At 40.7% G+C, this 57,671-nt stretch carries 41 protein-coding genes, 16 tRNA genes, 2 rRNA genes and 1 pseudogene (1 of these 60 running past the window's edge); 55 read left to right on the forward strand and 5 right to left on the reverse strand.

Going from position 1 to position 57,671, the window contains the following annotated elements; all coding sequences use genetic code 11:
- The 27 genes from LF817_RS13605 to LF817_RS13735 all read left to right on the forward strand — a co-directional run.
- A 23S ribosomal RNA gene (locus tag LF817_RS13605) occupies positions 1-110 on the forward strand; the annotation flags it as partial.
- Positions 111-238: 128 nt separating this feature from the next.
- Positions 239-352: ribosomal RNA gene (rrf, locus tag LF817_RS13610) — 5S ribosomal RNA — on the forward strand.
- Between the two features lie 10 nt (positions 353-362).
- Positions 363-437, forward strand: a tRNA-Asn gene (locus LF817_RS13615).
- A gap of 4 nt (positions 438-441) precedes the next feature.
- Positions 442-534, forward strand: a tRNA-Ser gene (locus LF817_RS13620).
- Between the two features lie 18 nt (positions 535-552).
- Positions 553-627, forward strand: a tRNA-Glu gene (locus LF817_RS13625).
- 6 nt (positions 628-633) lie between these two features.
- Positions 634-709: transfer RNA gene (locus LF817_RS13630), tRNA-Val, on the forward strand.
- A gap of 60 nt (positions 710-769) precedes the next feature.
- Positions 770-846 (forward strand) — tRNA-Met (locus tag LF817_RS13635).
- A 14-nt stretch (positions 847-860) separates the two neighbouring features.
- A tRNA-Asp gene (locus tag LF817_RS13640) sits at positions 861-937 on the forward strand.
- Between the two features lie 59 nt (positions 938-996).
- Positions 997-1,072 (forward strand) — tRNA-Phe (locus LF817_RS13645).
- Positions 1,073-1,084: 12 nt separating this feature from the next.
- Positions 1,085-1,160, forward strand: a tRNA-Thr gene (locus tag LF817_RS13650).
- Between the two features lie 18 nt (positions 1,161-1,178).
- Positions 1,179-1,264: transfer RNA gene (locus LF817_RS13655), tRNA-Tyr, on the forward strand.
- 20 nt (positions 1,265-1,284) lie between these two features.
- Positions 1,285-1,355 (forward strand) — tRNA-Trp (locus LF817_RS13660).
- A 12-nt stretch (positions 1,356-1,367) separates the two neighbouring features.
- A tRNA-His gene (locus tag LF817_RS13665) sits at positions 1,368-1,443 on the forward strand.
- A 19-nt stretch (positions 1,444-1,462) separates the two neighbouring features.
- Positions 1,463-1,537: transfer RNA gene (locus LF817_RS13670), tRNA-Gln, on the forward strand.
- 18 nt (positions 1,538-1,555) lie between these two features.
- A tRNA-Gly gene (locus LF817_RS13675) sits at positions 1,556-1,630 on the forward strand.
- Positions 1,631-1,685: 55 nt separating this feature from the next.
- Positions 1,686-1,759, forward strand: a tRNA-Cys gene (locus tag LF817_RS13680).
- Positions 1,760-1,765: 6 nt separating this feature from the next.
- A tRNA-Leu gene (locus LF817_RS13685) sits at positions 1,766-1,847 on the forward strand.
- Between the two features lie 421 nt (positions 1,848-2,268).
- Positions 2,269-3,696: an alanine/glycine:cation symporter family protein gene (locus LF817_RS13690; RefSeq protein ID WP_253936370.1), complete on the forward strand. Its 1,428-nt coding sequence runs from the start codon at positions 2,269-2,271 to the stop codon at positions 3,694-3,696.
- A 552-nt stretch (positions 3,697-4,248) separates the two neighbouring features.
- Positions 4,249-4,620: a YidH family protein gene (locus LF817_RS13695; protein WP_253936371.1), complete on the forward strand. Its 372-nt coding sequence runs from the start codon at positions 4,249-4,251 to the stop codon at positions 4,618-4,620.
- A 372-nt stretch (positions 4,621-4,992) separates the two neighbouring features.
- Positions 4,993-5,066 (forward strand) — tRNA-Gly (locus tag LF817_RS13700).
- A 130-nt stretch (positions 5,067-5,196) separates the two neighbouring features.
- Positions 5,197-6,903: an ABC-ATPase domain-containing protein gene (locus tag LF817_RS13705; protein ID WP_253936372.1), complete on the forward strand. Its 1,707-nt coding sequence runs from the start codon at positions 5,197-5,199 to the stop codon at positions 6,901-6,903.
- Positions 6,904-6,922: 19 nt separating this feature from the next.
- A complete protein-coding gene (gene queG, locus LF817_RS13710; RefSeq protein WP_253936373.1) occupies positions 6,923-8,056 on the forward strand; it encodes a tRNA epoxyqueuosine(34) reductase QueG in 1,134 nt (377 codons plus the stop codon).
- Positions 8,057-8,127: 71 nt separating this feature from the next.
- Entirely contained in the window at positions 8,128-8,676 is a 549-nt protein-coding gene (locus tag LF817_RS13715) for a methylated-DNA--[protein]-cysteine S-methyltransferase (protein WP_253936374.1), read from the forward strand.
- A 70-nt stretch (positions 8,677-8,746) separates the two neighbouring features.
- Entirely contained in the window at positions 8,747-9,601 is an 855-nt protein-coding gene (locus LF817_RS13720; RefSeq protein WP_253936375.1) for an amidase domain-containing protein, read from the forward strand.
- A 51-nt stretch (positions 9,602-9,652) separates the two neighbouring features.
- Positions 9,653-10,129 (forward strand): tRNA (uridine(34)/cytosine(34)/5-carboxymethylaminomethyluridine(34)-2'-O)-methyltransferase TrmL, encoded by a 477-nt coding sequence (gene trmL, locus LF817_RS13725; protein WP_253936450.1) that lies wholly within the window; start codon positions 9,653-9,655, stop codon positions 10,127-10,129.
- Positions 10,130-10,707: 578 nt separating this feature from the next.
- Complete coding sequence (locus LF817_RS13730) at positions 10,708-10,977, forward strand: hypothetical protein (protein ID WP_253936376.1); 270 nt, start codon at positions 10,708-10,710, stop codon at positions 10,975-10,977.
- 110 nt (positions 10,978-11,087) lie between these two features.
- Entirely contained in the window at positions 11,088-11,924 is an 837-nt protein-coding gene (locus LF817_RS13735; RefSeq protein ID WP_253936377.1) for a hypothetical protein, read from the forward strand.
- Positions 11,925-11,961: 37 nt separating this feature from the next.
- Here the strand turns inward: LF817_RS13735 and lipA are convergent, their stop codons facing one another.
- On the reverse strand, positions 11,962-12,906 hold the full coding sequence (gene lipA, locus LF817_RS13740) for a lipoyl synthase (RefSeq protein ID WP_253936378.1): 945 nt from the start codon (positions 12,904-12,906) through the stop codon (positions 11,962-11,964).
- A 17-nt stretch (positions 12,907-12,923) separates the two neighbouring features.
- Entirely contained in the window at positions 12,924-13,739 is an 816-nt protein-coding gene (locus LF817_RS13745) for a lipoate--protein ligase family protein (RefSeq protein ID WP_253936379.1), read from the reverse strand.
- A 399-nt stretch (positions 13,740-14,138) separates the two neighbouring features.
- Here LF817_RS13745 and LF817_RS13750 point away from each other — a divergent pair, with 399 nt between their 5' ends.
- From LF817_RS13750 to LF817_RS13820, 15 genes are all read left to right on the forward strand, one after another.
- Positions 14,139-16,034, forward strand: coding sequence for a PrkA family serine protein kinase (locus LF817_RS13750; protein ID WP_253936380.1), 1,896 nt, complete (start codon positions 14,139-14,141; stop codon positions 16,032-16,034).
- 82 nt (positions 16,035-16,116) lie between these two features.
- Positions 16,117-17,658: a Ppx/GppA family phosphatase gene (locus tag LF817_RS13755; RefSeq protein ID WP_253936381.1), complete on the forward strand. Its 1,542-nt coding sequence runs from the start codon at positions 16,117-16,119 to the stop codon at positions 17,656-17,658.
- Between the two features lie 104 nt (positions 17,659-17,762).
- Complete coding sequence (locus tag LF817_RS13760) at positions 17,763-19,865, forward strand: RNA degradosome polyphosphate kinase (protein ID WP_253936382.1); 2,103 nt, start codon at positions 17,763-17,765, stop codon at positions 19,863-19,865.
- 251 nt (positions 19,866-20,116) lie between these two features.
- Positions 20,117-22,939 carry a 2-oxoglutarate dehydrogenase E1 component gene (locus tag LF817_RS13765; protein WP_253936451.1) on the forward strand — a complete coding sequence of 941 codons (2,823 nt, stop codon included), beginning with the start codon at positions 20,117-20,119 and terminating at the stop codon, positions 22,937-22,939.
- Positions 22,926-24,260, forward strand: a complete 1,335-nt coding sequence (gene odhB / locus LF817_RS13770) for a 2-oxoglutarate dehydrogenase complex dihydrolipoyllysine-residue succinyltransferase (protein ID WP_253936383.1) — start codon at positions 22,926-22,928, stop codon at positions 24,258-24,260. The genes LF817_RS13765 and odhB overlap by 14 nt, the downstream gene beginning before the upstream one ends.
- Positions 24,261-25,190: 930 nt before the next feature.
- Positions 25,191-26,363 carry a sporulation protein YhbH gene (gene yhbH / locus LF817_RS13775; protein WP_371925065.1) on the forward strand — a complete coding sequence of 391 codons (1,173 nt, stop codon included), beginning with the start codon at positions 25,191-25,193 and terminating at the stop codon, positions 26,361-26,363.
- A gap of 218 nt (positions 26,364-26,581) precedes the next feature.
- Positions 26,582-28,102: a potassium/proton antiporter gene (locus LF817_RS13780; RefSeq protein ID WP_253936384.1), complete on the forward strand. Its 1,521-nt coding sequence runs from the start codon at positions 26,582-26,584 to the stop codon at positions 28,100-28,102.
- 244 nt (positions 28,103-28,346) lie between these two features.
- Entirely contained in the window at positions 28,347-29,162 is an 816-nt protein-coding gene (gene proC / locus LF817_RS13785) for a pyrroline-5-carboxylate reductase (protein WP_253936385.1), read from the forward strand.
- A 92-nt stretch (positions 29,163-29,254) separates the two neighbouring features.
- Complete coding sequence (locus tag LF817_RS13790; protein ID WP_253936386.1) at positions 29,255-29,731, forward strand: PH domain-containing protein; 477 nt, start codon at positions 29,255-29,257, stop codon at positions 29,729-29,731.
- Entirely contained in the window at positions 29,724-31,181 is a 1,458-nt protein-coding gene (locus LF817_RS13795) for a PH domain-containing protein (protein WP_253936387.1), read from the forward strand. Before LF817_RS13790 ends, LF817_RS13795 begins: the two co-directional genes overlap by 8 nt.
- 120 nt (positions 31,182-31,301) lie before the next feature.
- On the forward strand, positions 31,302-32,597 hold the full coding sequence (locus LF817_RS13800; protein ID WP_305882244.1) for an NCS2 family permease: 1,296 nt from the start codon (positions 31,302-31,304) through the stop codon (positions 32,595-32,597).
- A 392-nt stretch (positions 32,598-32,989) separates the two neighbouring features.
- The gene (locus LF817_RS13805) at positions 32,990-34,531 is read left to right on the forward strand and encodes a spore germination protein (RefSeq protein ID WP_253936388.1); all 1,542 of its coding nucleotides are present in this window, start codon (positions 32,990-32,992) and stop codon (positions 34,529-34,531) included.
- Positions 34,500-35,606: a GerAB/ArcD/ProY family transporter gene (locus LF817_RS13810; protein ID WP_253936389.1), complete on the forward strand. Its 1,107-nt coding sequence runs from the start codon at positions 34,500-34,502 to the stop codon at positions 35,604-35,606. Before LF817_RS13805 ends, LF817_RS13810 begins: the two co-directional genes overlap by 32 nt.
- Positions 35,603-36,718 carry a Ger(x)C family spore germination protein gene (locus tag LF817_RS13815; protein WP_253936390.1) on the forward strand — a complete coding sequence of 372 codons (1,116 nt, stop codon included), beginning with the start codon at positions 35,603-35,605 and terminating at the stop codon, positions 36,716-36,718. The genes LF817_RS13810 and LF817_RS13815 overlap by 4 nt, the downstream gene beginning before the upstream one ends.
- A gap of 502 nt (positions 36,719-37,220) precedes the next feature.
- Positions 37,221-38,411: a NupC/NupG family nucleoside CNT transporter gene (locus LF817_RS13820; protein WP_253936391.1), complete on the forward strand. Its 1,191-nt coding sequence runs from the start codon at positions 37,221-37,223 to the stop codon at positions 38,409-38,411.
- Between the two features lie 67 nt (positions 38,412-38,478).
- Here LF817_RS13820 and LF817_RS13825 read toward each other — a convergent pair whose 3' ends face one another.
- Positions 38,479-39,222, reverse strand: a complete 744-nt coding sequence (locus LF817_RS13825) for an SDR family oxidoreductase (RefSeq protein ID WP_253936392.1) — start codon at positions 39,220-39,222, stop codon at positions 38,479-38,481.
- A gap of 871 nt (positions 39,223-40,093) precedes the next feature.
- Here LF817_RS13825 and LF817_RS13830 point away from each other — a divergent pair.
- A complete protein-coding gene (locus tag LF817_RS13830; RefSeq protein WP_253936393.1) occupies positions 40,094-40,942 on the forward strand; it encodes an SDR family oxidoreductase in 849 nt (282 codons plus the stop codon).
- A gap of 63 nt (positions 40,943-41,005) precedes the next feature.
- Entirely contained in the window at positions 41,006-42,433 is a 1,428-nt protein-coding gene (locus tag LF817_RS13835; protein ID WP_253936394.1) for an aldehyde dehydrogenase family protein, read from the forward strand.
- Between the two features lie 188 nt (positions 42,434-42,621).
- Here LF817_RS13835 and LF817_RS13840 read toward each other — a convergent pair whose 3' ends face one another.
- On the reverse strand, positions 42,622-43,983 hold the full coding sequence (locus LF817_RS13840) for an MATE family efflux transporter (protein ID WP_253936395.1): 1,362 nt from the start codon (positions 43,981-43,983) through the stop codon (positions 42,622-42,624).
- Between the two features lie 102 nt (positions 43,984-44,085).
- Between LF817_RS13840 and LF817_RS13845 the strand changes: the two genes are divergently transcribed.
- From LF817_RS13845 to LF817_RS13865, 5 genes and pseudogenes are all read left to right on the forward strand, one after another.
- Complete coding sequence (locus LF817_RS13845; RefSeq protein WP_253936396.1) at positions 44,086-45,156, forward strand: undecaprenyldiphospho-muramoylpentapeptide beta-N-acetylglucosaminyltransferase; 1,071 nt, start codon at positions 44,086-44,088, stop codon at positions 45,154-45,156.
- A 147-nt stretch (positions 45,157-45,303) separates the two neighbouring features.
- On the forward strand, positions 45,304-46,701 hold the full coding sequence (locus LF817_RS13850; protein WP_253936397.1) for a methyl-accepting chemotaxis protein: 1,398 nt from the start codon (positions 45,304-45,306) through the stop codon (positions 46,699-46,701).
- On the forward strand, positions 46,676-46,978 hold the full coding sequence (locus tag LF817_RS13855; protein WP_253936398.1) for an STAS domain-containing protein: 303 nt from the start codon (positions 46,676-46,678) through the stop codon (positions 46,976-46,978). Before LF817_RS13850 ends, LF817_RS13855 begins: the two co-directional genes overlap by 26 nt.
- Positions 46,979-47,353: 375 nt before the next feature.
- Entirely contained in the window at positions 47,354-47,707 is a 354-nt protein-coding gene (locus LF817_RS13860) for a hypothetical protein (protein ID WP_253936399.1), read from the forward strand.
- Between the two features lie 844 nt (positions 47,708-48,551).
- Positions 48,552-49,377: pseudogene (locus LF817_RS13865) on the forward strand (aldo/keto reductase).
- Positions 49,378-49,420: 43 nt separating this feature from the next.
- Here LF817_RS13865 and LF817_RS13870 read toward each other — a convergent pair.
- Positions 49,421-49,612, reverse strand: a complete 192-nt coding sequence (locus LF817_RS13870; protein ID WP_253936400.1) for a hypothetical protein — start codon at positions 49,610-49,612, stop codon at positions 49,421-49,423.
- Positions 49,613-49,739: 127 nt separating this feature from the next.
- On the opposite strand from LF817_RS13870, the gene LF817_RS13875 reads away from it, so the two are divergent.
- From LF817_RS13875 to LF817_RS13900, 6 genes are all read left to right on the forward strand, one after another.
- A complete protein-coding gene (locus LF817_RS13875; protein WP_253936401.1) occupies positions 49,740-51,248 on the forward strand; it encodes a spore germination protein in 1,509 nt (502 codons plus the stop codon).
- On the forward strand, positions 51,241-52,356 hold the full coding sequence (locus LF817_RS13880) for a GerAB/ArcD/ProY family transporter (protein WP_253936402.1): 1,116 nt from the start codon (positions 51,241-51,243) through the stop codon (positions 52,354-52,356). The genes LF817_RS13875 and LF817_RS13880 overlap by 8 nt, the downstream gene beginning before the upstream one ends.
- Positions 52,346-53,425 (forward strand): Ger(x)C family spore germination protein, encoded by a 1,080-nt coding sequence (locus LF817_RS13885; protein WP_253936403.1) that lies wholly within the window; start codon positions 52,346-52,348, stop codon positions 53,423-53,425. Before LF817_RS13880 ends, LF817_RS13885 begins: the two co-directional genes overlap by 11 nt.
- A gap of 94 nt (positions 53,426-53,519) precedes the next feature.
- Positions 53,520-54,521 carry a TIGR00341 family protein gene (locus LF817_RS13890; RefSeq protein ID WP_253936404.1) on the forward strand — a complete coding sequence of 334 codons (1,002 nt, stop codon included), beginning with the start codon at positions 53,520-53,522 and terminating at the stop codon, positions 54,519-54,521.
- A 393-nt stretch (positions 54,522-54,914) separates the two neighbouring features.
- Positions 54,915-56,663, forward strand: a complete 1,749-nt coding sequence (locus tag LF817_RS13895; protein ID WP_253936405.1) for an ABC transporter ATP-binding protein — start codon at positions 54,915-54,917, stop codon at positions 56,661-56,663.
- Positions 56,663-57,671: the start of an ABC transporter ATP-binding protein gene (locus tag LF817_RS13900; RefSeq protein ID WP_253936454.1), read on the forward strand. Its footprint extends 1,022 nt past the window's final position; 1,009 of the gene's 2,031 nt are visible here — the first part of the coding sequence; the start codon lies at positions 56,663-56,665; its stop codon lies beyond the right edge, outside the window. The genes LF817_RS13895 and LF817_RS13900 overlap by 1 nt, the downstream gene beginning before the upstream one ends.

Raw genomic sequence — 57,671 nt, forward strand, 5'->3', positions numbered from 1 at the left:
TTACGCCAAGTAAGTAAGATTCCTCAGAGACGATGAGGTCAATAGGTCCGAGGTGGAAGCGTGGTGACACGTGCAGCTGACGGATACTAATCAATCGAGGACTTAACTATATCAACCTTCGTGAAAAAGGTTACGTTTGTGAACATGTCCAATGTCTTATCCAGTTTTGAGGGTTTTCAAAAAAACTCTTGATTTTTTAGTGAATGGGTCATATAATATATCTTGTCCCTAAAAAAGATCTGGTGGCGAAAGCGAAGAGGTCACACCTGTTCCCATGCCGAACACAGCAGTTAAGCTCTTCAGCGCCGATGGTAGTCGGGTTTACCCCCGTGAGAGTAGGACGCTGCCAGGTTTTATACTAATCCACCGTAGCTCAGTGGTAGAGCAATCGGCTGTTAACCGATCGGTCGTAGGTTCGAATCCTACCGGTGGAGCCATTACGGAGAGCTGTCCGAGCTGGCCGAAGGAGCACGATTGGAATTCGTGTAAACCGTTTTCGCGGTTTCGAGGGTTCGAATCCCTCGCTCTCCGCCATCTTTGAAATTTCCGACTGGCCCGTTGGTCAAGTGGTTAAGACACCGCCCTTTCACGGCGGTATCACGGGTTCGAATCCCGTACGGGTCACCACTCAATGGAGGATTAGCTCAGCTGGGAGAGCACTTGCCTTACAAGCAAGGGGTCGCAGGTTCGAGCCCTGCATCCTCCACCATTTAGACTCTGTAAGAGTTAAAAACTATTGGGAACTATGTATGTAAAGCTCCCTAATTATCGCGGGGTAGAGCAGTTCGGTAGCTCGTCGGGCTCATAACCCGGAGGTCGCAGGTTCAAATCCTGCCCCCGCAACCAATTAATTTTATAACGGTCCGGTAGTTCAGTTGGTTAGAATGCCTGCCTGTCACGCAGGAGGTCGCGGGTTCGAGTCCCGTCCGGACCGCCACTGATTACTTCTTTACATAAGCTAGATCATAGTTAATAATGAGAACTTCTCATTTGTTTGGCTCGGTAGCTCAGTCGGTAGAGCAACGGACTGAAAATCCGTGTGTCGGCGGTTCGATTCCGTCCCGAGCCACCATTTTTTTGACTAGCCGGCCTAGCTCAACTGGTAGAGCAACTGACTTGTAATCAGTAGGTTGGGGGTTCAAGTCCTCTGGCCGGCACCATGTGTGTCTTTCTTATATGGAGGGATAGCGAAGTTGGCCAAACGCGGCGGACTGTAAATCCGCTCCCATCGGGTTCGTAGGTTCGAGTCCTACTCCCTCCACCATTTATTTTCATATTACAAATAGGGGTATAGTTTAATGGTAAAACTACGGTCTCCAAAACCGTCAATGTGGGTTCGATTCCTACTACCCCTGCTTTTATTTGTGGCGGTTGTGGCGAAGTGGTTAACGCACCGGATTGTGGTTCCGGCATTCGTGGGTTCGATTCCCATCAGCCGCCCCATTTTTTTATAGAAAAATGTTGGGCCATAGCCAAGCGGTAAGGCAACGGTTTTTGGTACCGTCATGCGCTGGTTCGAATCCAGCTGGCCCAGCCATCTATTTAAAAATAAGGCGCGGGAGTAGTTCAGTGGTAGAACACCACCTTGCCAAGGTGGGGGTCGCGGGTTCGAATCCCGTCTCCCGCTCCAGAAACTTTCATAAGTCATTAAATGATGAATATAATTATTTAAACGTGATTTCAATGGCGGCATAGCCAAGCGGTAAGGCAGAGGACTGCAACTCCTTTATCACCGGTTCGATTCCGGTTGCCGCCTCCATGAAATGCCGGTGTGGCGGAATTGGCAGACGCGCACGACTCAAAATCGTGTTCCTCACGGAGTGCCGGTTCGACCCCGGCCACCGGTACTACTTTATAAAACGTCAATTACAGAAGAATTAAGTAATATCAACGTTTTTACGTCTTTCTACAGTATTGTAGGAAGGCTTTTTTTGTTGATTAATGGTATTTATTCAAAAGACTATATAACTTCAAATCGTATGCACTAATCGTGTTCACCGAGGAAGGGGAAACATTTTTGAAACAACAGAAATTAGGATGAAAAATAATAATTCAAAAACCAAATCAAATGAAAATGTTTTTTGTATAAACTAAATTTCATATTAGATAAAAAATATAATAATTAATCCTTTCCTACTGTTATTTTATAATTTCTAATAAACTACATGTTATATAATCTAACAAGATGTTTGTTTGGCCCTAATTAATGTGATAAAGTAGTGGAGTAATATTCAGAATTATTTTATTATTTTACCAAGGAGTGGAAATATGGATTTTCTTATGGAAATTGTGGGACAGATTAATGGTTTTCTGTCTACATATTTAACAATTCCTATATTATTAGGAGCAGGTTTATTTTTTACTATTTTTTCTCGGTTTGTTCAGTTCAGGTACATCAAGGAGACGTTCCGAGTAATATTTGAAAAGACACCAGGTCAAGGCGAAAATGAAATATCTGCGTTTAAATCTTTCTGTATAGGTTCTGCTAGTAGAATTGGTACAGGAAACCTTGCAGGGGTTGCTGTAGCTTTAACTATGGGGGGGCCGGGCGCTATATTCTGGATGTGGATTGTTGCCCTTGTAGGTGGAGCAACTGCTTTTTTTGAAAGTACGTTAGCACAAGTCTACAAAGTAAGAGATGGTAAGGATGCCTTTAAAGGGGGGCCCGCTTACTATATTGAAAAAGGACTTAAACAACGTAAGGTAGGAATTGCATTTGCAATAATCATTGCCATTACATTTGGTCTCATTTTTAATTCTGTTCAAAGTAATACGATTGCGGATTCTTTGAATTCAACATTTAACATTCCTACAGCTGTTGTTGGTATCGGATTAGTGGTGTTGTCGGCTATTGTCATTTTTGGAGGGGTTCATCGTATTGCGAACTTCTCAAGTGTTGTTGTTCCTATTATGGCAGCTGTATATATCCTATTAGCATTGATTGTAGTTGCTATGAACATTACACAAGTGCCTCAAATTATTGGCTATATTGTTTCAAATGCGTTTGGGTTTGAGCAGGTTATTGGAGGAGGCATTGGTGCTGCTATTATGCAAGGTGTTAATCGTGGGTTGTTTTCCAATGAAGCAGGTATGGGTAGTGCACCGAACGCTGCCGCTTCATCTCACGTTTCTCACCCTGCAAAACAAGGTTTTGTACAAGCTGCAGGTGTGTTCCTGGATACTCTTGTAGTGTGTTCGGCTACTGCATTTATTATATTAGTTTCTGACCAAGCTGAATATGGAACAGAAGCAGGAATCACCTTGCTCCAAGACTCATTAGTCACACAAATAGGAAGCTGGGCAAGCATCTTTGTTTCCATAGCGATTTTCCTGTTTGCGTTCAGTTCAATTGCGGGAAGTTATTATTACGGTGAAAAGAACATCGAATTTATTAAAGAAAGTCCTAAAGCGATTTTGATTTATCGAGTAGGATCGCTTGCAATGGTAATGTTTGGTACAGTGGCAAGCCTGGATCTTGTGTGGGCTCTTGCAGATGTATTTATGGCTCTAATGACGCTCATTAATATGTATGCCGTTCTTAGGCTTAGTAAGATTTCATTTATTGTTCTTACTGATTACATGGAGCAACGAAAGAACAATAAAAATCCTGTTTTTGAACCAAGCAAATTAGGGATATCTAATTCTGAAACATGGGAAAATCTCGATTTTGAGGAACAGAAGAGAGATGTTATCTGAGTGTAAGGTGTCTGGTTGATTAATCTATAATAAAAATAGAGAAGAGGTCCAAAAGTGACCTAACACTTGAAAATGAATAGAACGCCTCCAAATTTGTAAACTCTTACTTTTACGCTTGGAGGTGTTTTTTTATTATGAGAAAGATAATAAGGTATCCTAAATAAGTGACACGATTTAATCCCATCTATTGAAAACGTAGACGTGTTGAAATTTATTTGGTCATCGAAAGGAAGTGGTTACAGAAGTATTCGTCAACGTCATAGAAGAGTGTAAATCTAAATATACCGGACATGTTTTAATATGATGATGTGCGTTCTCTACAAAGAATTAAATTGCCAGACCCTAATTGAATATAGATCAATGCCGGCCGGCCTATAGTTTTTTGGCTCGTTTTAATTTGTCACTTCAGTAATTAATCGCTAATTTTTTTGTGTAGTCAGGATAATGTAAGCTTAAGTTTTCAACATGGACTTTTTAACCATGGTCATATTTATTGTAAAGGATGCAAAGGTTATGATACGATCCTTGCAAAAAGATGAATAAGGTGAAAAGATGGACAATAAAGATAATAATCAAATTAAGTATGCCCAGCAGCATCTAGCAAATGAACGGACTTACTTAGCATGGGTTCGGACTGTCATCGCTATTGTGGGAATTGGTTTTTTGAATACCAGCCTTCATTTTACAATCGGGGCAGAACGCAATCAGACGATTGATGTAATCAGTATTGCATTAGGTGTTTTTGCTTGTATTCTTGGATTCAGCATTACAATTCTTGCTACATTCGCTTATTTCAATAGAAAGAAAAAAATTATGAAAGAGGAGACGTTTCTTCCATCCACACTTCAAGTTACTTTAGTCTCTGCTTTAATGGTGATTATTATCGTTTTTATTGTAATGTACTTTTTATATTTAGAAAGTTAGGACCAACGAAGCTTTATAAGGGTGAAAATATAAAAAGTGGTTGTCAGTCGTATATTGGATTGTTATAATGTTAACTATCACTTCAGCAAGTGCGTATGCAGATAGGGTTGAAACCTCAACAAGAGGAAGCTTTAAGCTTCATGGAATGATTTCTTCCTTGAGTAATTTAGGAGAGGAAGAGGTATGACTTGGGGAAAAGCGAAATGAGGCTAATGAATTTTTATAAAACGGGTGAAGTTTAGTGGTATAACCTCAGCCACGAGCGAAACTTCTGCCGAATAAACTTCGAGTTGCTTCGACGCATATGCTTCGTTGAATGATCTAGAAGAGAAAGAAGCATGAATAAACAAAGCTAATGAAACTATATTATATGCGGGTGTAGTTTAGTGGTAAAACCTCAGCCTTCCAAGCTGATGATGAGGGTTCGATTCCCTTCACCCGCTCCATTTTTAATTGCAATCATATTTTTACTACGTGTACAACGCAGTGTTTCGTTAAAATAACGAAGCATTGCGTTTTTTATTGAAGATAGAAGGTTATAAACCTATATATAATAGAGGAAAGGAGAACGAAGCAATGAACCAATTAAAGAAACTACTACAACAGATTGATGGTAAAAGTTATAAAGGATACAAACAAATACAAGGCAGTTACTCTTTTTCTAATTACAAACTGAAGGTTGATTATGTACAAGGGGATCCATTTGCCGCTCCTTCAAAAATAAGAATTCAGGTTGATGATCACATAAAATCGATACGTCCTGAATGGAAGCGTACGAAAAAGCGTCGTATTTATACGGAGGATGTAATTGCACGTAAAGTAGCGGAAGTCCTCGATAAAAATAAACCGAACGTCAAAGGCTCGGGTAAAAGCGGTATGGTATCCATTGATCAGCCGAAGCAGGAGATATTAGAGCGTACAGCTGTTAGTATAGAAGGAGACCAAACAACGGTATGTCTTACGGTCGGACTGCCGGCGAATGGACGCAGAATCAATGGCAAGGAAGCGGACAAGCTGTTTTTTACAATCCTGCCTAATTTAATTAAGGATTCTGTACTTGCGATTAAGGAAGAGGAAGTCATACCTTTTGTCGAATTAGCTGATCAGCATGATGCGATATTGGAAAGAATGAGAGAAGAGAAGCTTATTTCTTTCATTGCGGACGATTCTATTTTACCGAGAGCAAGCGGCGTGAGTGACCGCCCTATGAAGAATGCGGTGGCTTTTGAGAGTCCTGAGCAGAATCGCATAACGATTGAAGTGCCTCATCGAAATGAACCGTTGACTGGTATGGGAGTACGAGAAGGTATTGTCCTCATTGTCGGGGGAGGATATCATGGAAAAAGTACCCTGTTGAATGCGATGGAGCGTGGGGTGTATCCTCACATTAAAGGGGATGGTCGAGAGTTCGTATTGACGGACCCGGACGCTGTGAAAGTAAGAGCGGAAGATGGACGTCAAGTAACGAACGTTGATATTTCTCCGTTTATTAAAAACTTGCCTGGAAACGTAGATACGTCAAGATTTTCTACGGAAAATGCCAGCGGCAGTACTTCCCAGGCGGCGAACGTGGTGGAAGCGATTGAAGCAGGTGCACGAACGCTGCTTATTGATGAGGATACGAGTGCGACGAACTTTATGATCCGGGATGAACGGATGCAGCAGCTGGTCGCGCCTGAAAAGGAACCGATCACCCCGTTCATCGATAAAATAAAAAGCCTGAGAGATGAATTAGAAGTGTCGACGATTCTAGTTATGGGTGGTTCTGGTGAGTACTTCAGTGAAGCTGATCAGGTCATTATGATGGATGAGTATCTGCCTTACAACGTAACCGATCGAGCTAAACAAATAGCGGAACAGCATCCAAGTGGCCGGGAGACTAATAATGCAAAGTTCGGCTCCCTGCCTTCTCGTCACTTCCTTTCGCAATCCATTCAGGCTCGTAAAGGCAAGAAAGAGAAAGTCCAGGCAAAAGGAAGAACGCTGATTCTCATGGGATCTACAGAAATCGCTTTAGATGGTGTGGAACAACTGGTGGATTCTTCCCAAACACGTATGATTGCCGACATTCTTATGCATGTTTATAAAAAAGGAACACTGAAAAAAGAACAGACGCTTCACCAGCTGCTTGATCAAATTGAAGAACAGTTCAATCAAAAAGGGCTATCGTCGTTTGCCCCATTTCAAGATCAGCACCCCGGTGAATTGGCTCGGCCGCGTCGTTTTGAAATAGCTGCCACATTAAACAGGCTGCGGACAGCTAAAGTTAATGATTTGAGATAAGTGGAAGGAGGTAGTCAAGGTGGATGTTCATAAGCTGAAAGAAGAAGTGATCGCTTATAGTAAGGAAATCGGTATCGATAAGATCGGTTTCGCTTCAGTGGACGTTTTCGAGGAATTAAAAGGAAGGTTGAAACGTCACGAGGCCCTTGGCTACCACTCTGGATTTGAAAAGGGAAGTCCTGATGAACGATCAGAGCCTAAGCTGTTGATGCCTGAAGCCCAGTCCATTATAGCTATTGCTTTAGCGTACCCGTCTAAGCTGAAGGATGCACCAAAGAATAAAAGGGGCGACAGGCGCGGAGTTTTTGCACGTGCTTCCTGGGGCCAGGATTATCATGACGTGTTGAGAGACCGTCTGCATAAACTTGGTGCCTTTTTAAAAGAGCGGATGCCGGATGTAGAGATGAAATCGATGGTTGATACCGGGGAACTGTCTGACAGAGCAGTAGCAGAGCGTGCAGGTATCGGGTTCAGTGCTAAGAACAGCTGTATCATAACGCCTGAATTCGGATCATATGTGTATCTAGGGGAGATGGTAACGAACATTCCATTTGAACCTGATGAACCTGTGGAGGATGGGTGCGGAGATTGTAACATTTGTGTGGATACTTGCCCGACTGGGGCCCTCGTACAAGGAGGACAGCTGAACGCTCAGCGGTGTATCGCTTTTCTTACACAGACGAAACATTTCTTAGCCGATGAATTTCGTACGAAGATCGGGAATCGGGTGTACGGTTGTGATACATGTCAGACCGTTTGTCCGAAAAACAAAAAGATGGATTTTCACAATCATGAAGAATTTGAACCGGATCCAGAGATCGTAAAGCCGAGGCTGCTTCCTTTATTGTCAGTTTCCAATCGTGAATTCAAAGAAAAGTTCGGACCTCTTTCTGGGTCTTGGAGAGGAAAAAAGCCTATTCAGCGTAACGCGATTCTAGCATTAGGTCTCTATAAAGAAGAAGCAGCCGTTGATGAACTCATCCGATTAATGAAGCAGGATCCTCGTCCGGTAATTAGAGGAACAGCAGCCTATTCCCTCGGGAAAATCGGGACAGATGCTTGTTACGAAGCGATTAATGAAGCTATGGCAAATGAAACCGATGACGAGGTGAAGGCTGAAATGAAAAAGGGATTAAAGTTCCAAAAAGTTTAAACGGTTCTCCCTTTTCAGAATATAATAGGTTTTGTATAATAGAAAAAACTGGTCATTAAGAGGGGTAAATTATGAGCAACCATTCTAAGATCTATTATGGAGTGATGGATTCTCCCGTTGGATCATTAACCATTTTGGCAGCAGATGAGGGAATATTACGTGTGGATTATGGTCACTACGAATCTCTTATATCATTTTACCAAACGTGGACAAAAAAACATCTAATGAGAAGCTCCTTTGAACATCAACCTGACCACCATTATGTTAAACAGGCAGTTCAAGAAATTAAAGAATATTTCGCTAAAGAGCGCACGACTTTTTCACTGCCTCTCCTATGCTATGGCACACCTTTCCAAAGAAGTGTATGGAAAACCTTGGTGGATAGCATACCGATAGGGGAAACGAGGTCTTATAAAGAGATCGCGATTGCCCTAAAGGCTTCCCAATCGGTGAGGGCTGTAGGAGGAGCAATTAATAAGAACCCTTTTTCTATTGTGGTTCCTTGTCATAGAGTGATAGGAACAAATGGAAAACTTGTAGGTTATGCAGGTGGATTAGATCGCAAAAGGAAATTGTTAGAACTTGAATCAAGTGAGCATTTAATAGAATCCCATTTATAACATTTGAATGATGGTGTTATCGTATGGTTTGAATCCCCCTTTCATATAGTTGGAGAAAGGGGGATTCTTTATGGAAACCATAAAGTTATACTGGGATGGAATTTTAACAGGTCTTTATGAACAGGAAGCGGAGCCCTGGCTTCAGAGGAAAATTCAAGGGTACAAAGATAGAGGACAGAAAGTAGAAAGAGGAACATTCAACATTCTTCCGTATCATCGAGTTACATATGAGGAAGTGGAAGAAATTCAATATTTATTAAAGGTCCGCTTCTTTATTAAAGACGGGAAGAAACCTTATGTGGAAGAAGGCATTTATCCTTGCAAAGCAAAAACTAATGGGAAAACTCTCCAGGAACATTCCGTCAATACGGAGAAGATTCTCCCGAAGGAAAAAGCGTTTCTCAGTCCTTTTATTGAGAAAGAGTCGGAGGCTAGAGATCCTTTTACGTACGACCGAAGAGAAGCCGTTCGATATGCAGAAAGATGGTGGGACAGCTACAATCCTGCTTACAAACATTTTGAAGTTGATTGTACGAACTATATTTCTCAATGTCTCCATGCCGGCGGAGGGAGGATGTGGGGGCAGCCCAATCGCAGCAAAGGATGGTGGTATGGATCGGGTAATTGGAGCTACAGCTGGTCAGTCGCTCATTCCTTTCGATGGTATTTGAGCGGTGCACGCCAGGGGTTAGTTGCCCATGAAGTATCTGAGGCCAGTGATCTGTCTGTTGGTGATGTTATTTGCTATGACTTTCAAGGAGATGGACGTTTTGATCATACGACCATTATCGTGAGTAAAGATAGTCACGGAGAGCCTCTCGTCAACGCCCACACAACTAACAGCCGTCAACGCTACTGGACCTATACAGATTCTACAGCCTATACTTCTGATATCAAGTACAAGTTTTTTCACATTGGGGGTTGAAGGGTGTGGTATAATAATTTAGTTGATGATGTTGAGATTGAGGTGAATAACATGGCAAATCATATTGTACTTTTTCAACCAGAAATCCCTGCCAACACAGGAAATATTGCACGTACTTGCTTAGCGACGAATTCACAGCTCCATTTAATTCGTCCGCTTGGGTTTTCCACTGATGATAAAATGCTGCGAAGAGCGGGGCTCGATTATTGGCATGATGTTACCATCCATTACTATGATTCATTGGAAGAACTTTATGAAAAGAACAAGCACGGGGAATATTATTATATAGAGAACTTTGGTACGAAATCATATGTGGATTTTGACTTTAGTGATTCAAATAAAGATTGGTTTTTCGTATTTGGCAGGGAAACGGATGGCATTCCTAAACATCTTTTAGAAGGTCTTGAAGATCGTTGTCTGCGTATCCCGATGACGGATAAAGTCAGATCTTTGAATTTGGCGAATACGGCATCCATTATTTTATTTGATGCGCTTAAGCAGCAAGGTTTCCCTAATTTAATAAGGTGAAAGTATTTCCTTATAAAAATCGCTCCTTTTCATTTTTTGTTAAGCTTAGCTGCTTACACTAAATGTACGGGGCGATTTTTTGTTATCGCATTATGACTTTGATAGTCCCCCATAAGATTTATGAACTGGTTTACGGCCTTAGACTAATTTACGTGTAAGAGACGGGATGACACTTTCAAAGGAGCTTATATGACTATCAACTCTGAAATTTTTCAGGGCAGATAAAAATAAAGGCTGTCCTGAAAGTCTAGGAATTAAACTTTTAGGACAGCAACTATTAGGGTTATGTTCTATTTTTTCGGTCGGCCGGCTTTCGTATCATAGCCAGCAGAAAAGATGGATACTAAGTACGTTACACATACGAGAATAATTAATGTCAGCTTCATCTAACATGTCCTCCTTTAATCTCTCAACAGACAAGCACTTTGATTGTTATTATACCCCATTTATCATTTTCTGTGAATTGTTTAAAGACATATTAATTGAAAATTCAACTCGTTCGCCCATACAAAGATTGCTCCTTTTACATATGGTGAAATGTAGGTGAATACCCCAATCAGTTACACAGGAGGGATGAAATGTTACCTGAACCGTATAATTACGATTCATTTTATGGAATGAATGATGAATACCGTAATCCTTATCATGAAGAGGATGAAAGATTCTTTTTCGGTGGACCTTTTGTCGGAGGTCTGCTCGGAGGTTTTATTGGAAGCGCACTTCCCCCATTGATTTATGGAGGCTTCGGTGGAGGCTATGGAGGAGGGTATGGCGGTTATTACGGACCACAATATTATGGACCTCCCGGCCGGCCAGGACCGTATCCCCCTTATGGTTATTACTGGTAGAAGAAAGACCGTTTAAAAAGCGGTCTTTTTCTATGTCATAATGTGGTATAATCAACTCAAAAGTTCGACAAGTATTTACATAAACCTATGATAAAGGGAGTGGTACATTGATGAGGAAAATAGGTTCAGTTATTATAAGCTGCGGTATGGTGCTGTTGTTAGCGGCATGCGGTTCTAGCAAAGCGAGTGAAAAAGAACCTGCAAAATTAACATTAGAAGAGATTGAGCTCGAAGAAGAGAAGGAAAATGAAGAACTGGTTCAAAAAGACATTGAGGAAAATATTCCTGAAAATGAAGTAGGAGAAATTTCCCCGCCTGAAAAAGTAGCGTTAGATGATGAAACTCCTGTAGAGCAGGAGGAGCAAGAAGTTGTGGAGGAAGAAGTGGAGAAAGCTACTCCGCAAGAAGTATCCGAAGTGGAACGTACCACCAATGACAGTTCCGAAACGACTGAAACGAATACATATGAAAAAAAGTCCTCCCAGCCATCAGAAGCTGTATCAACTCCGGAAGTGAATGAGCCTGAGCTGCCGACAAGTCCGAGTAATAATTCATCTGATGATACTCCTTCAAAACATAAGTCTGAAAAACCAGATGAAAAAGAGAAAGTGAACGACGAATCATCCAGCAAAGAAGACGTGGAAGAAGAAAAAGACGAAAGTGAAAAAGTCGAAGAAAAAGAAAAAGATGAAGAGAAAGAAAATGAAAATGAAGAAGAAAAAGAAATAAATGAAGATAAAGACGGAGAGAAAGAGAAAGACGAAGAAAAAGAGGAAAGCGCAACAGAAACTGAAGATTCCAAGGTAGATGAAGAGGAAGAAATGGAAGAGGATTCGACAGACGAGAGCGAAGATTCATATGAAGAGAGTTCTGAAAAAGACGATTCAAATGATGCTAGTGAAGAAAATAAAGATGAAGAAGAGAGTAAAGATGGAGAAGAATCATAAAAAAAGATCGCCTTTTTACGGCGATCTTTTTTCGTTTCTAGAATGTAGTTTTGTTTAACGTTTCTCCTTGAGATTCATATCCCTGCATATATTTGATGCGGCGCTGAGCTGAAGTTTCGTTTACTTGTTCATCTGCATGGTAAGAAGATCGCACCATTGGACCTGCTTCACAGTGCCTGAATCCTTTTTCCATAGCGATTTGTTTCAGTTCTTCAAACTCATCAGGATGATAGTATCTTTCCACGTTCAAATGTTTTTTTGTCGGCTGTAAGTATTGGCCGATCGTCATGATATCGACGTTATGAGCAAGAAGATCGTCCATAGCCTGGATAATCTCTTCCTTGGTTTCGCCTAGTCCTACCATAATGCTGGACTTAGTTGGTGTATTCGGACGGATTTCTTTGACGCGTCGAAGTAATTCTAACGAACGATCATACATGGCACGGGCTCTGACTTTTTTCGTTAGACGGCGGACAGTCTCAATATTGTGGTTGAATATATCAGGTTCACCGCCCATAAGTGTATGAAGGCTTTCATAATCCCCTTTCATATCAGAAGGAAGGATCTCAACCGTACACCCAGGAACCCGGCGGCGGATTGCTTTGACTGTCTCTGCAAACACTGCAGCACCCCCGTCATTCAAGTCATCACGTGCTACGGCTGTTACTACGACGTGTTTAAGCCCCATGATTTCAACTGATTCCGCTACACGTTCCGGCTCTCCAAGATCAAGCTCGTTTGGCAGCCCCGTTTTCACGGCGCAGAAGCGGCAGCCTCTCGTACAAGTATCCCCAAGAATCATAAAAGTAGCTGTTTTTCGTTCACTCCAGCATTCGTGGATGTTCGGACAGCGTGCTTCTTCACATACCGTATTGAGTTTCTTATCACGCATCAGCTTTTTCAAACCGGTATAAGATTTGTTCGTGTTGATTTTAATTTTCAGCCAATCCGGTTTACGTATGTACTCGTCTTTTTTAGGCAAATTCAAACACTCCTTTTTTAACGTGCATAATTCCAGTCATCCGACCTATATTTTTCTTTAGCAAGCTCCTGGACTTCTTCCCATTGTTCCTTATTTAACTCAAAAGGCTCCAATTCAATATCCAGCCCTTTTTCGAACCCTTTTTTGAATGCATCACGAGTCTCTTTGAAGCTGACGGGTGTGTTCAAGATGTCATTGATAGACACCGCTTTGTCGCCAAATGCATGGCGCGCTCTTTCTTTCAGTCGTTCATTTTTATAAATGAACATATCAAAAAGTTTCGTTTCATCAACCTCAATTGGTATCGAGCCGTGTTGTAAAATAACACCCTTTTTTCTAGTTTGAGCGCTTCCAGCAGCTTTCTTGCCATCGACAATGAGTTCATACCACGAAGGTTCCTCAAAGCAAACCGCTGAGCTCGTAGTATTCAGCTTCTCTTTGGGAATTGCAAAATCCGCGGATATATGAAGTTCCCTGAACCCTTCTAGTAATCCTTGAGATAAGACAAGGTAGGCATCTTTAACAGAGGCGGGCATTCGGGGATGATCTTCAGATACGATTACACTGTACGTGAGTTCATCATCATGTAGTACAGCTCGTCCTCCCGTCTGCCTTCTGACTAATTCGAATCCATTTTTTTCAATACCCTCAAGGTCAATCCTGCCTTTTACTTTTTGAAAATATCCAACCGATAGACCGGCCGGTTTCCATCCATAAAAACGAAGAACAGGAGGGATCAGGCCTTTCCTATGCCAATTCATAAGTTTCTCGTCCATCGCCATATTCAGAGATGGAGTAAGATGTCCAGAATCAACAAAGTACCAAGTTTCCATCATTTTGACCTTCTTTCTCAGAAAATCCTTTATTCTATTAAAATGTTTAAGATAATTTTAACAATGGAGGTTCTTAGTGTCAAAACGGATAAGCCTATTTTTGCGTGAATTTTATAATTATTGCGGAGGTTTGCGGGAAGACGCAAATTGTCATTTTGATAAAGGGAAAGGAATAGGATTAGATAAAGTGAAATTTTGTTATTTGAGATAGAAAGAGGGACATGTCTGCTTCAGTCTTTGAAGGTCTTAGCCCAATAAATCGAGCATAGAAAAGAGTGAGGGGGGGCAAAAGGGAGGGAAGTACAAACGGGAAACATAGCTTGTACATCGATGAATGATTCAGCTTTTCGCCGCATAGGATATATTAAATTTGCTAGTTACGACGAGGGAGGTCGTTGAGTGGATATTATTAAAAGAATACAAGATCATAGAGAGCATGAAGAAGAGTTGAAATGGGAAGGAACGTTCAGGGATTATTTAGAGTTGTTGAGAGAGAAACCTTTCTTAGCCCAGTCGGCACATTCTCGCGTGTATAATATGATCACTGAAGCAGGGATCGAACAAGGGAACGCACATAAAAAATATTCTTTCTTTGAAGAAGATATTTATGGCCTTGACGAAGCAATGGAAAGACTTGTGGAAGAATACTTTCACCCGGCAGCTCGTCGATTGGATGTAAGGAAGAGGATTCTGTTATTGATGGGTCCTGTAAGTGGAGGTAAATCGACGCTCGTCAACTTGTTGAAACGCGGTTTAGAGAAATACTCTTATACTGACAATGGGGCGGTATTTGCCATCAAAGGCTGTCCGATGCACGAAGATCCACTTCATATGATTCCGCATCATCTGCGGGATGAGTTCAGGGAAGAATATAATGTCCGCATTGAAGGAAGCCTGTCTCCGCTTAATACGATGCGCCTGGAACAGGAGTATGGCGGAAGAATTGAAGATGTTCTAGTCGAAAGGGTTTTCTTCTCTGAAGACAGACGAACGGGTATCGGAACGTTCAGTCCTTCTGATCCGAAATCACAGGATATTGCTGATTTGACCGGCTCTATCGACTTCTCGACAATCGCTCAGTTCGGTTCTGAATCAGATCCCCGTGCTTACCGATTTGATGGAGAACTCAATAAAGCCAATAGAGGAATCATGGAATTCCAAGAAATTCTTAAATGTGATGAGAAATTCCTATGGCACTTATTGTCGTTGACACAGGAAGGAAACTTCAAGGCCGGGCGTTTTGCTTTAATTTCGGCTGATGAATTGATCATCGCCCACACGAACGAAGCGGAATACCGCTCGTTCATCTCCAATAAAAAGAATGAGGCGCTGCATTCCCGTATGATCGTTATGCCGATTCCATATAATTTGAAAGTGACAGAGGAAGAGAAGATTTATCATAAGATGATACGTGAAAGTGATATCCGCGATGTTCATATTGCACCGCACACCCTTAAAGTGGCGGCTATGTTCACTATACTCACGAGACTGAAAGAATCGAAGAAAGCTTCTATCGATGTACTGAAAAAAATGTACCTATATGATGGGGAAGAAGTGGAAGGCTTCAGTGATGTAGATGTAGAGGATCTAAAAAGGGAATTCTCCGATGAGGGAATGAGTGGCATTGATCCACGATATGTCATTAACCGCATTTCATCTACGATTATCAAGAAAGAAATGACGTCGATCAACGCTCTAGACGTATTACGATCCTTGAAGGATGGTCTGGATAGCCACGCATCGATATCTAAGGATGATAAAGAGAAATATCTTGAGTTCATTTCATTGGCGAGGAAGCAATATGATGATTTAGCTAAAAAAGAAGTGCAAAAAGCTTTTGTCTACTCTTATGAAGAATCTGCGCACACGCTTATGGATAATTATTTAGATAATGTTGAGGCATATTGTAATAAAGCGAAACTTCGTGATCCTCTGACTGGTGAGGAAATGAACCCTGATGAGCGCCTCATGCGTTCCATTGAAGAGCAAATTGGTGTATCTGAAAATGCGAAGAAGGCTTTCCGAGAAGAAATTTTAATTCGGATTTCAGCTTATGCCAGAAAAAACAAGAAGTTCGATTACCAGTCCCATGAGCGTTTAAGAGAAGCGATTCAGAAGAAACTGTTTGCAGACCTAAAAGATATTGTTAAGATCACCACCTCGACGAAAACGCCGGATGAACAGCAGCTTAAGAAAATTAATGAAGTCGTAGCAACTTTGGTGGATGAGCATGGATATAATTCCACCTCCGCTAATGACTTACTGAAATATGTAGGAAGTCTACTCAACAGATAAAATTTAAGAAAGGTCCCAGCCATATGCTGGGACCTTTTTGTGATATAATGTGCAGAAATAAAAGGTAAGGAAGGTGGAACGAATGTCTAAACAATATTATGCCATAATCGATGTCGGTTCCAACACGGTACGTCTTGTCATTTATCTAAGAGACAAGAGCGGCCGCTTGCGCGAAGTCGAAAACGTAAAGTCTGTAGCACGGCTCAGCACCTTCTTACGTGACGATGGCAAACTTTCAAAAGACGGGATTAATAAGTTGATCAGCACACTGAACAGTTTTAATGAAGTTTTAGAGACGTATCAATTAGAAGAATCTATTTGTGTAGCGACGGCAGCTATCCGCCAATCTGTCAACCAGGAAGAAATCATAGATAATGTTTCCAGCAAGACTGGATTGGATATGAGAATAATATCAGAGAAGGAAGAAGCTTTTTATGGATATTTAGCGGTCGTCAATTCTACTTCAATTTCTGAAGGGTACACCGTGGATATCGGTGGAGGAAGTACAGAGGTTACATACTTCAAAGATCGAAAACTCATCCATTCTCATAGTTTTCCTTTTGGAGCTATTACTCTTAAGCAGAGATTCTTTAAAAATGATTTACCTACAGAGGATGAATTCGCAGATTTGCGTCAATTTTTGAAGAACAGTTTTGCGACTTTATCCTGGCTGCGTGATGGGAAAGCTCCACTGATTGGAATCGGCGGTGGGGCAAGGAACGTCGTACAAATCGATCAAAATTTGAAGGAGTATCCACTCGCGGGGCTGCATCAATATAAGATGAACGACAGCGACCTATCATTTATTAAAAATTATCTGTTCACACTTTCAATGAAGAAACTTCAAAAAGTAGAAGGTCTGTCAAAAGATCGAGCGGATATTATTTTACCAGCGACTGAAGTCTTTCATACGTTGTATGAGACGGTGCAGGCAGAAGGGTTTATTCTTAGCCGAAAAGGACTGAGGGACGGAGTATTTTATGAATTGCTGACACAGGGGATGGGGACGAATCTATTTCCCAGTGTGCTCGAGGAAAGCATTCAAGAATTAATCAATGATTATGATCTGAATATAAAACAGATTCATCATGTACAGCATTTAGCGAAAGAATTGTTCGATCAGTTCCACGAAAAAGGGATAGGTTCTTTTTCAAAGGAAGATTGGAAAGAGCTTAAAATGGCGAGTTATGTATTTAACCTTGGTCAATATATTGATGATGAAGCCAGCGCTCAACACACTTTTTATTTATTGGCGAACCGGACGATTGACGGTTTAATGCATATCGATCGACTAAAGCTGGCCTTGATGGCTTCTTTTAAGAACAAGACTGTATTTAAACAGTTCATCCATCCATATAAGAAATGGTTTTTAAAGGATGAGCAGCATCGAATTCGTAAACTAGGCGCCTTTCTGAAGTTCTGTTATTGTCTCGATAGTACAAGACGAGGGGCTGTGCAGGACTTGAAAGTGGAAACAGATAAAGATGATTTGAAAATCACGCTCTTTTGCACGAAGGACTATATGCCTGAAGAATACCAAACTGAAAAGCAGAAAAAACATTTGGAAAAATCATTAAAGAAACAGATCGAATTAAACTTTGTGGAAGTAGAAGGCTTAGAGTAACTACGGTGAAAATTTACTTGAAAATTACATGACTCTTACAATTGACCAATAAAGTTCTAGTAAGGTTGTTGTGAAATACATTGTCGGAACAAAGGGAGTGTCCTATGTCTAACACAGATAGCAATAACAACTTAGATCATCCCAGTTATTATAATAATCGTGAATTGAGCTGGCTCGCTTTTAATGAAAGGGTGCTTGAAGAAGCTAAAGATTCAAGCAACCCACTGTTGGAAAGGCTTAAGTTTTTAGCGATTTTTTCTTCGAATCTAGATGAGTTTTTCATGGTCAGGGTAGCCGGGCTGAAAGATCAGGTAAAAGCCGGCTATAACAAACCGGAGAATAAAGCCGGCTTAACTCCAAAACAGCAGCTTAGTGAAATAGCTTCTATAAATCACGAGCTTGTAGAAATGCAATATGAAACATACCAAGAAATGAAGCCGGAGCTCGAAGAAGAAAAGGTTTCCCTGACTTCGATTGAAGAGTTGTCCAACACCCAGTTGAAAGGGTTGGAAAGGTATTTTAATGAAGAAATTTTTCCAGTGTTGACACCGATGGCAGTAGATGCTTACCGTCCCTTTCCTATTTTGCTGAGTAAATCGGTTAACTTGGCTGTCGTTTTAAAGGATAATTTGGATCTTAGTGATGAAACAGAGAAAAACGCCATCGTTCAAGTCCCCTCAGTGATGCCGAGGTTTGTAGAGGTATACCATCCTTCCAAACAACAATTCATCCTTTTAGAAGAGGTTATCAGCTATTTCATAGATGAATTATTCAAAGGGTATAAGGTTGAGTCGATAACTGAATTCAGAATCACAAGAAATGCCGATATGACGATCCATGAAGAAGGCGCAAGAGACTTATTGAAAGAGATAGAAAAAGAGTTGAAGAAAAGAAAATGGGGAGCCGCTGTAAGGCTTGAAGTTCGAAAAGGTAAATATGATGAAAATGTTGTGAGATTTCTGCTGAATGTATTGGAGATTCACCATAACGATTTATACGTTACAAATGGGCCGTTAGACTTGACCTACTTGTTTAACTTTTATAAATCCATTGCTGATACAAGAGAGCATTTGGTTTACGAACATTTGATCCCACAGCCGCTTAAGGATTTAGAAATTGATGAAGATTTGTTTGAAGCTTCACTGTCTCGGGATATTTTCCTTCATCATCCTTACGAATCATTTGAACCGGTCGTCGACTTCATCTCTGATGCAGCAGATGATCCGAACGTACTAGCTATAAAACAGACACTTTACAGAGTGAGCGGTGATTCACCAATCATTGATGGATTGAAAAGAGCAGCGGAGAATGGTAAACAGGTGACAGTCCTCGTTGAGTTAAAAGCTAGATTTGATGAAGAGAACAATGTGCAATGGGCGAGAGAACTTGAAAAAGCAGGCTGTCATGTCATATACGGTATGACTTATTTGAAAACACATAGTAAGATTACACTTATTGTAAGGAAAAGAAAAGATAAGATTGAGCGTTTCGTTCATCTAGGAACAGGGAACTATAATGATCAAACGGCTAAACTTTACACTGATATGGGCATTATAACGACCGTAGAGGAATTTGGAACGGATGCAACCAATTTTTTCAATTATTTAAGCGGGTATACGGATAAACCTCAGTTTAATCATATTGAGATGTCGCCCTTTGATATACGCACAGGTTTCCTCGATAAAATCAACCATGAAATTGAATGCCATAAGCAATACGGTAATGGCAAAATCATTGCAAAGATGAATTCGCTGACCGATAAGCCTATTATCAAGAAACTATACGAGGCTTCAAAAGCCGGCGTAAAGGTACACCTTATTGTTAGAGGGATTTGCTGCTTAAAACCAGGTATTCAAGGTATAAGTGAAAACATTAGAGTCATCAGTGTAGTAGGAAGGCTTTTAGAGCATAGCAGGATTTTTTATTTTCATCACAATGGAGAAGATAACGTCTACTTATCTTCCGCTGATTTGATGACAAGGAACATGGTGAAGCGTGTGGAGTTACTTTTCCCTATTTATGAAGTTCGCATCAAAAATCGTCTGATTAAAATTCTGAACCTTATGCTTGCCGACAATGTTAAGGCAAGAGAGCAGGATCGATATGGAAAGTATCATTATGTCGAGCCCTCTGAAGATGAAGAACTGGTAAACAGTCAGATGAAGTTATTTGAATCGGCTTATAACGTTTTAGAGGATGAAGAGTGAAAATTTCAGTTTGTTTCGACAAAAGTGAAAAAGGCGTACCAAACGGTGCGTCTTTCTTGTTATAATGTAGATGATTCAGAATAAAGAAAAAAAGAGATAAATGTTGAATTCACAAACGTTTGAACCCTATAATAGTAAGTGTGTTTGCAAACGTTTACGTTCCAGCATTAGACAACAACTACTTGGAGGTATTTGACGTGGCTAATCAAGGTGCCAATGAAAGATTTTGGGAAGGGTTTCATGGTCCGAATATGGGCTACATTGAAGAACAATACGAATCGTATGAAAAAGATCCACAGTCAGTTGATGCAACTTTAAAACAATTATTTGATGAACACGGAGCACCGGATTGGATGAGTGCTTCAGTTTCTACTTCTGCAAATGGAGAAGCTAAAGCCTCTTCTGTAGATATAAACAAGGTAACCTCAGCCCACAAACTGGTTGAGGCTATTAGACGTCATGGCCATCTTGATGCAAATATTTATGCTGTTGGCAGTAATGATCGGGCACCTACAAACATGTTAGAGATATCAAGATATGGCCTGAGTGAAGAAGATCTTGAAAATATCCCTGCTGAATGGGTATGGCAGAATTCACCGGTCAAATTAGAAAATGCTTTACAAGTCGTCAAAACTTTAAAAGAAAGATATGCAGGAACGACTGCTTTTGAATATGACCACGTCAGTCATGAGAATGAAAGACAATGGCTGCAGAATCAGATTGATTCCGCTTCATTTAAAGTAAACTTAAATAATGAAGAGAAAAAACAGTTACTTAAGAGGTTAGTTGATGTAGAGGGATTTGAACACTTTTTGGCGAGGACGTTCGTCGCACAGAAGCGTTTTTCTATTGAAGGTCTTGATGTAATGGTTCCTATGCTGGATCATATCGTCCAGGCTGCTTCCTCCGATAGAATCAGCAATATCATGATGGGGATGGCGCACCGCGGCAGATTAAATGTTCTGGCCCACGTCCTCGGGAAACCTTATGACCGTATCTTCTCTGAATTCCATCATTCTCCGGATAAAGAACTTGTTCCTTCCGAAGGGTCGACTGGAATCAACTATGGCTGGACTGGAGATGTGAAATATCATTTTGGTGCTCACCGTGAAATCGGCAATGGGCAGCAGTCCACCACCCAAGTGACGATGAGCCATAACCCTTCACACTTAGAATATGTGAATCCAGTAGTACAAGGTTTTACACGAGCAGCCCAGGATGACCGGACGAAACCAGGATATTCTCAGCTCGATGAAGAAGAAGCTTTTGGCATTCTAATTCATGGGGATGCTGCTTTTATAGGTGAAGGGGTTGTAGCAGAATCGCTGAACATGAAAGATTTACCTGGCTACCGTACAGGGGGGACTATTCATGTGATCGCAAACAATTTAGTTGGTTTCACGACCAATCGTAAGGATGGCCGGTCTACCCGCTACGCTAGTGATTTGGCCAAAGGTTTTGAAATTCCGATTCTTCACGTGAACGCGGATGACCCAGTAGCTTGTTTATCAGCGATCTCTTTTGCTTATGAATACCGTAAAAAGTTCAAAAAGGATTTTGTCATCGACTTGATCGGTTACCGCCGATACGGACATAATGAAATCGATGAGCCAAGATCTACTCAACCTAAACTTTACAAAGAAATAGATGATCACCCTACAGTGCCTCACATTTTCGAAAAACAATTAATTGAAGAAAATGTGGTGGAAGAAGGAACGCTAAAAGCGATGTTCGAAGAAGTAGAAAGCAATTTGCGTGATACTTATAACAATATGAAAGAAAATGAAACAGCGGAAGCGGATGTCAAAGATCGTCCAGGCGGGGTTGAAAAGCCTCTGGATGAGATCGTTACCGCCATAAATCTAGATCGTTTGAAAAAACTCAACAAGGAACTGCTCAAACGCCCAGAAGGCTTTAATGGTTTTAAAAAGCTTGAGAAGATTCTGCAGAAACGCAGCAATATGCTGGAAGACGGCAATAAAGTCGATTGGGCTACAGCAGAAGCTCTAGCTTTTGCTTCCATTATTGAAGACGGCAAACCTATTCGTATAACGGGTCAGGATACGGAGCGAGGAACCTTTGCTCATCGTCACCTCGTTCTTCACGATGTGGAAACGGACGAAACGTACTGCCCGCTTCATGGAATAGAACAAGCTGATGCTTCTTTTGATATTTTCAATAGCCCGTTGTCAGAAGCAGGTGTACTAGGATTCGAGTATGGATATAGTGTCCAAGCACCGGAAGCTCTCGTAATATGGGAGGCGCAGTTTGGTGATTTTGCCAATGCCGGCCAAGTTATTTTCGATCAGTTCGTTGCAGCAGGCCGCGCTAAATGGGGAGAGAAATCCAATATCGTATTCTTACTTCCTCATGGCTATGAAGGTCAAGGGCCTGAACACTCGAGTGCAAGGCTTGAACGTTTCTTGCAATTAGCGGCTGAGAATAACTGGACCGTAGCTAACGTTACCTCGTCTGCGCAATATTTCCATCTCCTTAGACGACAGGCGGCTATCAGCAACGAGGAAGAAGCACGACCACTAGTCCTCATGTCACCTAAAAGCCTGCTTAGAAATCAGCGTGTAGCTGATGAGGGCAGCAAGTTCAGCAAGCTTAACTTCCAGCCCATTTTAAGACAGCCGGGGCTGACTAAGGATACGAAAAAAGATAAAGAAAAAGTGAAATCGTTATTGTTAGGCAGTGGGAAAATAATGGTTGAAATTGAGGATTATGTTGAAAAACTTGAAGATACCTCCTTTGAGACTATAGATGCTGTGCGTGTTGAACAAATCTATCCATTCCCGACCAGACATTTACAAGAAATCTTAGGAGAATATCCTAATATAGAAGAGCTTGTCTGGGTGCAGGAAGAACCACAAAATATGGGAAGCTGGTATTTTGTTGAAGGAATTTTGCACAAACTGCTGAGTAAAGGACAAATCCACCGATATGTAGGAAGGCCGCACCGTGCTTCTCCGTCAGTCGGTGAACCGAATATCCACAAAACAGAACAAAATCGTATAATCAGAGAAGCGTTACAGTTGTCTAAAGGAGGAAATACAAATGAAGGAAATTAAGGTCCCTGAATTAGCTGAATCAATCACAGAAGGTACGATTGCCGAGTGGCTCGTAAAAAAAGGTGATCAAGTTGAGAAGGGAGACGCCATCCTTGAGCTTGAAACAGACAAAGTTAACGTAGAGGTTAATGCTGATGCCAGCGGTGTTTTAGCTGAAATCTTGAAAGAAGAAGGTGATGACGTTGAAGTTGGAGACGTCATCGCTAAAGTAGATGAAAACGGAGAAGCTGGAGGCTCTTCCGAAGAAGAAAACTCCGAGGAAGAAGAAAGTACCGAGGAACAAGAAGATACTGGGGATAAACAAGAAAATACAAAAGAGACGGCTCAAAAAGAAGAGTCTTCCGATGGTCAAGAAGAAGAGCCTGCAAAAGAAACTTCTTCTAATGAAAAAGAATCAAAAAATGATGTCGTAGCCACCCCGGCTGCTCGTAAGCGCGCGCGTGAGCTCGGTATCAATCTCAGTGAGATCAGTGCTAAAGATCCTTTAGGTCGTATTCGTCCTGAAGACGTTGATGCGGCTGCTCAAGGAGAAAGCAAGAAAGAGGAGAAGAAAGAAGCTCCTAAAAAAGAAAAGAAAAAAGAAAGCAAGCAGGAATCAAGTGAAAAGACAGAATTTGAAAAGCCTGTAGAGCGCATTAAAATGTCCCGTCGCCGTCAAACGATTGCTAAGCGTCTAGTTGAAGCCCAGCAAAGTTCAGCGATGCTGACGACATTTAATGAAGTAGATATGACGAATGTGATGAAGCTGCGCAGTGACCGTAAAGAGTCATTCCAGAGAAAGCATGATGTGAAACTAGGATTTATGTCATTCTTTACTAAGGCTGCAGTGGGAGCACTTAAGGAGTTCCCTAACATCAATGCTGAAATCCAGGGCAATGAAATCATCCAGAAGAAATTCTATGATATCGGTATGGCTGTTTCAACAGATGAAGGCCTGGTCGTGCCGGTTGTGCGCGACGCAGATCGCTTAGACTTTGCAGGAATTGAAAAAGGGATTATGGATATGGCCAAAAAGGCTCGTGATAAAGAACTGCAGCTTGATGATCTTCAAGGAGGTTCTTTCACGATCACAAATGGCGGAATATTCGGTTCTATGCTCTCTACACCGATTCTGAATTCACCTCAAGTCGGAATACTAGGGCTGCATAATATTGAGAAACGTCCTAAAGTCATGCCGGATGATACGATACAAGCTCGTCCGATGATGTATATTGCTTTATCCTACGATCACAGAATCGTAGATGGAAAAGAAGCTGTGCAATTCTTGCGCCGAATCAAGGAAATGATAGAAGATCCTTATGATCTGCTTTTAGAAGGATAATAATGAAGCCCCCGCTGCTCAGCGGGGGCTTTTTTATATCTGTTTTTTAAATGCCGATAATAGTAAAAGTAACATAATCAATACTTTTAGCCTTACAACGTTTTTTTAAAAAAAGCTATGTTAAAGGCGGCGGTTGATATGGATAAGTGAGTTATTCAACTATATGGCAGAATAGTGGAAGGCTAGGATTCGAGAAATTGGGTGAGGGGTCAGGGCGGCGGGGAATGACTCGCTTTAAGTGGGAGCGCGGTGAGCTTCCTCGGACGTCCCGTCCTGCGGGATCTCACCAAGCACTCTCTTCCCACAGGAGTCTCCCCATTCCCCGCCGCCCCTCACCGGTTATGTACTCAACGAAATCGCTTTAAAAAACTTCTTAGTAATATTGGTAGTATTAAACTTCAGTGATCTTTTTATCGTGTTTTTGTATAGAAACTTCCTGAACTTTAAGGTAGTTCCAAGCATTTTTTGCATACAGAAGTTCAGATGGTTATCACTTAAAAGTAGTTATTTTTTAAGTGAAGACACAAAAGTTGTTTACGTTATCCTCACAAAAGCAAGAAGGTCCGGGAAATTGCGAGACTCCTATGGGAGAACAGTACAGGGTGAGATCCCGGAGGGCGTTAGTCCCGAGGAAGCTCACCGTACGCCCATGGAAAGCGAGTGATTTCCCGGACCTTCAAGCACTATCTTTAGTAACGGAAACAGTTTAAATATCAACAAGGAACTTTAACATAACCTTGTAATTAAAAGGAACAGCTTTTGAATGCGAATATTTTATATAAGCGTACGTTCAAAAACACTTAAGTTTGCACTTCCTCCTCATAATTATAAATAAATCTTAATAAAAAACCAGTCATATCTGATTTCGCTTCATCCATCGAACTTGTCCTGCATATGATAGAGTAATCCACAAAGAGGAGGGGGAAAAATGTGTTGAATGATAAGAAGAACTTTGTCATTGCTGAAGACGACTGGTCCCTCCATCGAAAAGGCTATGATGACCAGAGGAGACACCAGGAAAAGGTTAAAGATGCAATGAACAAACAGTTACCAGATTTAATTACGGAAGAAAATATTGTGATGTCAAATGGAAAACGTGTTGTGAAGATACCCATTCGGTCACTTGATGAATATAAGATTCGGTATAATTACGACAAAAACAAACATGCAGGTCAAGGAGATGGAGATAGTCAAGTTGGTGATGTAGTTGGTCAGTCTCAAGAGGCTCAAAAAAAACCCGGGCAAGGAGAAGGTGCTGGAGACAAAGCTGGTGAAGATTATTATGAAGCAGAAGTCAGCTTAGCCGAGTTGGAAGAAGCCTTTTTCAAAGAGCTTACACTTCCTAATTTAGCTGAAAAAGAAAAAGACACGATCATGCATGAGGAAATTGAGTTTACAGACATTAGAAAAACGGGACTTGTAGGCAATATTGATAAGAAAAGGACGATGCTTGAGGCGTTCAAGCGAAACGCTCTCGGGGGGGATTCATCCTTTGCTCCGATTTATCCTGAAGATATTAGATTTAAAGCATGGACAGACCAAGATAAGCCTGAGTCAAAAGCTGTCGTCATCGCTATGATGGATACTTCCGGGTCTATGGGCCAGTGGGAGAAATATATGGCCAGAAGCTTTTTCTTCTGGATGAACCGATTTTTGAATAAAAATTATGAAACGGTTGACGTAGAGTTCATTGCCCACCATACGCAGGCTAAGATTGTGAGTGAGAATGACTTTTTCTCTAAAGGGGAAAGTGGGGGGACGATTTGTTCTTCTGCCTATAGAAAAGCATTAGAGTTGATTGATCAAAAGTATCCGCCTGAAAGATATAATATTTATCCTTTCCATTTCTCTGATGGGGATAATCTGACATCTGATAATAAACGCTGTGTCTCGCTGATTCACGATTTAATTGAAGTATCCCAGATGTTCGGATATGGTGAAGTCAATCAATATAACCGTTCATCAAGCTTAATGCAGGCATATAAATCAATTAGTCATCCTAAATTCCGCTATCATATTTTAAAGAAAAAAGCTGACGTATTCTACGCAATGAAGCATTTCTTTAATGAAGAAGTGAATGAAGAAATGGCATGGACAGAATGAGCTGAGGATTAAATTCCTTGGCTTATTTTTTTGGTGCGTAAATATGCTTGTCTGGACTTTTTGTAAAAAGCCAACGAAACCGATCTTCTGGGTAAAATGAAAAAATCTATATCAATAGTATTAAAGCATACAGAAAAGGGGTATAAGCTGAATTACTCCTATTTTGAAGGGGGTTGTTGTTATAATTGTATTAAGATACATAAAAGGAGTTCCGGATAATGATTCATGAAATATTAGAGTCTAATCAATTTATCATGCTCGTCGCTTTACTGCTCATTATGAGTGTAGTCGTAACTAAGTTTTCTTCCCGCCTGGGTGTACCTTCTCTTGTGTTGTTCATCGCTGTAGGAATGCTGGTCGGAAGTGATGGTCTGGGTTATATTTACTTCGACAATGCTGAAATCGCTCAATTGGTAGGTATTTTCGCCTTAATCGTCATTTTGTTCGAAGGGGGAATGCAGACTCAGTGGAAAGCTATTAAGCCTGTCATCGCTCCCTCGGTTACTTTAGCCACGTTAGGCGTTATTTTAACGAGTACGATTGTTGGGGTCGCCGCTAAGTATGTACTCGGTATTTCGTGGCTGGAGGCTTTTCTTTTAGGTTCCATAGTAGGTTCTACAGATGCGGCTGCAGTATTTGCTGTGTTAAAGGGGAAGAATATCCGAAACAAGCTGGAGGCCACTTTAGAAGCAGAGTCGGGCACGAATGATCCAATGGCTGTTTTTCTTACCATAAGTTTTATTCAAGTTCTGACAATGGACGAAACGAATGTTTTGGGAATGGTGGGGTCCTTTTTCTGGCAAATGGGAGGAGGGTTAGCGATTGGGCTTATAATCGGTTATGGAGCCAGCTTTGCTCTGAATCGAATTAATTTGGATTCCAGTGGATTATATCCTATTTTCGCTTTAGGGTTTGCTTTCCTTACATATGGAGCCAGTTCACTAATTCAAGCAAGCGGGTTGCTGTCAGTTTATGTAGCTGCTGTATTGATTGGAAATTCAGACTTGGCCTATCGTTATTCAATTTTAAGATTCCACGAAGGATTCGGCTGGATGGCCCAGATTCTCATGTTCATACTACTTGGGCTGTTTGTTTATCCTTCAGAGGTATTTACGTGGGAAGTCATCATCGACGGTTTATTGATTGCTTTAGTGCTCATAATCATCGCTCGTCCTGTTGCTACTTTCCTGAGTCTCATTTTCTTCAAGTTTAATATAAAGGAAAAGCTGTTTCTGTCATGGGCGGGTTTACGGGGAGCAGTACCGATTGTACTGGCCATTTTCCCTTTGTTGACAGATGTAGATAACAGTCAGCTGATGTTCAATGTCGTATTTTTTATTGTCATCATTTCTACTCTGCTTCAAGGTTCTACGATCACATGGGTTGCCGAGAAATTCAAGCTTGTGTCTGAAAGTAAAACGAATCCCATCCATTCTTTGGAATTAATATCGATTGGAAAAGCGAACGTAGAGCTTATGGAATATGATGTGAACGAAAAGAATTTAGTAGTGGGCCAGACATTGGAAACTATGGAACTTCCTAACAAAGCCTTAATTAATGCTATTATCAGGGATGGAGAAGTCATTACTCCTTATGGACAGACGACCATTAAAGCCGGGGACACGTTGTATATCATGGTTACGAAAAAGGTTAAAAAAGAAGTGAAAGATATGTTGGAAGCTGTTGCGGAAGAAGAGGTCAAAGAAGAGAAAAATTATAACGAAAAAAACCGAGCTTGAAGGTAGCTCGGCTTTTTTCGTAGCAGCTATGATATTTGTGGTCAATCGTTATGATATGAAGAATACACTGTTAATTATAGATAAGCTGCCTTGATTTGTAAAGGCTTTAAAGATAAAACATGTATTTTTTACTAGAGAGGCCTCTGAATTTTTTAAAAATTTAGTCAAGGGATTCTTGTCGTAACGTTGTCGTGTTGGGTCTAATCATATACAATTGAAGACACGAAAGAGAGGGGCTGGTATGGTGAGTAAAAAGATTGGTTTTTTAGGATGCGGACAAATGGGACAGGCTATGATACAGGGAATGATTGATTCTAAGGTGGTAGAAGCAAAGCAGATTTCTGCTACAGCTGTAACAGATGAGACCATTGATTTTGTGTCAGATGAATATGGAATTTATATTTCAAATGACAATAAAGAGTTGGCTGCTTCAAGTGATATTTTATTTTTGGCGGTCAAACCTTATATATATGAAGGTGTGCTTCAAGAAATAAGTGATTCTGTACCGGAAGATACCATTATTGTAACTGTTGCTGCAGGAATTACCCTCGCTAAAATTAATGATGCCTTTGACTTTAATGTGAAAGTCGTACGATCAATGCCGAATACCCCATCTCTAGTCGGCGCAGGTATGAGTGTACTCTGTCCGAATGATTTTGTGACAGAAGAAGATCTGGCTGGTGTGAAGGAGATTTTTGAAAGCTTCGGAGAGGCCGAGGTCATTGAAGAGAAGCTGATGGATGCGGTACCGGCCGTAAGCGGTTCCTCACCGGCTTTTGTATATATGTTTATAGAAGCAATGGCTGACGCTGCAGTACAGCAAGGGTTTCCAAGGGATAAGGCGTATAAACTCGCTGCTCAGTCTGTTCAAGGCGCCGCTAAAATGGTTCTGGAAACGGGCAGACATCCTGGTGAATTAAAAGATACGGTTTGTACTCCAGGCGGTACAACTATTGAAGGTGTGACCAAATTAGAAGAAACGGGACTGCGCAATTCGATCATCCAGGCGATGAATGCTTGTACAGCCCGTGCTAAACAATTATCCTCAGGTAATAAGTGACCACTATAAAATCCAGGCTGTTAAGTCTGGATTTTATAGTGAAACGTAAACGAGATATATACGTATAGAGTAAGATGAGGGAGGTTTTAGAGATGAATGAACCTACACAGCGAATTTCCATCAGGGCTCTTACTCTGTGGCGGATCCACGGGGTAATAAACGCAGCCGTTGTGGCGCTTGCTGCTATTGGCATAGGGTTACTTACATATTTTTTTGAGTGGTCGATGTGGCCGTTTATCATCATCAGCATTATCTTAGCTTTAGAGATCATTCTCTATATATTCGTTATTCCTACACTCAGATGGAAAAGGTGGCGATATGAAGTAAGGGAGCAGGAAATCGAACTGCAATATGGATTGTTCATCATTAAGCGTACGCTCGTTCCGATGGTGCGTGTACAACACGTTGATTCGGAACAAGGACCTTTACTGAGAAAGTACCGTTTAGCTACGATCAGCATTTCTACCGCTGCTACCACTCATAAGGTGCCTGCTTTAGACGAAGTGGAAGCTGAAGAGCTAAGACACTCTATTTCTTCATTGGCGAGGGTGGCGGAAGAAGATGTTTGAGCCAAAAAGATTACACCCGATTTCTGCACTTATTAATTTTATTAAAGGATTGAAAGATGCGATCCTTCCGCTGATTGCTGTTCTTTTTCTGAACAATAACCAGCAGGACGGTTGGCTTGGTTCGATGCCTCTACTTATTTCTGGTTCTCTTTTATTAGTTATATTAACGGCGGGGATTATTAAATGGCTCCGTTTCAGTTATTGGATTGAAGAAGGGGAGTTGAGGATAGAACACGGTTTGTTTGTGAAAAAGAAACGATACATCCCGATTGATCGTATACAGAGCTTGGATTTTTCTGAAGGTATATTTCATCGTCCGTTTCAACTCGTCAAAGTGAAGGTGGAAACCGCTGGATCCTCTGATGCGTTGGAGGCTGAAGCCGAATTGACAGCTATTCACAAAAAGGAAGCTGATCATATTCAGCTCGTCATCGATGAACGAAAGAAGGAAAAGTTCTCTGAGAATGAATACGAAGCAGTGGATCGTAAGTTAGTTTACCAAATGGAATTGAAAGACATTATTATTATGGCACTCACATCTGGCGGAGCAGGCGTTGTTATTTCAGGTGTACTCGTTTTTTTATCTCAAGGGATGGAGTTTTTACCGGTGGATGCCATATATGATGAAGTCATCAGCTGGCTGCAGGTAGGGCTGCTAGTCGTCGCTGCAGCTATACTATTTGTTCTGTTTATTGCCTATGGTATCTCAGTCATTCTTACCATCTTTCGATATAGTAATTTCTCTGTTTATATCGATAATGGGGATATCATAATGACTAGAGGTTTACTCGAAAAGAAGCAAGTCACAATTCCTCTGAATCGTATCCAGGGCGTTCGTGTTGATGAAAACCCGATACGCCAGCCTCTTGGGTATGCTACGGTTACGATTATTAGTGCTGGGGGGAGTGTTAACGATAGCGATCAAACATTGACAATCCTTCCGTTGATTAAACGGAAGCAAATTACGGACGTTTTACGGAGAATCATCGACGACTATGAATGGGATCTTCCTGCAAACCGAGTGCCTAAACGTTCATTATTTCGATATATTCTAAGGTTTATCTGGCTGCCTGCGGTCATAGCAGGAGTTGTAAGTTATTATTTATTTCCATTCGGTCTTCTAGCCTGGATACTAGTCCCGGCAGCATCCATATTCGGATATTTGTCCTTTAAAGATGCAGGGTGGAATATAAATGGTAACCAGCTTACATTGATTAGACGGATATTAGTTAAACAGACTTATGTTATGAAGAAGCACCGTATACAAGCTGTCACTAAGGACCAGACGATTTTTCAAAAAAGAGCCCGTTTGGCTTCTATAGAAGCTACATTGAAATCTGGCGCTGGCGGGGCAAGCGCCCGCTTATGGTATTTAGAAGAAAAAGATACGGATATTGTCATGTCATGGTATCGCTACAAGGATTCTTATAATAACGGTTCCCTCGATTGAGAGGGGACCGTTTTTTTTGGCCTAAAACACGAACGATATAAAGTAATGATTGAAATTTGTTCGGAAAAAGAATATTATATTAAATGTTGGTCATTTCATTTGGAAAGTAAGGTGTTTCTTATGTTTAACATGTTTCGTTTAGAAGAAAATAATACGAATATACGAACTGAGTTGCTGGCAGGATTTACGACATTCCTCACTATGGTCTATATTGTCGTTGTGAACCCTGCGATTCTTTCAGAAGCAGGTCTGCCATTTGAACAAGTATTCATGGCTACTGTAATCGCTGCAATTATAGGTACATTAATTATGGCCCTGGCTGCTAATTATCCAATTGCTATTGCCCCTGGCATGGGAATGAATGCATATTTTGTAACTGAAGTCGTTCAGCAGGATGTGAGTTATTCGGTTATATTAGGTACAGTATTTTTAGCTGGTGTATTATTTGTCATCTTAAGCATGACGAGTTTACGGGAAGTATTGATCACAGCGATCCCCCCTTCATTAAAGTATGGCATTACATCAGGTATTGGATTATTTATTGCATTTTTAGGGCTAAGGATGTCTGGAGTTATTGTAGCGAGTGAATCAACGCTGGTAACGTTAGGTGACCTGACTGCCCCAGGTGCATTTCTTACTATTGTAGGTTTGTTTGTTACGTTAGCCTTAATCGCAAGACGTGTGACAGGTGCTCTATTCATTGGTATGTTAGTCACAGCAGTAATCGGAATGTTTACAGGCCAGTTATCTTTTGCTGAGGGTTATGTCTCCGCTCCCCCGGCGCCTGTATTCTGGGATATGGACCTTGCCGGTGTTTTTAGTAATGGGCTTTATACTGTAATTTTCGCATTTTTACTAGTGACCATTTTTGACACTACAGGAACGATGATTGGAGTAGCAGAACAAGCTGGATTTATGAGGAAAGATGGAAGTCTGCCGAGAGCAAGAGCAGCATTAATGGCTGATGCTACAGCGACTACGGCTGGAGCGATGTTCGGAACGAGCCCATCTTCTGCTTATATAGAATCTTCTTCAGGAGTTGCTGTGGGCGGGCGTACAGGTTTGACGACAATTGTAGTAGCTGGTTTATTTCTACTGTCAATTTTCTTCTCCCCTATTGTAGGGGCGGTTTCCGGATTGCCTGCTATTACCGCTCCAGTTCTTATTATTGTAGGCTGCTTTATGATGGAAGGATTGGCTAAAGTGGACTGGAAAAAGTTCGATGAAGCTTTTCCAGCCTTTATCATCATTTTGACTATGCCGCTTACTTCTAGTATCGCATCAGGAATAGCTATCGGTTTCATTACGTACCCCTTATTGAAATTATTTAGTGGAAAAGGAAAAGACGTTCACTGGATTTTATATTTGTTTGGCTTTATTTTTATCATTCAAATGACCTTCTTTCCAGGTCATTAGATTGTATAACCACTGCATATGCAGTGGTTATTTTTTATCCTTGCAGTCCATACGCCACTGCACGAAGCGATGCTGCTTTCGCATAAGGAGTCTCGTCCACCTCATTCGCACTAGTCCGTGGAAGATGAACGTACGAGAGTAACTTCCCTGACCTTCCAGCTCCATTCTTAGAAAAAGAAACCATCTCGAAGCTAAGTCACGGATTAAGTTCTACTACCACAAGGGGGAGGAAACTTTTATAACCGTTCGTTTTTTCAGTTTGAAATATTCACAATTTAATAAATTTATTGAGGTTGTACATCAAAACTTTTATTCACAGACTGACTTTATTTTCGTTCCTTTCCATGAATAGGAACGCATACTTTAAGGCATGCTAATTTCAGGTGATGAATATGGGATTTTTCAGGAAATTTTTTCAAGGTGAACCATTACAAGATCGTAAAATAGCTGATGATAAGCAAGAACCAAAACAACCAAGCACAAAAAATCTTTCCCGCAATATTGATTATTTGTTAAACGAATTCAAATACACGGATGATTTGAAAATCCGTGTGCTGAAAAAAGGCGATGCAGCACTGCTTTACTTTGAAGCCATGACCGATCAGGAAAAAGTACAGCAAATGATTTTTGATCCCATCGAAATGGGAAAAGCCGATCATATTTATGATATTCCAAACTCAAAGGAAACAACTAATCTTGAGGAATGTATCCGTTCTTTATTAAGAGGTCATGCCATCTATATGGAAGATGGGCATGAACGAGTCACCATGTTCAACGTGACATCTGTTTTCAATCGATCCGTTGAGGAACCTGCGAACGAAAAAGTGGTACGAGGAGCCCATGATGGATTTGTAGAAAACTTAATGATTAATATTAACCTTGTAAGAAAAAGAATCGAACATCGAGATTTGACCGTGAAATTTTTCAAAGTAGGGAAAAAAACGAATACGAATGTTGCGATTGTTTATATGGATGGCATTGCCAATCCGGAGCTTGTCCAAAAGGTTAAAAAAAGGATTCAATCGGTTCATACGGATAAAGTCCAGAGCCCGGGTTTTATGGAGGAGTTCATGGAAGATTCTCCTTTATCTCCCTTTCCGCAAATGTTAAACAGTGAGCGTCCGGACCGGATAGTGGCCAGCATAATGGAAGGACGTGTCGCAATGTTTACAGAGGGCAGTCCGACCGCGATTGTAGCACCGTCTACTTTTTTTATGTTCTATCAATCTCCCGACGACTACAACACCAGATGGTATGCGGGAACATTCGTCCGGTTGATCAGGTTTGCCAGTTTTTTAATTGCGGTCGGTTTACCGGCTTTTTATATTTCTGTAGTTAGTTTTCACTTTGAAGTCATACCAGATGACTTAATTACTCCTATTAAGAGTTCAATCAATGAAATTGCTTATCCTCCGATTTTGGAAGCCTTGGTAATGGTGGTCATTATTGAACTCATACGTGAAGCGGGGATAAGACTTCCTTCGCCCGTAGGCCAAACAATCGGTATCGTAGGGGGATTGGTTATCGGGGACGCTGTCGTAAGAGCGGGGCTAGTATCCAATATCATGGTCATCGTCGTAGCTCTTACCGCGATCGCCTCTTTCGTTGTGCCTTCTAATGAACTGAGTATGACTTTACGCCTGCTTACGTTTCCTTTGATATTTCTAGCAGGAACATTGGGATTTGTAGGACTGATTTTCGGATTTTTACTGATCGCTGTACATTTGGCCAAACTAGAGTCGTTTGGCACTCCTTACTTCGCACCTGTAGCTCCATTAAGAATAAAAGATTTAAAAGACACATTTGTAAGGCTCCCCATATTCACAATGAAGCAAAGACCTAAAGGTGCGCAGCCCGTCAGTACTACAGCTGTAGAAGAGGGAGCAAGGGGGTGGAAGAAAGATGAGCAGTCAAACCAATCAAAAGATAAGTAGACGGCAATTTTTCTTCGTGATCATCCAAACTCAAATCGGGGTAGGGATTTTAGCTCTGCCTTTTGATTTGCATCATACTGCGAAGCAGGACGGTTGGATTTCACTTCTGATTGCGGGAGTATTGATTCAACTGCTTTTATTCCTTCTATGGTGGCTGGCAAAAAGATTTCCATCGAAAGATTATTTTCAAATTCAAGAGTATGTGTTGTCGCGATGGTTTGGAAAAGTTACTTCTTTCCTATACGTTATATATTTCTGTTCAGTGGGCATATTGATTGTCCTTATCTACAGCCGCTTGATCAGTATCTGGGTACTCCCTAATACGCCTTTTTGGGTGTTGGGGTTTATGATGGTTTTCATATGTTTATATATGGTTTGCTGCAGCCTGCTCGTCATCGCAAGACTATATATGATGTTTGCCGCCCTGTTGATTATAATGGTCGTGTTTATTTTTTATTCAGCTAAAGATAGTAAGCTTATGTATATATTTCCGGTAGGAGAAGCAGGGTGGTCTAATATTATTGCAGGAATAGATATGGGAATTCTCTCTTTTCTCGGTTTTATCGTTTCATTAGTGCTATATTCCAAGACGGAGGGGACGGCTAAGGAGAAATTGGTGGCCATTCAGTCGGCGCAAGCTTTTGTTTTCACATTTTACTTAGCGATCGTATTAATTACCTTCACGTTTTTCAGCACACAGGAAATGGCACTCGTTCCTCAACCAGTCTTATATATGTTGAAATCGTATGAATTTCCCATTGTAGCCAGGATCGATTTGTTTTTTATATCTACGTGGATTGTCTTTGTGGCTACCTCATTATCGACATACTTACTCATGTCTTCACTCGGATTGACAACTATCTTTAAATCACTTCCTACAAAATGGGCAACTATAGGAGTAGCCGTGACCATTTTCATCACAGCCACTTATATTGGTTACGATATTAGTAAGTTGAATAATTTCAACACATACGTTAAAAAGGGCGGCTATATTTTTTCTATTGGACTGCCACTCGTGGTACTTATATTCAGTTTTTTTAGGAAATCACCTGCTAAAGAGGGGGCGTCCTCATGATAAGGTTCATTATTTGTAATCTCTGCACTTTGCTTATTTTAACGGGATGCTGGGATCAGCGACAATTTAAAAATGTCAAACTCACTCTAACGATTGGATATGATGAGGGTGAAGAAGGGGAAATTTATGAAACGGTATCGATTCCTACCGTCAAAGGGTCTGAAGGTATAGTTGAAGAGACTGTCCAAGTTCTATCTTCGGATGCACGTACTCCATTAGATGCCAGGGATAAAATTGATCAGATGATTTCTGAATCGTTTAATCCGTCAAAAGTAAAAGTGGTTCTCATTGGCGATGAATTAGCGAAAAGTGATATTTACCCACTACTTGACAATTTCTATCGCAATCCAAACAGCAACCTTAATGCACAATTGACCATTGTCGAAGGGACAGCTAAAGAAGCGATTAATTTCAACAGTACAGGTGATACGAAAATAAGTGAATACATCAGTGGGATATTGAAAGGTGCTTCTTCTGCTACTCATGCACACGCGGACAACATGCAAATGCTTTGGGGGGAACTGATTGAAGAAGGGGAAGACTTTACTTTGCCTCTTCTTAAGGTGGATGAAGAAAGTGATGTAATTAAATTCAACGGCTTAGGATTGATGCGTGAAGATTATTATACTGGAATTAAAATTTCACCAGAACAATCTACCTTGTTCTTACTGATGGAAGGTAATAAAGGGAACGTGGCTCGTATGACGAGAAAGGTGTTGGATGATCAACCAACTCCTATCCTTGAATATATTACCTTTCAAGTGCTGGATTTCGATCGGAAAATGAAAATAAGACCAGAGGGAAAGGAAGTGAATGTGGATATGGCCTTGAATTTAGATATACACGTGACCGAATATCCCCATGATCACTTAGTTGATGAGAAAATTATTGAAGATTTAAATAATGATCTATCAAATATTCTGACTGAGGAAGCAAGTGAAATTTTCAGCATTACGCAAGAAGCGAACAGTGATGTATTTTCGATCGGCCGCATGCTGAAAGCCTATCATCCTGATGTTTGGAAGGAATTGGATTGGGCGGAGGGTTACAAAGATGTGACTTTTAATCCTAAAGTGGAAGTAACGATTCAAAACCATGGGATTATCAATTAAATTTTTTTCGGATATTGAAACCTTTATAATGTTCGCATCGTCTAAAGTATAGGAGCGCTTTAAAGCACTATTGAATAACCAATTCAGCTAGGCTTAGCCTCCTATGAGAAAGCTGGCACCCGTAGAAACGGCTGCATTTTTCAAACAATATACCTCCCCTAAGGTATAGCACCCTCCGTCTGACCACCGGAGGGTGCCTTTTTGTTGTGAAATCTTTTGATAGAAAATGTTCCAATTCCCTTGCATTTATCGCATCCAGCGTTGAAAATGTAATATGGTAAAAAAAATAGTCGAAATTTCACCCATTTTGGAATGGGTTGAACCTTATGGCAAAAGGAAATGAAGCGTTGTAGTCATTTCGTATGAAAATTCAGTCTTTATAAATTGTCTTGCAAGACGTCTGACAACCTGTTAAAATCCGTAGTAGAAAGATCGAATGTAAGCATTTTCATGACGCGTGTAACAAGGACGACTTTATAACTATTTGAGGGGGAACCAAAGCGTGGATATTATTTTAGGAATTTTGGCCATTGGTGTTATTTTAGGTATAGCTTTTCTAATGTCTAATGACAAGAAAAACATTAATTACTTCGGTATTGGTGTTATGTTGTTAGCCCAAGTTATCACTACTTTTGTCATGTTTCAGACAGAGGCAGGGGCCTGGGTTATTGATCAAATATCAAAAGGTTTCAATAAGCTGATTGAGTTCGGTACAGAAGGTGTCATGTTTGTACTTGGTAACATTGTTGTTGAAGAAGGTACAACTGTATTCTTCTTTAATGTGCTGCTTCTTATCATTTTCTTTGCTACTATTTTATCCGTTCTTACGTACTTAAAGATTCTGCCATTCATTATCAAATATTTAGGACAAGCACTATCATATATCACCCGTTTACCGAAAGTTGAATCTTTCAACGCTGTAAACAGTATTTTCTTCGGGCAGTCTGAGGCTATCATTGCGATTAAATCACAATTCAAGCAATTAAGTGATAACCGTTTATATATCGTCAGTGCTTCCGCTATGGGTTCTGTATCTGCATCTATCGTTGGTGCTTACATCGGGATTCTTCCTGCAGATTATGTATTAGTCGCACTTCCATTGAATATGTTCAGTGCGCTGATTGTAGCTTCTCTAATTGCTCCAGTACGTGTCCCTAAAGAAGAGGACCATGTTGACGTTCAAGATGTTTCCAATGCGAAGAGCTTTTTTGAAGCTATGGGTAACGGAGCGCTTGATGGTGGTAAAATTGCCTTGATCGTTGCTGCAATGCTAATTGCCTTCATCGCTTCACTTGAACTTGTCAATGCCATGTTCGCTGGTATTTTCGGTGGCCTGACTCTTCAAGAAGTATTAGGTTATATTATTGCGCCTATCGGAATTCTTATGGGAATACCTACAGGTGAAGTTCTTGACGCTGGTGCCATAATGGGTACGAAAATTGTAACCAATGAATTTGTTGCAATGCTTGAATTTCAGGGTATGGTTGACTCAGTTTCTGAGAAGACTGTCGGAATCGTTACGGTATTCCTTACCAGTTTCGCTAACTTCTCTTCTATCGGTATTATAGCTGGTACTGTTCAAGGGATTGATGCTGATAAAGGTGCTCGCGTATCTGGATTCGGTATGAAACTATTGATTGGAGCTACTCTTGGATCTATGCTTTCAGCTACAATGGCCGGCCTATTCTTATAAAAAAATGAACCGCCTGGAGAATCATTTTCTCCAGGCGGTTTTTTTATGACTTCCGCGCACTTTTTTATTACCAGCCCTGATTGGTCGGTCGAACAAGAATTTCGTTAATAGCTACCTCGGAAGGTTCTTCTACAGCAAACCGAATGGTTCTTGCAATACTATCCGCGTCAATTGCTTCTTTGTATACGTCTTCGATTCCTGATTTGACATCTTCGTCTGTGATAGACTCTGTTAGCTCTGTAGAGACAGCACCAGGTGAGATAATCGTAGCTCTTATATTGCTATTCGGAGATTCCTCCTGACGAAGTCCCTCAGTAATGGCACGGACAGCAAATTTTGTTCCGCTGTATACTGCACTCCCAGGCGCGACAGAATGACCGGCAACTGAAGAAATGTTGATGACATGTCCTTGTTTTCTTTCCTGCATATACGGAAGAACAGCACCGATTCCATATAGTACACCTTTAATATTCACATCAATCATTGTATCCCACTCATCATATTTTCTTTTATGAAGCAGTGATAGCGGCATTAGGCCGGCATTGTTTACAATGACATCGATTTTTCCATAGGTGTCGTGAGCATACTTGGCCAGTTCATCCATTTCTTCGGATGAGGTCACATCCGTCACTTTATAGACGGCGTCGCCTCCTTCATCGATTAATTTCTCTTGCAGATCCTTCAGCCTTTCTTCTCTTCTTGCAGCCAATACGAGTTTTGCACCATATTTCGTAAGCTCTTTAGCAGTTTCTTCTCCGATTCCGCTGGAAGCACCTGTTAATATAACTACTTTATTTTCAACGTTTGACATGAATACTCATCCTTTCAAATTAGCTTTGTTAAATTTACGCGTTGATTTTCATATATGCTCAGTTTCGAGGGGTTTGGACTGTTTCCGTTATGTTTATTAGAAGTAAGAGCTCCGGGAAATCACTCCCTTTCCGTGGAAGCGCGGTGAGCCTCCTCGAGCTTCGCTCTCCGGGGTCTCACCAAGCACTCACTTCCCACAGGAGTCTCGCCATTTCCCGGAGCTCTTTACGATGATGCGTAGCACGGAAACGTCTTTGATAAGACATTGGAAGCCACGAAGCGTAAATACTCAGAACATGGCTGCCGGTAGACATACACCACCTCCATCCATGTAGTGTTTCTTACCCAAATAGAAGCAGCTTCTCTCCTTATTTATTAAATTTTAACGCTGGAGGTGTTACAAGCATGGTTAGTTGTTTACGATACCATCAATATTCTCATAAAAATACAAACATTGATGGTAAACACTGAGGGGCGTAAATTACGCTGGAATTGGGAAGACGCTCATTTCCATGTGAGGGTTCGTATCTCATCTTCATCGAATGGGGTTGTTGGGAAGCTGCGAGACTCCCGTGGGAGAAGGATGTAGGCGAGATCCCACAGGGCTGAAAAGCCCGAGGAAGCTCGCCACTTCCCCCACAGGAAAGCGAGTAGCTTCCCAACAACCCCTGGCTCTTAACCCTGGTTATCTCGAGACTAAGTCTTCTACTATCCTGCCATATTGTTGAATAACTCACTTATCAATATCAAAAAAACCAGACTTCTATATGTCTGTAGAACAGAAGTTTCCCAGGAGTGAAAGTCATTAAACATCATAATGCTTTATCAATGAAGAGAAGAGTATTATGATTTGAAGTAAGTGAGGTGATACTGTGGAAAGAAAAATTGCGATTATCACAGGTGCTAATTCTGGTATGGGGTTAGCAACAACGATTGAATTAGCAAACAAAGGTATTCATGTAATCATGGCTTGTAGAAACAAGGAAAGGGGCAAAGAAGCTCTTTCAAAAGCAAAGAGTGTAACAAAAAAAGACCACATAGAAATGTTGAAATGTGATTTAGGAAGCCTCCCAAGTATTAGGGAGTTCGTCAGTCATTTCAAACTGAAATTCGACCGCTTAGATATTCTAATTAATAATGCTGGTGTTGTTTCGTTAAAAAGAGAGTTAACTAGTGATGGATTTGAATCTCAAATGGGGATCAATCATCTGGGGCATTTCTTATTGACGAACCTGCTGCTTGACGAGTTGAAGAAATCCAAAGACGCTCGAGTGGTAGTTGTATCTTCAGGTGCTCATAAATGGGGGAAAATTCATTTTCGCGATCCTCATTTAAAGAAAAGGTACAATGTTATGAAAGGGTATGGTCAGTCCAAATTGGCTAACATATTGTTTGCGAACGCATTAGCCGATAAAACAAAAGACGATAATATCTCTGTGAATTCTTTGCACCCTGGAGCTGTAGCAACTAATTTAGGTGTGAATCGGCAGTCGGGTTTTGGAACATCCATAATGAAAACGCTAGAGCCATACTTCAAAACTCCAGAAGAAGGAGCAGAGACGGCGGTTTATTTAGCAACTGATGAAAACCTACGTGGAGTAAGCGGGAAATATTTTTATAATAAGCAAGTCTCTCCTCTTTCAAAGACTGCCAGTGACCGGAAGTTGGCAGAAACGCTTTGGATATGGAGTGAAAGGGAAGTTGGACTACGCTCCCTGTAGTTTAAGTAATACCTGGAAAGGAAATAGTGTCTATAGATTCCAAATAAAGGAGAGAACATGTCTATGGCTCAGGAATATCAATTATATATTGATGGAGAATGGGTAAGTACTGGTGAACAACTTGAAGTACTTAATAAATACACACAGGAAACCTATGCCAAAGTCTCAAAAGCATCAGAAACTGAAGTGGACCAGGCGGTTACAGCTGCGGAACAAGCTTACAAAAACAATGCAATGTCTCCATATGAGCGTTTTGAAATATTAAAAAGGGTGAGTGAATTATTGGTAGAAAACAAAGAAGCGCTCGCACAGGTAATCACGATGGAAGCAGGAAAGCCGCTTAAGCAGGCACGCACGGAAATTGAACGTGCAGCACTTACTTTTGAAGTCTCAGCTGAAGAGGCTAAGCGCATCCACGGAGAAGGGGTTCCTGTCGAAGCAGCTCCTGGTTCAGAGAATCGAATGGCATTTACTATCAGGGTTCCTGTTGGTGTAGTGGGTGCGATCAGTCCTTTTAACTTTCCTATGAATTTAGTGGCTCACAAAATAGGACCTGCCATAGCTTCGGGTAATGCGGTAGTATTGAAGCCTGCAAGTAAAACACCTGTATCAGCGATCAAATTAGCTGAGCTGTTTCATAAAGCCGGTTTGCCTAAAGGTTTTCTTAATGTTGTGGTCGGTTCAGGTTCTACTGTCGGAAACCAGATGATGAAAGACTCCAGAATAAGTCTCTACACGTTTACGGGCAGTGCTGAAGTCGGCTTAAAGCTTAAACAAGAAACAGGGATGAATAAATTGATTCTGGAACTTGGAAACAATTCACCGGTTATTATTGATAAAGAGGCTGATGTTGCAGCTGCGGCTAAAAACACAGCCGCTAAAAGCTTTGCTTTCGCCGGTCAGGTCTGCATTTCTGTTCAAAGACTCTACGTGCACGAAGAAGTTCAAGAAGAGTTTCAACAAGCATTTTTAGAAGCTATTAAAGATCTTAAAATTGGAGATCCAAACGATCCGGAAACCGATGTAGGACCTATGATTGGCGAGGATGAAGCGAAGCGGGCGGAAGAATGGATTGAAGAAGCTGAACAGGCGGGGGCTAAGATTTTGCATGGCGGTACGAGAAAAGAAGCATTATTGCACCCTACAGTCCTTACAGATGTTACACATGATATGAAAGTCGTGTGCGAGGAAGTTTTTGCACCTGTCGTTACTTTAATGCCATTCAGCGACATCAAAGATTGTATCGAAGAAGTAAACCAGTCCCCTTATGGTTTACAGGGCGGGATTTTTACTCAAAACATCGATACAGCCTTCTACGCTGCAAAAAAAGTACAAGTCGGTGGTTTTATGATCAATGATGCTTCCCAATACCGTGTCGATCTTATGCCGTACGGTGGTGTGAAAGGCAGCGGCTGGGGCAAAGAAGGACCGAAATATTCAATTGAAGAAATGACGGAAGAGCGTTTAGTTGTTATGAATTTGAATCCATAAAAACTTTGTGTGATTATACTCAATAAAAGCCCAGAGTCCGTTATGGATCTGGGCTTAATTTTGGAATAAGGTTTAGCTAAAGAGCCGGAATGATGAATAAATCATGAGGTTGATCCAGAAAACTTTATAAAAAAACCAAGCGATTTGCCTTTAGTAATAATAAAAACTAGAATTGATCTCTAAGATCTTTATGCTTCCGCTTGCTTCTGTATATTTCTGCGCTGCAGCTGAAGCATCCTGAATAAGAGAGTGATAGCCCCTGCTGTCAACCCAATGATCAGGCTCATCCAGTATCCGAAAGGTCCGAGGTCTGTATAATTGGCAAGCAGGTAGCCGCTTGGTAAGCCAATGACCCAATAGGAGACAAAAGCCATCACTAAGGTTATATTCACATCTTTATATCCACGTAATATTCCTTGTAAGGGAGCTCCGAAACCATCCGATAACTGAAAGAAGATGGCGTAAAATATAAAACTTTTGGTCAAAGCGATCACTTCTTCATTTGAACTGTATAATCTGGCTACAGAATCATCAAAAATATATAAAATGAGTCCAGCTGCTACCGACATGGCTACAGCCAGAATTATCCCCATATAGGAATAAGTTTTTGCCTCTTCGTAACGCTTGGCTCCTACTTCGAATCCAACAGCAATGGTCAGTGTGAAAGCTATGCTGAGAGGCATCATATATACGAGTGAAGCAAAATTGATCGCTGCCTGATGAGCGGCAATCGTATATGTATCATATACGGTCATAAAGAAAGTAACAGCAGCAAAAATACTTGTCTCAAAGAAGATAGCGAATCCTATCGGAATTCCGATCCGCAGCTGTTCTGCCCAGCTTTTCAAGGATGGCTTCACCCATTTGCTGAAAATTCCGTAACGGCGAAGCGGATAAGTTTTATGAATGACAGCGACTACAATACCGCATGCAACCCAATATGTAAGTGCAGAAGCCAATCCTGCACCTATACCGCCTAACGCCGGAAGCCCTGCCTTCCCGAAAATCAATACGTAATTGAATACTATATTGATCGGAAGTGTGAGTAGAATGATACCCATCGAAATTTTTGTCTGGCCCAGGGCATCGATGAAGGACCGAAGAATATTGAAGACAAACAGCGGTACAATACCAAGCCCCAGTGTAATCAAATAATACTTAGCTATGTAACGGACGTTTTCTTCAATACTGAATAATGAAAGAATAGGATCTAGTAAAAAGAAGCCAATAAAACCAATCAAAAGGGCAAGCACGATTGCTAAATATACGCCTTGCTTGACGGATTCTGGTATCTCTTTTTCTTTTTTTGCACCATTCAATTGAGCAATGATAGGAGAGATCGCCATCATGATCCCATTAAGGCCTGTGAAAACGGGCAGCCAGATGTTTGAACCGATAGCGACACCAGCCAAATCCTCAGCGCCGGCTTGACCAGACATGATCGTATCAAAAAAGTTCATAGCATACATGCCGATTTGAGTGATTAAAATAGGAAGTAAAATGACCATGAATAACTTGAATTTTTCAGACAATGTTTTTGTTTCGTACATAAATGTTCTCCTTTTTGATACAATTCCTTTAGGCCACGAGGATTATAGCACACAAATGTGTAGAAGCCTAGCTGCGCAAATGAAGAAAGGACGTTGAAGATTTTGACTAATAAACGCATATTATTTACGGGTGGCGGAACCGCCGGGCACGTTATCGTTAATCTTGCCCTCATCCCTGAATTTCAAAAAAAAGGATATGAGATTGATTATATAGGATCGTACGAGGGGATTGAAAGAAATTTAATTGAACCCTTGGAGGGTGTAACTTATCATGCCATTTCGACTGGTAAATTAAGGAGATACATGTCTAAAGAGAATTTTAAAGATCCATTCAAAGTTTTAAAAGGTTTGTATCAATCACTTAGAATCATAAGTAAGACCAAGCCGAAGGTCATTTTTTCAAAAGGCGGTTTTGTTTCTGTACCAGTGGTAGCAGCGGCAAAATTGAAAAAAGTTCCCGCCATTATCCATGAGTCTGATTATACACCTGGTCTGGCCAATAAGTTATCATTTCCGTTCGCGCAAAAAGTGTTGGCGACATTCCCGGAAACGATGAAATACTTACCTGAAACCAAAGGGAAATATATTGGTGCTGTAGTCAGAGAAGAGCTTTTTGAAGGAAACAGGCAAAGAGGGTTGGCATTTTGTGAATTTAACAATTCGAAGCCTGTTGTGCTGGTCATGGGTGGAAGTACAGGTTCAAAAAAAATCAACGATTCGATACGTGAAAATCTTGATGAATTATTACAAAACGTCCAAATCGTGCACCTTTGTGGAAAAGGACAAATGGATGAATCGATTCACAGGAAAGGGTACGTTCAATTCGAATATGTGAATGAAGAACTGAAGGACCTATTCGCTGCATGTAATTATATTATTTCAAGAGCCGGGTCTAACGCAATATTCGAATTTTTAGCTTTAAGAAAACCGATGCTGCTCATTCCATTATCAAGGCAGGCGAGTCGAGGCGACCAAATACTGAATGCCGATTCTTTTGTAAAACAAGGGTATGCTTTAAAACTTGAAGAAGAAGAATTGAGTGCCGATCGTCTCTTACAAGAATTTAATCGACTGATGGAAAGAAAACCTGAACTTCTGAACAATATGAACACCTACGAAAATAGAAAGACAAAACAGGAAGTCATTGATCTTATCCAGCAATCTGAAAAGTGAAGATGCGAGGACCACGCCCAAAAAATATGAGCGTGGTTCTTTTAATTTGGAGCAAAAGTACCGATATAAGATTTAAGCATTGTCGAAATGAATCGTATAGTGATAAATTTTGTCTGTTTTTAGTTATGAAATCGGGAGGGATAGTACATGGCAAAAGAAAAAGTGAAAATGAGTGTTTCAAAAAAACTGATGCTGATTATTGTGGCTGCAACTGTTTTCAGTTTAATCATGGGCACGCCTATTTCATATTTACAGAATCAGCTCTTGAATTCAGGGATATTCGATGTTCTAGGAACAACGTCTATTGCTTTTATTCAGACATATTTTACGATAGTTGCAAATTTGTTGATTATGATTGGTAGTGTGGTAATAGGAATACGCAGGTTTATTTCTAAACCGCTAACTAAAATGAGTGAAGAAATTAACGAAATGCATGGTGATACCATTAATCTTTCTAAAACCCTGCCTATTAAAAGTCAAGATGAGCTCGGACAGTTAGCCTGCACCTTCAATGATTTAAATAAAAAGCTTACTAAAGTCATCGAAACGTTCAAAGAATCTTCAGAATCTATAGCTGCTATATCAGAACAGAACGCTGCTTCCGTTGAGGGTATGGAAGAACAGACAAAAAATGTCCTCTACCGAAGTGAAGAAATGGCAAAAATTGCACGAAAAGGTGAGGAAGCCATAAAAGAGGTTTCCCAAAGTCTTCTGGAGTTATCCTCTTTAATACAAATAGCTAAGAAAAGAGCATATAGCGCAGTCGATGTGTCCGAACAAACGGTGCAAACCTCAATAAAGGGCCAGGAATCGATCAGCCAGGTTATAAGTAAGATGGCGGAAATCCGCTCCCAAAGTTTTACAGCGTTACAGGAGGTTAATCAGCTTGATGTATATTCGACCAGAATCACCACGATGGTAGATACAATTTCAAATATTGCTGAACAAACCAACCTATTAGCATTAAATGCTGCTATAGAAGCAGCTCGAGCAGGAGAAGCCGGAAAAGGGTTTGCGGTTGTGGCAGATGAAGTAAGGAGATTGGCTGAACAGTCCACAAAAGAGTCGGAAGAAATTGCGGAAGTTGTGCGGATCGTTACGCAGACTACGAATAGAGCTTCACAAGAAATGGGGGAAAGTTCAAAACTTGTAGATGAAGGAGTAGCCTCAGTAAAAGACGCTGGTGTTGCTTTGGATTCTATTCACAAATCTATACAAATGACGTTAGAGGAAATGAATCAAATAAAAGATGTAACGGATGAAAAGGTAGCAACTAGTGAAAAAATCGTAGGAGTAATTGATGAATTAGGAGGGTTCATAGATGAAACACAATCCTCAACTCGCCAAGTTACTCAAAGCATCTCAGGAGTTTCTGAAGCAATTAAAAACATATCCGGTACATCAGAACAAATGAGTACGATGGCTACCTTATTAAATGATGAAATGAGGGTATTTAAAACTGAAAATACTCAGGTGCTTAATGAGAACAAAGCATACCCAGAAGTGGAGAGTGAGTCATTTGATACAACAAATCAAGCGTCTTGATAGAGAAGTAGTTGTTCGACTTTCAGGCAGCATCAGAGTTGATGAAGCTGCAGACCTTAGAGAAAAACTTCTTATAGAAATTGAAGAAGGGTATAACATTTTAAAAATAGACTTTTCGCAAGTGACCTTTCTGGACAGCGCTGGTCTGGGGGTGCTAGTCACAATTTATAAACGAGTGCGGCACCGTGGGGGAGCATTGATCATACAAAGGGCGTCAAATTCGATATTAGAATTATTTAAGCTTACCAGGCTGACTCAGGTTTTTGAATTTGAGTAATTTGATTTAATCAGTCCCGAAGAAACAGCATTCTAAAAGCAATTGTAATTTGCGGCTGCAGTGATGGCAGAAGGAGTAGAAAGCAGAACCTTGACGTACGGGGAAATTGTTTACGTCTGCTTTCAAATCTACTAAGAACTTTGAATGCTCTTATTCCATAAAATAGACCTGCTGAGTTATAATAGAGAAAGAGACAAGAGAGGTGCTATTCCGCTTGTAAACTGCTCTGTTACTTAATATTGCAATTCATGAACTTAAAGAAGCGCATCAAATAATGAGGGGCGGCTGGGATTGACTTCTATTTTCAAATAACTTTCATACAGAAATCACAGTCCGCCTCTACTTAGTTTTAAAAAATGATTAGGAGAAGATGTCATGCGTACTCAAGTATGCCGCTATTGTTATAAAGAAATTCGTGATAGAGACGAATTGGTCACCGCATCAAATTGGTTCAGAATACGCCCTTTTCACTACCGATGTTTTGATTTAGTTGAACAGGAAACGTCTACAATTGCGGGTACATGGAAGCCGATTAACAGCCGGGCTTCTTTAATTTCCGTAGTATTGATGCTTGTTTTATCTGTGTGGATGTTTGCGACAGATACATTAGGTTTTGTCGGAGATCTAATTGGGCTGATCGCTTTATATCCGGTAGTCTTGCGAACTATTTCTTTTGTTTGGATAGAGAGCCGCCTGCCAAAGTTCATCGAAAACAAGCGCCACTATTAGAGTTACAGTTCAGTCTGCTACACCAGCAGGCTTTTTTGTTACGTTTACTTGAGAAAATCCAAGGGGATATTTTTATAAGAATGGCTTTGTTAAAGCCCTGTGTTGATATTCATATAAGCTCCCTTTAGTGGCAGACTCAGTTTCGAGACTTATGTATAGGGAGATGGTGGCTTTAGAAAACGGATCGCTTTCCGTGGGCATGTGGTGAGCTTCCTCAGGCTTTGCCTTCCGGGATCTCACCGATCATGTACATCCCACAGGAGTCTCACCGTTTTCTAAAGCCACCATCCGAGTGGAAGGTGCTCGAGACTATACCAAGTTTAAAAGTATTAGCAATATATTGGAAATGTTAGTAAAATCCTTGTGTTCCAAGAGTCAATCCTTTTCTCGGACTTCTTGCCTTTGTTAGGATAACGGAAACATTTTTGCGGTGCTTCACTTTAAAAATAACTGCTCTGAAGTGATGCAAGAAAATATTTGAAACACTTAAAATATAGGTTTATAACTAAAATGCTACAGCCATACCACTGAAGTTTAATGATCCCACTAATATTAGGTAGTTATTTTTAAAACGATTTCGAGAAGTACATCTATAGTAAGGGGCGGCGGGGAATGGTGAAGACTCCTGTGGGAAGAGAGTGCTTGGTGAGATCCCGCATGACGGAACGTCCGAGGAAGCTCACCGCGCTCCCACGGAAAGCGAGCCATTCCCCGCCGCCCTGACTCACTCACCAAATGTCTCAAAATCGAGTCTTCCACTACCCTGCCATATTGTTGAATAACTCACTTATCAATATCAACAATCACCTTTAACATAGCCATAAGAATAAGGAGGCTCATATCAATGGATATAACTAGTAAGGTTCTTCTTTCAAACGGTGTAGAAATGCCCTTGATCGGTCTGGGAGTTTATAAAGTTGATGGGGACGGGGGAGGTCTATGAGACGGTAAAGACAGCACTTGATGCAGGTTACCGTCATATCGATACGGCTTCATTTTATGATAATGAGACTGGCGTAGGTAAAGCAATACAAGACAGCGGGGTTCCACGAGAAGACATATTTCTGACGACAAAGGTATGGAATGATGAGCAAGGATATGAAAAGACGTTGCAAGCTTTTGAACGCAGTTTGGAAAGGTTAGGTGTTGACTATGTCGATCTCTACCTTATCCATTGGCCAGTTCCAAATTTATTTAAAGAGACGTGGAAAGCCTTTGAGAAACTCTATCAGGAGGGAAAAGTGAAAGCTATAGGAGTCAGCAACTTCACCATCTCCCATCTTAGTGAGTTGCTTGTAGATGCTGAAATCGTTCCTATGGTCAACCAAGTGGAATTCCATCCTAAGCTTTTTCAAAAGGAACTTATGGAGTATTGTAACGAGAACAACATTCAATTAGAGGCCTGGTCTCCTTTAGCAAGAGGATCTTACTTAAAGGATCCAGAGCTTGAAGAAATAGCAGGCAAATACGGTAAAAGTACAGCGCAGATTATATTACGATGGGATGTTCAGCATGGGATCGTAACCATCCCGAAATCTACTAAATAAGAGCGCCAGGTCGAGAACGCGGACATTTTCGATTTTGAACTGACAGAGGAGGAAATGTGGCAAATTAATGAGCTTCATGCTAATAAAAGGGTGGGGTCCCATCCTGATAAATTTAATTATTAATTTATACAACCCGAACCGCTCAGTATTCATGCTGGGCGGTTTTTTATTTGCTTTTTTTGGGTGCGTCGTTCCGTTGGTCAGCAGTATCTTCTTTATAAATCAGTATGAAAGGAAGGAATAAGATCAATACAAGATAGAGCATCAAAAATAACTTAGCCAGCCCTTCCATAAGAAAAAGTATAGATAGGAAGAAGCAGGCCAGCAGCACGAAAGGAACAATATAAGCGAGTACCAATTAACCAACCTCCTTTGCTCCTATCCTTTCCATAAATCGAATAAAAAACAGCGTTTTGTTAAGAATATTAAACAAATAAACTCCCGCTAATCTTTTAAGAACACTTGCTGGGTGAAGGAGTTTTCTCATGTGGAGACCGAAGAAAAAGGAACAAGAGAAGAACATAGATCGTTTTCAGTCATTATCGTCCGAACAAACGGTGCAAACGTTATTTGACACATTAGAGCATTCTAACGATTTTAAGCGTTATAAAGTGGGTGCCAGCGGATGGGTGATTTCGTATGTGTCTACAATGTGCGATGACAAAATAATAAATGATACACTTCTTCCTGTTTTAAAGCAGCATGAACTTCAATCACTTGAAGATATGAAAGATAAGCTCCCTGTGGATAACATCCGAGTAACAGAAGATACAAAGAAAATCGAAGAAAATGTGATGACCGGTTATATTATTGTGCAGGAAAAGAGTGCAGACCAAAAGGTGCTTTGCGTACCTGCCTCTAAGTATGAAGGCAGAAAAGTTTCCATTCCAGAAGTAGAATTCAGTGTGGTCGGGCCAAAAGAAGCATTTGTAGAATCCATAGACACAAATATGAGTCTCATGAGAAAGCGGCTGCCAATTTCTCAGCTTACCTTCAGGGAATTGAAAATGGGGAGTATTACTCAAACTCGAGTAGGTGTGGTGTATATTGATGGCATTGCCGATGAGGATAATATACAAACGGTATTCCAGCGATTAAAAAATATTGATTATGATCAAATCATTGATAGTTCTTTCATTTCTCAAATGATATCGGACAACTCCACTTCACCCTTCCCTCAATTATTGGATACAGAAAGACCGGACAGGGTAGTTGAGGTGCTGGTGGAAGGTAAAATCGCAATTGTAGTAGATGGATCGCCACATGTACTTACATGCCCAACGACCATTGTAGAATTCTTTTCAGCTTCCGATGACTATTTTCTTCCGTGGCACCTCGCGACTGCCTTTCGGCTGATCCGTTTATTCGCTGTGTTTTTCTCGGTGTTGAGTACTCCGTTGTATGTAGCGATTTTGACTTACCACCACGAAATGATTCCAGAAGAACTCATGTCTACCATTGTAGCTTCAAGAGCAGACATCCCTTTTCCACCAATACTTGAAGTTATCATCTTAGAATTGACCATTGAGCTATTGCGGGAAGCAGGGGCGAGGCTGCCTACCAAAATCGGTCAGACGATCGGTATTGTAGGAGGAATTGTAATTGGTACAGCTGCAGTAGATGCGGGTCTTACGAGTAACGTACTGTTAATTATCGTAGCCCTCGCTGCACTAGCATCCTTTACAACCCCAGTCTATCAAATTGGTAACACGATCCGGTTGATCCGCTTTCCTTTCCTGATTGGTGCTCAAATGTGGGGATTAGTCGGCGTAGCCATGGTCATGATGTTCTATATAGGTCATTTGATTAAACTTACTTCGATAGGAAGGCCTTTTTTTGCACCCTTATACCCCCTGAGGTTTCGTGACCTCAGAGATGCTTTCATTCGTCTGCCATTTAGTAAACAGTCGGAGCGTCCACTGCAGACCCGCCCTGAGACTTCCAGGCGCTTTAATAAAGAGCATGTTTCGGAGAGAAGGGATATAGATGAATAAGATTGATAACATCACAAGTGTTCATGTTCCTGACAAGTTTCTGATTACTCCGATGCTCGTGTTCTTTATTATCCATTCTATGCAGGTGGGGGTGGGGATTTTAGGGTTTGAAAGCTATATTTCTAGGTATTCAGGGTTTGACTCGTGGATATCGATCTTGATTTCCGGCGTATTTATCCACATATTACTATGGATGGTTTATCAATCCCTTCAGACGGGCGGGGGTGATATTGTTGCAATCCATCAACAGTGCTTCGGTAAATATGTAGGAGGAATGCTCAGCATTGTGTTGAGTGTCTATTTCTTGCTTCTGGCATTGACTGTTTTACGTACATTTATTGAAGTCATCCAAGTATGGATGTTTCCGAGCCTCAACTTAAAAATCTTCTCCTTCGTGTTTCTGCTTCTCATTTATTATCTTGTCGTTGGAGGTTTCCGACTGGTTACTGGGTTTTGCTTAATCAGTGTCATCTTGACGATTCCGTTACTTCTGCTCAAATTCTTCCCGATCATGGTCGGGAACTTTAATTATTTATATCCGGCTATCGATCACACTATTTTAGATTTGACCAGATCCACAAAGGATGGAATTTTAAGCTTTTTAGGGATTGAATTACTGCTGATATTCTATCCGTTTATCAAAAATCCGCAAGCTTCAAAGAAGTGGGCGCATTTTGCAGTTTTTTATACTGTCTTAATCTATTTAGCGACAGCTCTAACAGCTTTTCTATATTTCAGTGAAGAGCAGCTTCAGTACGTGACGTGGGGAACGATTTCTTTATGGAAAATCGTAGAATTTCCTTTTATTGAACGATTTGAATATATCGGTATCGCATTATGGATGTACGTAATCGTACCTAATGTTTGTTTGGCTTTATGGGGAGCCAGCCGAATACCAAGACGGTTATTCAATATTAATCAAAAAATCACTGTCGGATTGTTTTGTGTAGCGCTGTATATTCTTATTTTATTATTTGATGATCGTCAGCGAGTTGAGCAGTTGAATGTTTTTGCAAATGATGTAGGTTTTTATGTGCTTTTGTATATTCCGGTGATTTTCTTACTGTCGAAGATTATGTATGAAGTGAGGACACGTCATGAGAGGTAAACTTTTAAGCGTATTATGCTTAATATTCGCAGCGGGTTGTAACAATATCGATAGTGTCGAGGACAGGGCTATTGTACAAATTTCAGGCTATGATTACATCGATGAGAATCGTATCAAGGGTACAGTAGGGATACCCCAGTACGGGGAGGAATCAGCAAGAACAGTAGAGGAATTAAATTTAACGGTAGAAACCGAATCATTGAAGGAATTTGACATTCAAATTCAAAACGAATCTTCCAAGCCGCTTTCTATGGGTAAGCTTGAAGTGAATCTGTATAATGAAGATTTAGCAAGCCGGGGGATTACGGAATTTATGGACATCCTAAGCCGCGACCCTCGAATCGGGAGAAATATCTATTTAGGAATCGTTGACGGTGATACGCAGAAATTGATTGAAGGGGAGTATAATCAAAATGAAACGACAGCAAAATATTTGAAGGGTATTATTGAAAATAATATAGATCAGAATCTTCCTAAGACGAATCTGCATTATTTCTTATATGCCTATTATGCTGATGGTCTTGATGGCTACCTGCCTTATTTAAAAAAGAAGAACAGTCATATTGAAGTTTCAGGTATATCTATATTTAAAGAAGCTTCCCAAGTTGCTGTCATACCTGCTGAAGATACGCTTATCTTGAAGTTGTTAAAAGAAAAAGTAGAAAAAGGAAGCCAGACGATTCAAACAGAAGATGGGCGTGTAGGGATGGAAATTACAGATTCAAATACTTCCTATCAAGTGAAGAAGACCGGGGATGTACCTCGATTCTTCGTAAATATAACAATGAAAGGATTCATAAATGAAATGAAGGAGACGGGAGTAGAAAGTCAGAAAAATCCCACTCGCATAAATAAATTAGAAGAAGAATTTTCCACATACTATCAATCGAAAGCAGAAGAAATGATAGAACTGTTTAAAGATAATGAAACGGATCCTATAGGATTAGGAAATATATATAAAAATCGAATGAGAAATTTTGATAAACAAGTGTGGGAAGAACAATATTCTGAAGTACTGGTAGAAGTGAACGTAGATTTGAAAATAACGGGCATGGGTATTTCATTATAGAAAGAGAAGCTTAAACGATTCCAGCTGTTCCACGAATCAAATCAAAAGGACAAGGGCATTCTACGCATAATACACATAGAATAGAGCGGATGCCATGAGTTTACAATTAGTTGAAGTTCATGTTCCTCCAACCCACCTTGAATTTTTCCGTGATCAATTGAACTCTTATACCTATGAATCGTGCTGGGTGGAAATACAGACAGATGGAAGATCGTTATTCAGGATACTTTCAAAAAAGGGTAACGTGGAAGACATTCTGAATGATTTAGAAGGAATTTCACACAGTGTAAAAGGGTTTGAAACGGTTTTGTTTCCGGTAAGGGCTTATTTTTCTAATGAAACGATTAAAGCTGAGAAAAAAGAAGAACAGAACGTAAAGCTTCAAAGATTAAGCCGGCATGAGCTTCTAGCTTCCATAAAAAAGAACAGTAAAACGACATGGAACTATTTATTGCTTATCATCCTATCGGCAATAGTAGCGACTGTCGGATTCCTTAAAGACAGCGAAGCCGTGGTCATTGGGGCGATGGTGATTGCGCCCATGATCGGTCCTGTGATTGCCGTTGCATTTTCTTCCGTATTAGGTGATTATAAAGTACTGTCGAAATCTCTGATAACTTCTCTGTTAGGAGTAGTTATTGTTGTCGCCATTTCCATACTGTTCGTATTATTTTCGAGTCTTGAACTGACTACAAATCAATATTTAAGCCGGACGGTAGTCACTCCAATAGATATTATTCTCGGCGTTGCCTCTGGAGCGGCCGGAGCATTAGCTTTCATAAACCGCCTGTCAGGAAATTTAGTAGGGGTGATGGTCGCTGTAGCTTTACTGCCTCCAAGCGTAGCTTTAGGAATTTCAATAGGAAGTATGGAATGGGACCTTGCTTATGGAGCGTTTCTACTGGTTACGGTCAATATCATGTCTATTCTATTAGCAGCTGTCATTATTTTTTCGATCAGTGGAATCCGACCTGTACAGTGGAGGGAGGTCCAAAGAGCCAATGTTTCCAGACCTCTATCCATCCTATTTGTAAGTGTGATCGTCGTTGTGCTGGCTTTGCTTATTTTTGTAAGTGAAGGCACTTTTAATTTGTAATATGCAAAAATCCCGTTGCAATAATTTTCCGAAAACTATATAATTAATAATCATTAAGAAAAGGAGGTCACGAGCATGAATAAGAAAGTTGCATTAATCAACCTTAATTTCATAGCACTCGTGACCAGACGGCCTTGATTAAGTATTTCTTCATGTAAGGTGAAAAGGGTCACGTATGTCCGTGGCCGTAATATGTTCGTTTCAATGCATACGTCACGCACGTATGCTTTTTTGTGTTTTCGCGGGTGAAACCGCTTTAAAATACAACTACATTAAGATTAGAAAAAACATGGGAGGTATGTTGATATGGAACATTTACAAAGTACTGGAGCAAAGAATGATGATTGGAAAGAAAGCGGCTAGCGGGAGCTGTTTGGGGAAGGGTGATGAGGAATGTTTAGTGTGTTATTCAAACTGGGATGGTTTTTTAAGGAATATTGGAAAAAGTACACGTTTGCGATTTCCGCACTCATTGTTGTAAGTGCGATTGATTTAATTCCGCCTAAACTCGTAGGGATGGCCATAGATGAAATGCAGTTCAATTCTCTTACGTGGGATAGGCTGACAGAAATTTTAGTGATATATGGCTCAATTATCATAGTAAGCTATACGCTTTCCTATTTGTGGGATTACACATTATTCAGTGGAGCAGCTACGCTTGAAAGACGGATGCGTTCAAATCTGATGGACCACTTTTTGAAAATGACTCCGAGATTTTTTCAAAATAATAAAACAGGGGATTTGATGGCTCGATGTACCAATGACCTAAAAGCCTTGACGATGACGGCAGGGTTTGGTGTGCTGACTCTAGTTGACTCGACCATCTTCATGATTCTGATTATTGCCATGATGGGGTTTACGATCAGCTTTAAATTGACGTTGGCAGCATTATTACCTTTGCCGGTCATGGCCTATATTATGAATAAATATGGAAAGGTCATTCATATGCGATTCTTGGAGGCTCAAGAGGCATTTGGTGATTTGAACAATAATGTTCTAGAGTCTGTTCGCGGGGTAAGAGTCATTCGAGCCTTTGTTCAAGAAGAAAACGACGAGCGTTCCTTCAACCAAATGACGGACGGAGTTTACGAAAAAAATGTTCAGGTGGCTAAAGTAGATGCTTTATTTGAACCGACGATTACGGTATTAGTAGGATTCTCATACACGATCGGGCTCGGTTACGGCTCTGCCCTCGTATTTCAGAATGTGATTACACTAGGCGAAATGGTATCCTTTAATGTTTATTTAGGAATGTTGATCTGGCCAATGTTTGCGGTAGGCGAATTGATCAATGTAATGCAGCGAGGGAACGCTTCGTTGGATCGAGTCACCGAAACTTTGGACCAAAAACCTGATGTGAAATCTCCTGAGACCCCTGTCCAAGTAAGTAAACCAGAGGTCATTAAGTTTAGAGATGTTCATTTCCAATACCCCGGGTCAGAAACCTGTGCTTTAAAAGGTATTCATTTAACCGTAAAGCAAGGGCAGACACTCGGTATCGTCGGTAAAACAGGAGCTGGGAAAACGACTTTGCTGCGGCAGCTTTTAAGAGAATACTCCGGTGTACAAGGATCCCTGACAATCAGTGATGTAAAGTTAGAAGATATTGACCTTGAAGTAAGTCGTTCATGGATCGGGTACGTTCCCCAGGACCAAGTGTTATTCTCAAAAACGATTCGTGAAAATATTCAGTTCGGAAAAGTGGATGCAACCGATGAAGAGATTTACAAAGTGATGGAACTTGCTTATTTTCTAGAGGATATTAAAGCACTGCCAAGAGGTCTGGATACAACGGTGGGTGAAAGCGGAGTTACGCTATCCGGCGGGCAGAAACAAAGGGTTTCTATAGCTCGAGCCTTTATTATGAATCCTGAAATTCTACTGCTTGACGATTCGATGTCAGCGGTAGATGGAAAAACAGAAGCGAATATCATCGAAAACCTTCGTAAAGAGCGTTATGGAAAAACTACTTGGATTGCTGCCCATCGATTGTCAGCTGTTACACATGCTGATCACATCATTGTGCTTGATGAGGGTAGAATTATTGAAGAAGGAACACATGAAAACTTAATGAAACAAAATGGCTGGTATCGAACTCAGTATATGCACCAGCAATTGGAGAATAAGGGGGTGGGTGATTGATGAAAAACCCATCGACTGAAAGGAAACTGCTTCATTACGCCTTAACCTATAAAAATAAAATTCTGATTGGGCTTATATGTTTGATTATCGCCGTCGCTCTAGAACTGACAGGACCTTTCATCGCTAAACGATTGATTGATGAGCACATCGTGGGGATAGAGGATCAGTGGCACGAAGTAGAAGTACAGGATAGTTACACCGTCTCTTATAATGATAACCTCTATAAAAGAGAGGATAGAATGAACAGCGGAGAAGACATACTGGGAACTGCTGCAATTATACAAGTGGGACGCAGCTATTATTTTACAGAGGAAGAAATACCGTTTACGGGCACTCGTTCGATTGAAGGTGGAAATGTAGTAATCGAAACCAGTGATAAAACGACTACTGCCGAAGTCCGTAAACTATCATTGAATGAACTGTATCGCTTCTTCCAGCCTGAACAGACCTCAATATATTGGCTGCTTGCTATTTATGTAGTGATATTATTAGTGGCAGCAGGTTTCCAATTCGTTTACACGTATGTTTTACAGAAAACGTCGAATCGTATCATCCGTAAGATGCGAGATGACTTATTCCATCATATTCAGAGGCTTCCTATCAACTATTTTGTGGACCAGCCAGCAGGGAAGATTGTGGCAAGAATCACTAACGATACTGAAGCGATAAGAGAGCTGTATGTAAAAGTATTAGCAACATTTGTAACAAGCTTTTTTTACATGGCTGGAATTTATATTGCTCTCTTTCTCTTAGATGTTCAGCTGGCCTTATATTGTTTATTGGTCATACCTATCATTCTTCTGTGGATGAGAGTATATAAACATTACGGAGGCAAGTACAATACTGTGGTCCGCTCTACTGTAAGCGATATGAATGGCAGCATAAACGAGTCTATTCAAGGAATGCCGATCATCCAGGCGTTTCAACAAGAGAAGCACACATCACAGGATTTCGAAAAGCTGAACTCCACTCATTTTACGTATCAAAGAAAGCTCGTCAGACTAAGCG

The organism is Halobacillus sp. A1 (genome assembly GCF_024189295.1).
Classification (GTDB): Bacteria; Bacillota; Bacilli; order Bacillales; family Halobacillaceae; genus Halobacillus_A.

Excerpts from the sequence above, each read along its gene's own strand:
- LF817_RS13885 (WP_253936403.1), top strand. The coding sequence starts at position 52,346 with ATGAGAGGTAAACTTTTAAGCGTATTATGCTTAATATTCGCAGCGGGT.
- LF817_RS13765 (WP_253936451.1), top strand. The coding sequence starts at position 20,117 with ATGGGCTACATTGAAGAACAATACGAATCGTATGAAAAAGATCCACAG.
- LF817_RS13805 (WP_253936388.1), top strand. The coding sequence starts at position 32,990 with ATGGGATTTTTCAGGAAATTTTTTCAAGGTGAACCATTACAAGATCGT.
- LF817_RS13800 (WP_305882244.1), top strand. The coding sequence starts at position 31,302 with ATGTTTAACATGTTTCGTTTAGAAGAAAATAATACGAATATACGAACT.
- LF817_RS13835 (WP_253936394.1), top strand. The coding sequence starts at position 41,006 with ATGGCTCAGGAATATCAATTATATATTGATGGAGAATGGGTAAGTACT.
- LF817_RS13695 (WP_253936371.1), top strand. The coding sequence starts at position 4,249 with ATGGACAATAAAGATAATAATCAAATTAAGTATGCCCAGCAGCATCTA.
- LF817_RS13810 (WP_253936389.1), top strand. The coding sequence starts at position 34,500 with ATGAGCAGTCAAACCAATCAAAAGATAAGTAGACGGCAATTTTTCTTC.
- LF817_RS13795 (WP_253936387.1), top strand. The coding sequence starts at position 29,724 with ATGTTTGAGCCAAAAAGATTACACCCGATTTCTGCACTTATTAATTTT.
- LF817_RS13815 (WP_253936390.1), top strand. The coding sequence starts at position 35,603 with ATGATAAGGTTCATTATTTGTAATCTCTGCACTTTGCTTATTTTAACG.
- LF817_RS13850 (WP_253936397.1), top strand. The coding sequence starts at position 45,304 with ATGGCAAAAGAAAAAGTGAAAATGAGTGTTTCAAAAAAACTGATGCTG.
- LF817_RS13760 (WP_253936382.1), top strand. The coding sequence starts at position 17,763 with ATGTCTAACACAGATAGCAATAACAACTTAGATCATCCCAGTTATTAT.
- LF817_RS13730 (WP_253936376.1), top strand. The coding sequence starts at position 10,708 with ATGTTACCTGAACCGTATAATTACGATTCATTTTATGGAATGAATGAT.
- LF817_RS13720 (WP_253936375.1), top strand. The coding sequence starts at position 8,747 with ATGGAAACCATAAAGTTATACTGGGATGGAATTTTAACAGGTCTTTAT.
- LF817_RS13690 (WP_253936370.1), top strand. The coding sequence starts at position 2,269 with ATGGATTTTCTTATGGAAATTGTGGGACAGATTAATGGTTTTCTGTCT.
- LF817_RS13705 (WP_253936372.1), top strand. The coding sequence starts at position 5,197 with ATGAACCAATTAAAGAAACTACTACAACAGATTGATGGTAAAAGTTAT.
- LF817_RS13895 (WP_253936405.1), top strand. The coding sequence starts at position 54,915 with ATGTTTAGTGTGTTATTCAAACTGGGATGGTTTTTTAAGGAATATTGG.
- LF817_RS13755 (WP_253936381.1), top strand. The coding sequence starts at position 16,117 with ATGTCTAAACAATATTATGCCATAATCGATGTCGGTTCCAACACGGTA.
- LF817_RS13880 (WP_253936402.1), top strand. The coding sequence starts at position 51,241 with ATGAATAAGATTGATAACATCACAAGTGTTCATGTTCCTGACAAGTTT.
- LF817_RS13780 (WP_253936384.1), top strand. The coding sequence starts at position 26,582 with ATGATTCATGAAATATTAGAGTCTAATCAATTTATCATGCTCGTCGCT.
- LF817_RS13875 (WP_253936401.1), top strand. The coding sequence starts at position 49,740 with ATGTGGAGACCGAAGAAAAAGGAACAAGAGAAGAACATAGATCGTTTT.
- odhB (WP_253936383.1), top strand. The coding sequence starts at position 22,926 with ATGAAGGAAATTAAGGTCCCTGAATTAGCTGAATCAATCACAGAAGGT.
- LF817_RS13860 (WP_253936399.1), top strand. The coding sequence starts at position 47,354 with ATGCGTACTCAAGTATGCCGCTATTGTTATAAAGAAATTCGTGATAGA.
- trmL (WP_253936450.1), top strand. The coding sequence starts at position 9,653 with ATGGCAAATCATATTGTACTTTTTCAACCAGAAATCCCTGCCAACACA.
- LF817_RS13840 (WP_253936395.1), bottom strand. The coding sequence starts at position 43,983 with ATGTACGAAACAAAAACATTGTCTGAAAAATTCAAGTTATTCATGGTC.
- LF817_RS13890 (WP_253936404.1), top strand. The coding sequence starts at position 53,520 with ATGAGTTTACAATTAGTTGAAGTTCATGTTCCTCCAACCCACCTTGAA.
- LF817_RS13825 (WP_253936392.1), bottom strand. The coding sequence starts at position 39,222 with ATGTCAAACGTTGAAAATAAAGTAGTTATATTAACAGGTGCTTCCAGC.
- LF817_RS13735 (WP_253936377.1), top strand. The coding sequence starts at position 11,088 with ATGAGGAAAATAGGTTCAGTTATTATAAGCTGCGGTATGGTGCTGTTG.
- LF817_RS13745 (WP_253936379.1), bottom strand. The coding sequence starts at position 13,739 with ATGGAAACTTGGTACTTTGTTGATTCTGGACATCTTACTCCATCTCTG.
- LF817_RS13715 (WP_253936374.1), top strand. The coding sequence starts at position 8,128 with ATGAGCAACCATTCTAAGATCTATTATGGAGTGATGGATTCTCCCGTT.
- LF817_RS13790 (WP_253936386.1), top strand. The coding sequence starts at position 29,255 with ATGAATGAACCTACACAGCGAATTTCCATCAGGGCTCTTACTCTGTGG.